Source organism: Corynebacterium propinquum DSM 44285, from assembly GCF_000375525.1.
Classification (GTDB): Bacteria; Actinomycetota; Actinomycetes; order Mycobacteriales; family Mycobacteriaceae; genus Corynebacterium; species Corynebacterium propinquum.
The window spans coordinates 57672-115342 of record NZ_AQXC01000003.1; the positions used below are offsets into that span (position 1 = coordinate 57672).

The 57671-nt window shown below is 59.0% G+C and carries 47 protein-coding genes, 3 tRNA genes and 1 pseudogene (1 of these 51 only partly in view); 21 read left to right on the top strand and 30 right to left on the bottom strand.

Going from position 1 to position 57671, the window contains the following annotated elements:
* The 3 genes and pseudogenes from nrfD to fdnG all read right to left on the bottom strand — a co-directional run.
* Nucleotides 1–120 carry the start of an NrfD/PsrC family molybdoenzyme membrane anchor subunit gene (nrfD, locus tag B142_RS0103680; RefSeq protein WP_018120198.1) on the bottom strand. It extends 999 nt beyond the left edge of the window, so 120 of the gene's 1119 nt are visible here — the first part of the coding sequence; the start codon lies at nucleotides 118–120; its stop codon lies beyond the left edge, outside the window.
* Nucleotides 117–1217, bottom strand: coding sequence for a 4Fe-4S dicluster domain-containing protein (locus B142_RS0103685; protein ID WP_018120199.1), 1101 nt, complete (start codon nucleotides 1215–1217; stop codon nucleotides 117–119). Before B142_RS0103685 ends, nrfD begins: the two co-directional genes overlap by 4 nt.
* 166 nt (nucleotides 1218–1383) lie before the next feature.
* Nucleotides 1384–4560, bottom strand: a pseudogene (fdnG, locus tag B142_RS0103690) (formate dehydrogenase-N subunit alpha); the annotation flags it as partial.
* A 267-nt stretch (nucleotides 4561–4827) separates the two neighbouring features.
* Between fdnG and B142_RS0103700 the strand changes: the two are divergent.
* Nucleotides 4828–6342 carry a dicarboxylate/amino acid:cation symporter gene (locus B142_RS0103700; RefSeq protein WP_018120202.1) on the top strand — a complete coding sequence of 505 codons (1515 nt, stop codon included), beginning with the start codon at nucleotides 4828–4830 and terminating at the stop codon, nucleotides 6340–6342.
* Here the strand turns inward: B142_RS0103700 and B142_RS0103705 are convergent.
* On the bottom strand, nucleotides 6288–7535 hold the full coding sequence (locus B142_RS0103705) for an ATP-binding protein (protein WP_018120203.1): 1248 nt from the start codon (nucleotides 7533–7535) through the stop codon (nucleotides 6288–6290). The two genes, B142_RS0103700 and B142_RS0103705, sit on opposite strands and share 55 nt — an antisense overlap.
* A gap of 221 nt (nucleotides 7536–7756) precedes the next feature.
* On the opposite strand from B142_RS0103705, the gene B142_RS0103710 reads away from it, so the two are divergent.
* Both B142_RS0103710 and B142_RS0103715 read left to right on the top strand, forming a co-directional pair.
* Nucleotides 7757–8329 carry a Panacea domain-containing protein gene (locus B142_RS0103710; RefSeq protein ID WP_018120204.1) on the top strand — a complete coding sequence of 191 codons (573 nt, stop codon included), beginning with the start codon at nucleotides 7757–7759 and terminating at the stop codon, nucleotides 8327–8329.
* A gap of 466 nt (nucleotides 8330–8795) precedes the next feature.
* The gene (locus B142_RS0103715; RefSeq protein ID WP_018120205.1) at nucleotides 8796–9563 is read left to right on the top strand and encodes a DUF542 domain-containing protein; all 768 of its coding nucleotides are present in this window, start codon (nucleotides 8796–8798) and stop codon (nucleotides 9561–9563) included.
* A 40-nt stretch (nucleotides 9564–9603) separates the two neighbouring features.
* On the opposite strand, the gene B142_RS0103720 is transcribed toward B142_RS0103715, so the two are convergent.
* The 3 genes from B142_RS0103720 to B142_RS0103730 are packed head-to-tail and all read right to left on the bottom strand — an operon-like array spanning nucleotide 9604 to nucleotide 12237.
* The gene (locus B142_RS0103720) at nucleotides 9604–10869 is read right to left on the bottom strand and encodes an arginine deiminase (protein WP_018120206.1); all 1266 of its coding nucleotides are present in this window, start codon (nucleotides 10867–10869) and stop codon (nucleotides 9604–9606) included.
* A 24-nt stretch (nucleotides 10870–10893) separates the two neighbouring features.
* Complete coding sequence (locus B142_RS12860; protein ID WP_018120207.1) at nucleotides 10894–11583, bottom strand: lysoplasmalogenase family protein; 690 nt, start codon at nucleotides 11581–11583, stop codon at nucleotides 10894–10896.
* 27 nt (nucleotides 11584–11610) lie between these two features.
* Entirely contained in the window at nucleotides 11611–12237 is a 627-nt protein-coding gene (locus B142_RS0103730; RefSeq protein WP_018120208.1) for a class I SAM-dependent methyltransferase, read from the bottom strand.
* A 43-nt stretch (nucleotides 12238–12280) separates the two neighbouring features.
* On the opposite strand from B142_RS0103730, the gene B142_RS0103735 reads away from it, so the two are divergent.
* Entirely contained in the window at nucleotides 12281–14308 is a 2028-nt protein-coding gene (locus B142_RS0103735; RefSeq protein ID WP_018120209.1) for a heavy metal translocating P-type ATPase, read from the top strand.
* On the opposite strand, the gene cynS is transcribed toward B142_RS0103735, so the two are convergent.
* Nucleotides 14278–14736 carry a cyanase gene (gene cynS / locus B142_RS0103740; protein WP_018120210.1) on the bottom strand — a complete coding sequence of 153 codons (459 nt, stop codon included), beginning with the start codon at nucleotides 14734–14736 and terminating at the stop codon, nucleotides 14278–14280. The genes B142_RS0103735 and cynS overlap by 31 nt on opposite strands.
* A 140-nt stretch (nucleotides 14737–14876) precedes the next feature.
* On the opposite strand from cynS, the gene B142_RS0103745 reads away from it, so the two are divergent.
* On the top strand, nucleotides 14877–15518 hold the full coding sequence (locus B142_RS0103745; protein WP_018120211.1) for a Fic family protein: 642 nt from the start codon (nucleotides 14877–14879) through the stop codon (nucleotides 15516–15518).
* Between the two features lie 68 nt (nucleotides 15519–15586).
* Here the strand turns inward: B142_RS0103745 and B142_RS0103750 are convergent.
* The 6 genes from B142_RS0103750 to B142_RS0103775 form a co-directional block, all read right to left on the bottom strand.
* Nucleotides 15587–15662, bottom strand: a tRNA-Arg gene (locus B142_RS0103750).
* Nucleotides 15663–15799: 137 nt separating this feature from the next.
* On the bottom strand, nucleotides 15800–17383 hold the full coding sequence (locus B142_RS0103755) for an SLC13 family permease (RefSeq protein ID WP_018120212.1): 1584 nt from the start codon (nucleotides 17381–17383) through the stop codon (nucleotides 15800–15802).
* A 67-nt stretch (nucleotides 17384–17450) separates the two neighbouring features.
* Entirely contained in the window at nucleotides 17451–18815 is a 1365-nt protein-coding gene (gene mgtE, locus B142_RS0103760; RefSeq protein ID WP_018120213.1) for a magnesium transporter, read from the bottom strand.
* A 220-nt stretch (nucleotides 18816–19035) separates the two neighbouring features.
* Nucleotides 19036–19770, bottom strand: coding sequence for a type 1 periplasmic-binding domain-containing protein (locus B142_RS0103765; protein WP_018120214.1), 735 nt, complete (start codon nucleotides 19768–19770; stop codon nucleotides 19036–19038).
* 29 nt (nucleotides 19771–19799) lie between these two features.
* Nucleotides 19800–21170, bottom strand: coding sequence for a heparan-alpha-glucosaminide N-acetyltransferase domain-containing protein (locus tag B142_RS0103770; RefSeq protein ID WP_018120215.1), 1371 nt, complete (start codon nucleotides 21168–21170; stop codon nucleotides 19800–19802).
* A gap of 141 nt (nucleotides 21171–21311) precedes the next feature.
* Nucleotides 21312–21400 (bottom strand) — tRNA-Ser (locus tag B142_RS0103775).
* A gap of 64 nt (nucleotides 21401–21464) precedes the next feature.
* On the opposite strand from B142_RS0103775, the gene hisC reads away from it, so the two are divergent.
* Together hisC and B142_RS0103785 are read left to right on the top strand one after the other, a co-directional pair.
* The gene (gene hisC, locus B142_RS0103780) at nucleotides 21465–22499 is read left to right on the top strand and encodes a histidinol-phosphate transaminase (protein WP_026167813.1); all 1035 of its coding nucleotides are present in this window, start codon (nucleotides 21465–21467) and stop codon (nucleotides 22497–22499) included.
* The gene (locus B142_RS0103785) at nucleotides 22499–22918 is read left to right on the top strand and encodes a phage holin family protein (RefSeq protein WP_018120217.1); all 420 of its coding nucleotides are present in this window, start codon (nucleotides 22499–22501) and stop codon (nucleotides 22916–22918) included. Before hisC ends, B142_RS0103785 begins: the two co-directional genes overlap by 1 nt.
* Before the next feature lie 174 nt (nucleotides 22919–23092).
* Here the strand turns inward: B142_RS0103785 and B142_RS0103790 are convergent, their stop codons facing one another.
* Both B142_RS0103790 and B142_RS0103795 read right to left on the bottom strand, forming a co-directional pair.
* Complete coding sequence (locus B142_RS0103790; RefSeq protein ID WP_018120218.1) at nucleotides 23093–24223, bottom strand: LLM class flavin-dependent oxidoreductase; 1131 nt, start codon at nucleotides 24221–24223, stop codon at nucleotides 23093–23095.
* A 289-nt stretch (nucleotides 24224–24512) separates the two neighbouring features.
* Nucleotides 24513–24600 (bottom strand) — tRNA-Ser (locus tag B142_RS0103795).
* 102 nt (nucleotides 24601–24702) lie between these two features.
* Here B142_RS0103795 and B142_RS0103800 point away from each other — a divergent pair.
* A complete protein-coding gene (locus tag B142_RS0103800) occupies nucleotides 24703–25665 on the top strand; it encodes an NAD(P)H-quinone oxidoreductase (RefSeq protein ID WP_026167814.1) in 963 nt (320 codons plus the stop codon).
* Nucleotides 25666–25836: 171 nt separating this feature from the next.
* Here the strand turns inward: B142_RS0103800 and B142_RS0103805 are convergent, their stop codons facing one another.
* A complete protein-coding gene (locus tag B142_RS0103805; RefSeq protein WP_018120220.1) occupies nucleotides 25837–27072 on the bottom strand; it encodes an aminotransferase class V-fold PLP-dependent enzyme in 1236 nt (411 codons plus the stop codon).
* Nucleotides 27073–27252: 180 nt separating this feature from the next.
* On the opposite strand from B142_RS0103805, the gene wzm reads away from it, so the two are divergent.
* The 3 genes from wzm to glfT1 are packed head-to-tail and all read left to right on the top strand — an operon-like array spanning nucleotide 27253 to nucleotide 29966.
* On the top strand, nucleotides 27253–28146 hold the full coding sequence (gene wzm / locus B142_RS0103810; RefSeq protein ID WP_018120221.1) for a galactan export ABC transporter permease subunit Wzm/RfbD: 894 nt from the start codon (nucleotides 27253–27255) through the stop codon (nucleotides 28144–28146).
* Between the two features lie 45 nt (nucleotides 28147–28191).
* Nucleotides 28192–28977, top strand: a complete 786-nt coding sequence (gene wzt, locus B142_RS0103815) for a galactan export ABC transporter ATP-binding subunit Wzt/RfbE (RefSeq protein WP_018120222.1) — start codon at nucleotides 28192–28194, stop codon at nucleotides 28975–28977.
* Nucleotides 28978–29021: 44 nt separating this feature from the next.
* Entirely contained in the window at nucleotides 29022–29966 is a 945-nt protein-coding gene (gene glfT1 / locus B142_RS0103820; RefSeq protein WP_051067297.1) for a galactofuranosyltransferase GlfT1, read from the top strand.
* 75 nt (nucleotides 29967–30041) lie between these two features.
* Here glfT1 and B142_RS13950 read toward each other — a convergent pair whose 3' ends face one another.
* Genes B142_RS13950 through B142_RS11815 form a run of 3 tightly spaced genes read right to left on the bottom strand, consistent with a single transcriptional unit; the run spans nucleotide 30042 to nucleotide 32008 of the window.
* Nucleotides 30042–30578, bottom strand: coding sequence for a hypothetical protein (locus B142_RS13950; RefSeq protein WP_236658149.1), 537 nt, complete (start codon nucleotides 30576–30578; stop codon nucleotides 30042–30044).
* Between the two features lie 36 nt (nucleotides 30579–30614).
* Nucleotides 30615–31082, bottom strand: coding sequence for a GtrA family protein (locus B142_RS0103830; protein WP_018120225.1), 468 nt, complete (start codon nucleotides 31080–31082; stop codon nucleotides 30615–30617).
* Nucleotides 31083–31129: 47 nt separating this feature from the next.
* The gene (locus B142_RS11815) at nucleotides 31130–32008 is read right to left on the bottom strand and encodes a hypothetical protein (RefSeq protein ID WP_155860926.1); all 879 of its coding nucleotides are present in this window, start codon (nucleotides 32006–32008) and stop codon (nucleotides 31130–31132) included.
* 45 nt (nucleotides 32009–32053) lie between these two features.
* Here B142_RS11815 and B142_RS0103840 point away from each other — a divergent pair, with 45 nt between their 5' ends.
* From B142_RS0103840 to B142_RS0103870, 7 genes are all read left to right on the top strand, one after another.
* Entirely contained in the window at nucleotides 32054–32302 is a 249-nt protein-coding gene (locus tag B142_RS0103840; protein ID WP_018120227.1) for a hypothetical protein, read from the top strand.
* Nucleotides 32303–32310: 8 nt separating this feature from the next.
* The gene (gene dprE1 / locus B142_RS0103845) at nucleotides 32311–33726 is read left to right on the top strand and encodes a decaprenylphosphoryl-beta-D-ribose oxidase (RefSeq protein ID WP_018120228.1); all 1416 of its coding nucleotides are present in this window, start codon (nucleotides 32311–32313) and stop codon (nucleotides 33724–33726) included.
* A 29-nt stretch (nucleotides 33727–33755) separates the two neighbouring features.
* On the top strand, nucleotides 33756–34517 hold the full coding sequence (dprE2, locus tag B142_RS0103850) for a decaprenylphospho-beta-D-erythro-pentofuranosid-2-ulose 2-reductase (protein ID WP_018120229.1): 762 nt from the start codon (nucleotides 33756–33758) through the stop codon (nucleotides 34515–34517).
* Nucleotides 34518–34547: 30 nt separating this feature from the next.
* Nucleotides 34548–36446, top strand: a complete 1899-nt coding sequence (locus B142_RS0103855; protein WP_018120230.1) for a galactan 5-O-arabinofuranosyltransferase — start codon at nucleotides 34548–34550, stop codon at nucleotides 36444–36446.
* Between the two features lie 124 nt (nucleotides 36447–36570).
* Complete coding sequence (locus B142_RS0103860) at nucleotides 36571–39906, top strand: arabinosyltransferase domain-containing protein (protein WP_018120231.1); 3336 nt, start codon at nucleotides 36571–36573, stop codon at nucleotides 39904–39906.
* A gap of 3 nt (nucleotides 39907–39909) precedes the next feature.
* Complete coding sequence (locus B142_RS0103865) at nucleotides 39910–41919, top strand: DUF6541 family protein (RefSeq protein WP_018120232.1); 2010 nt, start codon at nucleotides 39910–39912, stop codon at nucleotides 41917–41919.
* A 24-nt stretch (nucleotides 41920–41943) separates the two neighbouring features.
* On the top strand, nucleotides 41944–42876 hold the full coding sequence (locus tag B142_RS0103870) for a GDP-mannose 4,6-dehydratase (RefSeq protein WP_018120233.1): 933 nt from the start codon (nucleotides 41944–41946) through the stop codon (nucleotides 42874–42876).
* Here B142_RS0103870 and B142_RS11820 read toward each other — a convergent pair.
* Genes B142_RS11820 through B142_RS12865 form a run of 5 tightly spaced genes read right to left on the bottom strand, consistent with a single transcriptional unit; the run spans nucleotide 42848 to nucleotide 47011 of the window.
* Entirely contained in the window at nucleotides 42848–43261 is a 414-nt protein-coding gene (locus B142_RS11820) for a DUF2304 domain-containing protein (RefSeq protein WP_018120234.1), read from the bottom strand. The two genes, B142_RS0103870 and B142_RS11820, sit on opposite strands and share 29 nt — an antisense overlap.
* Nucleotides 43262–43954 (bottom strand): glycosyltransferase family 2 protein, encoded by a 693-nt coding sequence (locus B142_RS0103880; RefSeq protein WP_018120235.1) that lies wholly within the window; start codon nucleotides 43952–43954, stop codon nucleotides 43262–43264.
* 16 nt (nucleotides 43955–43970) lie between these two features.
* Nucleotides 43971–45263 carry a polysaccharide biosynthesis protein gene (locus B142_RS11825; RefSeq protein ID WP_155860927.1) on the bottom strand — a complete coding sequence of 431 codons (1293 nt, stop codon included), beginning with the start codon at nucleotides 45261–45263 and terminating at the stop codon, nucleotides 43971–43973.
* Nucleotides 45264–45275: 12 nt separating this feature from the next.
* The gene (locus B142_RS0103890) at nucleotides 45276–46133 is read right to left on the bottom strand and encodes a glycosyltransferase (RefSeq protein ID WP_018120237.1); all 858 of its coding nucleotides are present in this window, start codon (nucleotides 46131–46133) and stop codon (nucleotides 45276–45278) included.
* Nucleotides 46133–47011, bottom strand: coding sequence for an alpha/beta hydrolase family protein (locus tag B142_RS12865; RefSeq protein ID WP_018120238.1), 879 nt, complete (start codon nucleotides 47009–47011; stop codon nucleotides 46133–46135). The genes B142_RS0103890 and B142_RS12865 overlap by 1 nt, the downstream gene beginning before the upstream one ends.
* 105 nt (nucleotides 47012–47116) lie before the next feature.
* On the opposite strand from B142_RS12865, the gene B142_RS11835 reads away from it, so the two are divergent.
* Complete coding sequence (locus B142_RS11835; protein WP_018120239.1) at nucleotides 47117–47731, top strand: CG0192 family protein; 615 nt, start codon at nucleotides 47117–47119, stop codon at nucleotides 47729–47731.
* Nucleotides 47732–47755: 24 nt separating this feature from the next.
* Here the strand turns inward: B142_RS11835 and B142_RS0103905 are convergent, their stop codons facing one another.
* Nucleotides 47756–49747 (bottom strand): M13 family metallopeptidase, encoded by a 1992-nt coding sequence (locus B142_RS0103905; RefSeq protein ID WP_018120240.1) that lies wholly within the window; start codon nucleotides 49745–49747, stop codon nucleotides 47756–47758.
* Between the two features lie 28 nt (nucleotides 49748–49775).
* Between B142_RS0103905 and B142_RS0103910 the strand changes: the two genes are divergently transcribed.
* Both B142_RS0103910 and B142_RS11840 read left to right on the top strand, forming a co-directional pair.
* Nucleotides 49776–50495, top strand: a complete 720-nt coding sequence (locus B142_RS0103910; protein WP_018120241.1) for a hypothetical protein — start codon at nucleotides 49776–49778, stop codon at nucleotides 50493–50495.
* A 2-nt stretch (nucleotides 50496–50497) separates the two neighbouring features.
* Nucleotides 50498–51361 carry a PrsW family intramembrane metalloprotease gene (locus B142_RS11840; protein ID WP_018120242.1) on the top strand — a complete coding sequence of 288 codons (864 nt, stop codon included), beginning with the start codon at nucleotides 50498–50500 and terminating at the stop codon, nucleotides 51359–51361.
* Here the strand turns inward: B142_RS11840 and B142_RS0103920 are convergent.
* The 4 genes from B142_RS0103920 to betT form a co-directional block, all read right to left on the bottom strand.
* Nucleotides 51330–52928 carry an aldehyde dehydrogenase family protein gene (locus B142_RS0103920; RefSeq protein ID WP_018120243.1) on the bottom strand — a complete coding sequence of 533 codons (1599 nt, stop codon included), beginning with the start codon at nucleotides 52926–52928 and terminating at the stop codon, nucleotides 51330–51332. The genes B142_RS11840 and B142_RS0103920 overlap by 32 nt on opposite strands.
* A gap of 118 nt (nucleotides 52929–53046) precedes the next feature.
* Entirely contained in the window at nucleotides 53047–53817 is a 771-nt protein-coding gene (locus B142_RS0103925) for a trypsin-like serine protease (protein ID WP_236658148.1), read from the bottom strand.
* A 180-nt stretch (nucleotides 53818–53997) separates the two neighbouring features.
* Entirely contained in the window at nucleotides 53998–54933 is a 936-nt protein-coding gene (locus tag B142_RS0103930) for a trypsin-like serine protease (protein ID WP_236658147.1), read from the bottom strand.
* A gap of 346 nt (nucleotides 54934–55279) precedes the next feature.
* Entirely contained in the window at nucleotides 55280–57469 is a 2190-nt protein-coding gene (gene betT, locus B142_RS0103935) for a choline BCCT transporter BetT (protein ID WP_018120246.1), read from the bottom strand.
* Between the last annotated feature and the right edge of the window lie 202 nt (nucleotides 57470–57671).

The window sequence follows — 57671 nt, forward strand, 5'->3', positions numbered from 1 at the left end:
ACCATCCTGCGCACCAGCACCGGGCCGCTTGCGTTTCTTCTTCGGCTTTTTCCCGTCGAACTTGCGGTAGCGATTGGGGCGCTCGCCCTGCGGTGGGCGGTATTCATCGAAGTTGCTCACTTCCGACCTCCCAGCACGAACGCACCAGCCACGGCCAACGCCATGCCGCCGATGGCTTTCGCGGCGGTTTTATACATCTGCGGCAAATCGGCCGTCGGCACGCGCGGGTCCGGCGGCAAACCATAGACCTCGGGCGAATCCAGCAGCAAGAAAATCGAACCAGTGCCGCCCACGCCGTCCTGGTTGTTCGCACCGTACAGGCGGGCCTCGGTCAGGCCTTGCTCATGCAACACGCGCACGCGCTGTTTCGCTGCGGCCAGCATCTCCTCATAGGTACCGAATTGGATGGAATCCGTCGGGCAGGTCTTCGAACACGCGGGCTGCTCGCCGACTTTCAGCCGGTCGTAGCACATGGTGCATTTCTGGGCGACGCCAATATTTTTAATCGGCATGGATTTGCCCGGGGTGTGGTCGATCTTGTTCGGCCCTTGCAGGCCGCGTTGTTTCAGCTTCGCCAGCACGTTCACCCCGGCGTGCGAGTTGTCGTGATGCTCCACGGTGGCGGTTTTGTCCTGCTTCAGCGTCACCCCGCCGTCGTCACGACGCTCAATGACACCGAACGGGCACCCGGCCACGCAGGTGCCGCAGCCGTTGCACACATCATCTTGCACAACGACGGTGCCGTATTCCGTACGAAACAGCGCACCGGTCGGGCACACGTCCAGGCAGCCGGCGTTGGTGCAGTGCTTGCACACATCCGAGGACATCAACCAGCGGAAAGAGTCCGTATCCGGCGGGGTGGTCTCTGCTGTGGCACCCACGCTCGGGCCAGACTGCCCACCGATCGTCGGCAAGCCCAACGAAATCAGCTTCTTGCCCTCCGCACGAGACTGCTCAATGCGGTCGTTGTTCTGCTCCACAAACGCCACGTGCCGCCAGGTATTCGCCCCCAACGCGCCGGTATTGTCGTACGAATCGCCGGTCACCTCGTAGCCTTCCACGGGGTTACGGTTCCATTCTTTGCAGGCGACCTCGCAGGCCTTGCAGCCGATGCACACCGACGTATCCGTGAAAAACGCCATGCGCTGGTACTTGTCATAGCCGTGTGACGAGCCGTGTCCGGCGCCGTGTGCGGAGGCGTTTTCGGTCAGCAGCATGCTTTTACTTCCCTTCTTCGCTCTCATCGGGGCTGCGCTTGTCGACGCCGTCAGCGCCGTTCTTGCCGACGCTATGCTGGTCAGCGCCGTTCTCTGGCCCATACTCAGACTTGCCGACGGCATCCAGACGTTGCTGCCGCGAAGCTGCATCAGAAACACTGCCGTCTTCGCCAGTGAGCAACTCGTTGCCGCTGTCCACGGTCAGCTGCGCACGCTGCTGGTATTCCAGCAGCAAATCCCGGCGCGCCTGCCCGCGGGGGCGTCGGCCCGGTTGGATATCGCAAGCACCGATTTTTGAGTTCTGAATGAACACGTTCGGTTCCAGCGTCAGGCCTAGCAGGTCATTGGCGCCGTCGCCAGCAACTTCCGTGGTGTCGGATTCGCCGTAGTGGAACGGCAAACCAATCTGGTGAAATTCCTCGCCGTTGATCTGCAGCATCTGCATGCGATCGGTGACCAGCACCTGTGCTTCGATCACGCCACGTGGTGAGATGATCGTCGCCCACTCACCATTTTCTAGCCCGCGCTTGGCAGCCAGGTCCTTATCCACTTCACAGAACAAGCCCGGTTGTAGCTCCGCGAGGTACGGCAAGCGACGCGTCATGGCACCCGAGGTATACATCTCCGTCAACCGGTAAGTAGAGAAGACGAACGGGAATACCTCGGAGCCTGGCTTGCCCGGCTCCGGACGCGAGAGGTTGTCTGCACGCTTGATTGGCATACGTGTCGGCGATTGCTGCTGGGTATACAGGATATTCCCCACCGGCGATTCGTGCGGTTCGTAGTGCGTCGGCAAGGGCCCATCCGACAGACCACTAGGCGCGAACAACCAGCCGCGCCCGTCGGACTGCATGATGAAGGCATCGGTGCCATCCAGCGCATCCGGGCCCACGGCGTCGGCAGGCGCCTTGTAGTCCGGGGCTTTGTCCACCGGGAAATCTGGCACGTCGTCGCCAACCCACTTGCCAGCGTCCTTGTCCCACCACACGTACTTCTTGCGCTCTGACCAGGGGGTTCCGTCCGGTCGCGCCGAGGCACGGTTGTACAAGATGCGGCGGTTCGACGGCCAGACCCAGCCCCAATCCAGCGCGACCTCGTTTTGCTCGCGTCCCGGGACCTTCTTCTGCGAATGGTTGATGCCGTCTTTGTACACGCCGGTATAAATCCAGCAGCCGCCAGAGGTGGTGCCGTCGGCTTTCATCTCCGTGTAGCTCGGCAACAACTCGCCCTTGTGCGGCCCATCCAGGTAGTAGCCGTTGATCTCTTTGAGCACGTCCTCTGGGTTTGGCTCACCCTCCTCGGTTTCCACGTAATCCCAGGTGAGTTTCTGCACCGGCAGATCCCGCGGGTCCGTCGAATTCGCCAAGCGCTGCTTGATCTTCTTGCCCAGTTGGTAGAAGAACCACAAATCGCTCTTGGCATCGCCCGGCGAAGGCGCGGCTTTGAAACGCCACTGCAACATGCGCTGGGTTTGCGTGAACGTACCGGCCTTTTCCGCGTGCGTGGCGGCCGGGAACAAGAAGACCTCGGTGCCGATCTCCTCGGTTTTCAGCTCGCCAGTTTTGATCTCTGGCGCATCCTTCCAGAACGATGCCGTCTCAATCTCTTGGAAATCGCGCACGACCAGCCACTTCAGCGCGGCCAAACCACGGCGTTGCATACCACCGTTGGATTGCGCCACCGCCGGGTTCTGCCCAAAGACCAAGTAGCCTTCCACTGCGCCTTCCAGCATTGCCTCCAGCGTCTGATACGTAGAGTGCGCACCGGAAATCCGCGGCATCAAGTCATAGCCCCAGTTATTCTCGGCCGTTGCCGCATCGCCCCAGTAGGACTTCATCAGCGAAACGGCGTAGCTTTCGCCGAGCTGCCAGAAGCCCTTCTGCGACTCCTCCCGAATCTCGTCACAGTATTCCTGCCAGCTTTGCTTGTCGACGCTGGGCATCGGCAAGTAGCCCGGCAGGGAATGGAACAGCGTCGGGATGTCCGTCGAACCCTGGATCGAGGCGTGCCCGCGCAACGCCATGATGCCGGAGCCCGGGCGGCCCACGTTGCCCATCAGCAACTGCAAAATCGCGGCCGTGCGGATAAACTGTGCGCCCAGCGTGTGCTGGGTAAAGCCCAACGCGTAGGCAAAACACGTGGTGCGATCCGGCTTGGAGTTATCCGCGATCGAGTTGGCCAAGTAGTAGAAATCTTCCTGCGAGATGCCGCAGGTTTCTTCCACCAGCTCCGGGGTGTAGCGCGCGAAGTGGCGCTTGAGAATCTGGAACACGCTGCGCGGATGCTGCAGGGTGTCGTCGCGTTCGACGTTCCAGGACGAGCCGTCGTCTTTGCTCTCGTACTGCCAGGTATCGGTGACGTATTTGCCGGTTTCTGGGTCAAAGCCCGAAAACAGCCCGTCGAGATCCTCGGTGTCTTGGTAGTCCTCCGAGACCAGCATCGGCGCATTGGTATACGCCACGACGTAATCGTGGAAGTACAAGTCGTTATCCAGCATGTGCTTGATCAGCGCGCCGAGCAGCACCACGTCAGTGCCACCGCGAATGCCGATGTGGCGGTTCGCGAACGCCGAGGTACGCGTGTAGCGCGGATCGACGTGGATGATGCGGGCGCCCCGCTTTTTCGCTTCTACCACCCACTGGAAACCCACCGGGTGGCATTCCGCCATGTTCGAACCCTCGATGACAATGCAATCGGCGTTCGCCATATCCTGCAGCGGTTGCGTGGCACCGCCGCGGCCAAAGGAAGTTCCTAAACTAGGAACTGTGGCGGAGTGTCATATGCGCGCCTGGTTTTCTACCTGAATCGCGCCCGTGGCGGTAAACAGCTTTTTGATGAGGTAGTTTTCCTCGTTATCCAGCGTCGCCCCGCCCAGCCCGGCAACACCCATGGTGCGGTTGAGCCTGCGACCTTCGTCGTCGGTATCCTGCCAACCGTTACGGCGGGCCTCGAGGTAGCGGTCCGCGATCATGTCCATCGCGGTGTCCTCGTCCAATTCCTGCCATTCGGTGGAATAAGGTGCGCGGTATTTGATGGTGGTTAACCGCGACGCAGAGTTAATCAGCTGTTCAGAAGCCGAGCCTTTCGGGCACAACCGGCCGCGGGAAATCGGCGAGTCTGGGTCGCCTTCCACCTGGATGACACGATCGTCTTTGACGTATATGCGCTGCGAGCACCCCACCGCGCAATACGGGCAGACGGACTGCACCACCCGGTCTGCCTCCTCGATGCGGCCACGCTTGTCTTTGCTTTTTTGCGACTGCGTGTTGACGTCCCTACCGAAAGGATCTCTGCCGCGAATCTGGCGCACAACGGGCCAGTTGAGGGGGCTAAAACGAGACATGTTTTTAATGTATTCCGGAGCCGAATAAAAATCCAGCAAGGCAAGGCTAGGTATCTCCAGGATGACGCAGCACACCATGCAGTGCGATGCACAGCACAAACATACGGTTTTATATAAGAATATATTTTCACGTCGTGTTGCACCCCAAAAACTAGGGGGAGTACAGTCAAGGAAACACTGTTGAACAGAATGGTCCACCAAGAATAGACCGATCTGTTCACAATGAACGAATTTTAACCCCATAAACTCACGCGATAAGGAACACTTATGGCACACAAAAACTCCGCGCAGGCGTCGGCAAGCGCGCCCGAGCACGCAGAAACCAAGCACAAGCTCCCCAGCTGGGCCACCGGCTTCGGCGCACAAGTAATCGCCGGTTTGATCATCGGCGTGATCCTAGGATTAGTTGCCTCCTCCATGGACACCGACCCGGAGAACCCGGGCTGGCTGACCAGCATTCTTAGCAACGTCGGCAGCGCCTACGTGCAGCTACTGAAAGTCATGGTGCCACCGCTGATCTTCGCCGCAGTGGTCACCTCCGTAGCTAACCTGCGCAAGGTCACCAACGCCGCATCCCTGGCGTTTTCCACGCTGCTGTGGTTCGCGATCACCGCATTTTTCTCCGTTATCGTCGGCATCGTCGTTGCCCTGGCACTGAAACCGGGTGTGGGCACCAGCGTGGATGCCTCGCAAGCCCAAGACCCATCCAGTATGGGTTCGTGGACTGCATTTTTCGAGCAACTGCTGCCGCAGAACTTCTTCGGGCTGACTGCGTCGGTCAGCGACGGCGAAGTTTCGTTGAGCTTCGGCGCCCTGCAGCTGCTGGTTATTTCCCTGGCCATTGGCATCGCCGCGGTGAAAGCAGGCAAGGCCGCGGATCCGTTCCTGCGGTTTACCGAATCCTTCTTGAAGGTCATCCAGGTCGTGCTGTGGTGGATCATCCGCCTGGCACCCATCGGCACCGCAGCGCTGATCGGTAAAGCTGTCGCCACCTACGGCTGGGACGCAATGGGCTCGCTCGGCAAATTCGTGCTCGCAGTCTACATCGGCCTGGCCCTGGTTTTCCTGGTGGTCTACCCGGCCGTCATGAAAGCACACAATATCCCGGTCTTTGGTTTTTACAAGCGCATCTGGCCAGTTATTTCCCTGGGCTTTGTCACCCGCTCCTCGATGGGCGTCATGCCAGCAACGCAGCGTTTCAGCGAACGCGCCATCGGTGTTCCCCGCGAGTATGCCTCCTTCGCCATTCCGCTGGGTGCGACCACCAAGATGGACGGCTGCGCCTCGGTCTACCCAGCCGTCGCCGCGATCTTCGTCGCCCAGTTCTACGGCATTGACCTGGACTTCACCCAGTACCTGCTGATCATCTTCGTTTCCGTCATTGGTTCTGCCGCCACCGCAGGAACCACCGGCGCCACCGTCATGCTGACGCTGACCTTGTCGACGCTAGGGCTGCCGCTGGCTGGTGTGGGCTTGCTGCTGGCCGTCGAACCGATCGTCGACATGGGCCGTACCGCACTGAACGTCACCGGTCAGATCCTGGCTGCGACGGTCGTCGCCAAGCGCGCCGGCATCCAAGACATGGACGTGTGGGACGCCGCCGAAAGCGGTGTCAACGACCTGCTGAATGACGACGCGCAGGATGATGACTCGCTGGATAATGACGCCGCTCGGAACTATGATGCCGCCGCACCGGCTGGGGCCCGCGCTGAGGCTAGCGAGGATTTTTATGCACCAAACAGATCTAATGGGATGACAGCGACCCCATCGTCACGTCGATAAGCATGCTCACCGGTGTTTACTACGACCATATCCACCAGGTCTTCACCTAGTTTCTCCTTGAGCCAGTGCAGGTGCTCCACATCATCGTCATTGATATGCGCAGCTAGTTTCACCTCAATGGCGATGACATCACCATCCTGGTTTTGCACGATCAGGTCTACTTCGTGATCACCTTTTGCCGTACGACAGTGCGCAATGCTTCCAAATAGCGATTCGGCAGCAACCCGAACGGATAACGTGGCCAAGGATTCAAACAAAGGCCCCAAGAAATGCGCAAACCGCGAAGTATCCAGCTTTGCTCGCGGTATCCGCAACAACCGCATCGCCAAGGCTGGGTCTGCAAGCTGATGTTTTGGCGCTCGTGCCAATCCTGCAAAAGCCCCACGCTGCGGCGACCAGGCTTTGACTGGATCAAGCATCCAGATCTCCGAGAGCTTTTCCCGGTAAGTCATGGTCGTGGACTTAGCCGGTTTCTTCCCTTCACCCGGCGTAGCTGCATCGAGAATTTCTGAATACCCAGTGGTAGTAGAACTCGCAGCGGCATACGCCGTCAACCACCGCAACAAACCATCGCGGTTTCGCGCTGTATAACCTTGATCGGGAAGATCACGGTCAACAATTCGCTCAATATAAGAATCCAAGTATTCATTACGCACGATTTCTGGCGCACGATAAATTCCGGGAAACCCGCTGCAGGCGATGTGTTCGATGTAATCGTTCAGCGAAAGCGTACTTTTTCCCGATATTTTCGCGCGAGATTCGAAGAGTTCGGATAATTTCACAGAAGGGTTTATTCCCTCCCGTTCGAAGAGTGCAAGCGGGCGCATGCGTACGCTCAGAATCCGCCCTGCCCCGCTGTGCGTATCAACTCCTACTTGGGGCGTCGCCGACCCCGTCAATAAAAACCTTCCGGACCCAGCCCCATCATCGACTGCGCGGCGAACATAATCCCAGCTTTCGGGATGCTTTTGCCATTCATCGAGCAAAATCGTGCCTTCATCGAATGAGTGGAACCCTGGATCTGCTCTGAGACGCTCGCGGCCAGTCGTCGTATCTAATCGAATTTCTGTTTCTGCACGACGACGTGCAGTCTCCGTTTTCCCCACACCCTTCGGGCCATCAATCGCCACCGCCGACGCAAATGGCAATAAGGTATCTAATTGCTGGTCAATCGCTCGAAATAAATAATCCACTACTTAATCCTACTTATTTTCCGCATTCTATCGGTCGAATTTTCCGCGACTTACGCTACTTATTTTACCCGTCCTACGCTACTTATTTTCCGCGTTGTTCCGCAACGCCCACGCCGAAACGACACGCGAGGGCACAAGGCCCAACAACCACAAAAGGTTCAGAAGGTTCAGAAGGCACGGAAGGCACAGAAGCCGCATGAACGGTAGACAAGGAGGCAGCGATGGCGACAATCCTCGATGTAGGTCAGTACATCACCGAACTGCTTCCTGGCGTCGACAAGATGAAGCTGTACAAGCTGTGCTATTTCTCCCAAGGCTGGCATTTGGCATGGACTGGCAAGCCCCTGTTTTCGGACGAATTCGAAGGCTGGCGCCATCGCCCTGTCTCTCAGAAGCTGCGTCACCACACCGAGGCAGTGGCCAAGGGCTATACGGTAGCTGAGGTTCCGGGCGGGGGCTCGGCGCGCCTTTCTGCATACGAAGCTGCTGTCGTCGCGCGCATCGTGGAGTTTTACGGCAACCAGAAATTCACTGACTTATCAGAGTTGAGCCATGGCGCAGTTTGGCAGGCGACTCGTTCCGGGCTAGCACCAGATACCCCAGGAACAAACGTGCTTAGTCTGGCGAATATTCGCGACGAATTCAGCGAGCTGTTACATGCTGAGACCCCACGCCCCTCTGCTCCAGCAATAAACCAGATATCCCCGGATACAACTACTGACGACATGATCTCTCAGGCTATTGCGCTAGAAAAAGAATGGGACCCAGTGTTTGATTTACTCGATACCCGCTAGTCTGTGCAGCAGAAAATCGAAATGACCGATTGCCGTGACCAATCAGCCGAGGAAATGCTCGCTGAAAAACTGGTAGAGGTAGCTTGCGCGCTCAACAAACGTTGCGGAATGCGAGCATCTCACAGTCGTGATGGCCTCCAAGAATACTCAGGTTTTCGGTCCGCCTCGAAGGCCTTCGGTCCGCAATTTATGCCCCCCCTTGCAGGTATTCTTCGGCCAAGCTGCATACGACTCACCATTCGACCGCGCGCCGCACTAATCGTGAATATCGCACAAGGACACCACTTTGGTGACGGCAACAAACGCACGGCCTTGCATCTTGGATTGTTGTATCTATCGATGTTCGGAATCAACGCTGGCCGGAAACTACGGCAGTGGTCAACCCCGACAGCAACCCCTTAGCCACAACCGCTAGCCGCATAAAATCACAGCGACGGCACCGGCCCACCAGAGTAAAATTGAAACCATGAACACGCTGGAATTTCGCCCCGAGACCACCCTGCGCGAGATCGTCAACACCGACTATGGCTACTCGCAGATTTTCGAAAAATTCCACATCGATTTCTGCTGCAACGGCCACCGCACGTTACACCAGGCAGCCGCAGACGCGGAAATCCCCGTCGAACACCTCATCAGCACACTGCACGACGCCGAGCTACCAACAAACCAGGGCGCTCTTGACGACGCCAACCCAGCCGCAGCGGCAAGCGTCGACAAGCACAGCGACCAGGCTACCCAGCACGCTAACGCCCGGGTTTTGTCTGCGCAAGCGCACGAGATCGTCGACATCCACCACTCCTACTGCTGGCTCGAAATGCCAGAATTGCAGGAACTCGTGCACAAAGTCGCCCGCGTGCACGGCGACGCACACCCGGAATTGGCGAAAGTAAAAGAGTTCTTCGACGCCGTCGTCGAGGAAATGTCTGAACACCTCAGCCGCGAAGAACGCTTCGTCTTCCCCGCGATTTCCGCCATGGAGCGCACCGGTACCGCAGCAACCAACCTCGACCACGAGCTACGCGCCCTCATGGCCGAGCACGACGCCGCCGGTATGCTCATGCGCACCATCGCGGAGCTCACCGACGGTTTTACCTCGCCCGACGACGCCTGCCCGTCGTATCAGATGATGAATGAACGCCTGGCGAAATTCCGCAGCGACCTGCACCTACACGTGCACAAGGAGAATAACCAGCTATTCCCGCAGGCCCTGGAATACAGCAAAGCACTGGGTTAGGCAGCGGTCGCGGCTTGCGCGGGAATAGCTTTCACAGAACCTAATACCCCACCGGGTCGCGCGTGATCGGGCACGTCATGCAGTGCCCACCACCGCGGCCCCGTCCCAGTTCTGCCAAGCCAATCTCGAGCAGTTCCACACCGGCGGCCCGAATCAACTTGTTGGTATAGGTATTTCGGTCATAGCCAACCACCACTCCAGGCTCTAGCGCGACCACATTATTGGCATCATCCCACTGCTCGCGGGCCGCCCCATAAAAATCCCCGCCGGTTTCTACTACCAGCAGCTCGGAAAGCCCCAGCGCATCACGTACGACATCGATAAAATTCTTGTCGACGACTTCCACATCCAGCCCCGTCGGCGCATCACCGGGGCGTAGCACGATCGGGCGAATCTTGTCGACGACCGGCGGATACGCCGTTACCTTATCTACATCCAAAAAAGTAAAAACCGTATCCAGGTGCATCGAGGCGCGCTCCGACGGCATCGCCGCCACAATCACTTTCTCGGCTTCCTGCGCGGCAAACAGATTCGCCGCCAATTCACTAACTGCCTGCCACGAAGTCCGCTCACCCATCCCGATCAGCACCACACCAGCACCAACCGGCATGATGTCGCCACCTTCCAACGATGCCAGCCCCGGATCCATATCGGTATCGCCGTACCAAAATTGAAAATCTGCGTGCGCAAACCGCGGATGGAAACGATAAATCGCCCGCGTCAGTGCCGTTTCCTGATGCCGGGCCGGCGAATACATCGGGTTCAACGACACCCCGCCAAAGATCCACGCTGAATTGTCCCGGCTGAACAACGTATTCGGCAGTGGTGAAAGCACAAATTCTTCCGGGCAGTGCGCCAGGCGTAGAGCATCAATTTCACCGTGCCCTAGCCCAGCTGGGATTTCCGAAAACGGCAAACCACCAATCAGATATTCCGCCAATTGCTGTGAGCTGAGCTCACCGAACCAGTCCTGTAGATCCAGCGCGATACCCGCACCAACCATTTTCCCGGCTAATTTAAAATCCACAATGAACTCGCGCCCAGCAGCAGTATCCAGCGTTTCTGCCAATAGCTGGTGCATTTCCAACACTGCGATTCCACGATCCCGCATCAGATCGCAAAATTCCTGGTGATGTTCGCGAGCTTTATCCACCCACATGACGTCGTCGAAAAGCAGCTCCTGGCAATTCTTCGGAGTCAACCGCCTATGTGCCAGCCCTGGCGCGCACACCATGACCTCGCGCAACGTACCAACCTCCGAGAACGCACCAATCTCGGGAGTCGGGGTGCTGTGTGGCAGCGGCATGGCAGTCTCCTTTAACTTAGCTCGTTATTTGTGGCTCAAATCGAGGCCGTCGACAAGCAAGCGCTGGGCAAGCGTGTAAGTCGACATCACGCCAATCTCCGCGACCGCACGAGGGAAACGGCGTTGCAGGTACATCCGCCGCAGCAGAATCAGCGCATCACTGACTAAAAACAGCACGGAACCAGCGGCGAAGCGGGCGTTCTTGACCTTCGCACCCACTAACCCCGACGCGCCCAACACAGAAGTCAACGCCACCAAGCCCCCGTACCCGGCAGCTGCGGGCAGCACACGCGGATCATGCCGGGCAGCCTGGCTCGCCAAACCCACCAGCCCTGCGCCGTGCACAGCCAGCAGCCCAGGATGCATTCGAGCTCCCTGCCGCCACGCACGCACCTGATAACACACATGCGCCACACCGAAAGCCAACGCCGCGGAATTCAGACTATTCCCGGAAGCCTTCGCATCATCGCCCAAGGCCTGAGGACTCTGCAGAATTACGTCACCGCAGGTAGACCCGGCTGCAGCCCCCAACAAAAGCACATTATCCGTTGCTTGCCGACGCCTCCAGCCGCGCACCACGGTACCCGCCAGCGATACCCCGATTAGCGGTTTAAACACCCGCAACAACCGGTGCCGCTCGGTAGCCGCGGCAGCAGTGGCAATCGTCGAGCTAGCAGCAAACAGAAGCCGTTCAGGTTGGGAAAATACTCGCATGCTCTGCAGTGTATCCTGCTTCACGTTTTAGCGCCGTCGGGCACGCAACACCAGATCGCGGTGGTGGTGCGACCCGCCGCCACGTTCGAGGTTCTTGTCAAACACGTAGTCGTCGACAAGTTCCAACTCCGTCAGCTGCTCTTTCAGGCGCGCCGGCATTAGATACTTCTCCGATTCCATATCGTGATGCACGAAAATCAGCCAGCCGCCCGGCGCAACCAGCGATTCCAGCTTCGGCACATCGTCGTCGTTAAGCTGTCCGAAAAAGCAGATGACCAAATCAAACATGGCCCGTTCAAAATCCTGGAAGCTCACTGCCCGTGCGTCGATCTGCACGCCGTTTTCAGCCGCCAATTCCTGGGTGCGGCGCACGGCGGTTGGGGCATGATCAATGGCCGTGACCCGCCAACCCTGCTGCGCCAGCCACACAGCATCCGCGCCTTCACCGCAGCCAATATCCAACGCGGTGCGCGGGCTCGCAACATCCAGCCCCATGCTCGCAACCGCGTTCAGCAGCGCCACATTCGGATCCCCAGACCACACGCGCTCTTTTCTGGCATAACGATCCTCCATCGCGGCAGCCGACGGCGCATGGTGCGCAGAATTGTGGTGGCCGGGAGTGTTACTATCAGAGTGTGTGCTGTCGGTGTGCATTGCGGAGTCCTTTCGCACGAATACTTTGAGGAGAATTTTACCGATGACCCAAGCCTGCGGTTGCGAGCATTCCGCGAACCACACCGCTGCGACCACAGAAAAAGTCAACACAGATAAAGCCGATGCCCCGTGGTGGCGCGATCGCGGCCTTCTTCTCCCCTTGAGTGCGGGCATCCTGTTGCTCACCGGCTTGTCGGTTTCCTGGATCGCCTCCGGCGTGCTTGCCGACGTACTCGCTCCCGCCTTGTTCTGGGCATCGTTGCTGGCTGGCGCCTCACAATTTGTTCCCTCGGCACTGCGCGGGTTACTGCGTACCGGACGGCTGGGCATCGGGTTGTTGATGACCATCAGCGCCACCGGTGCCGTCATCCTCGGGCACGTGGAAGAAGCCGCGGCCTTAGCGTTTTTATATTCCATCGTGGAAGCCTCGGAAGACCGCGCGATGGACAAGGCGCATTCCGGTCTGCGTTCACTGCTCTCGCTGATCCCGCCGACTGCCACCGTGCTTGCCGACGGTCAGGGCCACGAGGCGCAGAATCGACGCAGCACAGACACCATCGATGTCGAAGTCAGCGCCCTGCAACCCGGTCAGATCCTGCGCGTGGCCGCAGGCCAGCGTTTGGCTACCGACGGAATCGTGCGCTCTGGCTCAGCCAACCTGGATGTTTCGGCAATCACCGGCGAATCCATGCCGGTGCGAGTCGGCCCCGGAGCTAAAGTGTTGGCCGGTTCCATCGTGGTTGATTCCGCCCTAGAAGTTGCGGCCACCGCAGCAGGCACAGATAACTCGCTCACCACCGTGGTCCGGCTCGTAGAAAACGCGAACGAACGCAAGGGCCAGCGTGCACGCATCGCCGACCGCCTCGCGCGCCCGCTGGTTCCGGGGGTTCTTGTACTAGCAGTGGCAGTCGCACTACTGGGCTCAGTTTTTGCCGATCCCGCAGTATGGATCGAGCGTGCCCTGGTGGTGCTGGTGGCGGCCTCACCATGCGCATTGGCAATCTCTGTACCAGTCACGGTTGTTTCCGCGATTGGTGCAGCCAGCCGTGTCGGCGTGATCATCAAGTCTGGCGCTGCCTTCGAACAACTCGGCACCGTGGACCACATCGCCGTCGACAAGACCGGCACGCTGACGCAAAACCGCACCGTGGTTACCGATATTCTTGCCGACGACAGTGCTGGCGCCAAAGCCGACCACACTGTACTCCAGCTGGCAGCCGCACTGGAAGCGCATTCCACCCACCCGCTGGCAGCGGCAATCACGCAGGCCGCAAGCACAATCGATGACGCTGAAACCTCTGAAGTCATCGAGCACGCTGGTTCTGGCATCAGCGGTATCGTCGGCGGGCAGCACGTTGCAGTAGGCAATCCGCGGTGGTTAGATCCCGGCGCGCTGCAGCCGCAAGTCGCAGAGCTGGAATCGGCTGGGAAGACAGTCATCGTGGTGCAGCGTTCCGGTGTCACGATCGGCGCGGTGGCCCTGCGCGATGAGTTACGCGACGAGGCACCGGGCGTCGTCAAGCAGCTTGCCGACGAAGGCTATGGCATAACAATGCTGACCGGGGATAATACACGCACTGCACGTACCGTCGCTGCGGATGCGGGAATTACTGATGTACGCGCAGGCTTATCACCGCAGGACAAGGCGGCTGCAGTGGCCCAGATTGCGCAGCGGAACCAGGTGGCGATGCTTGGGGATGGTATTAACGATGCCCCGGCGCTAGCGGCTGCCGACGTGGGCATCGCGATGGGCGCGACTGGTTCGGATGTCGCTGTAGAATCAGCGGATGCGGCGCTAAGCAGCGATAATCTAGAGCTGCTGCCGAGGGCGTTGCACCACGCGCGACGTGGCCGAGCGATCATTAACCAGAATATTGCGCTGTCCCTGGCCATCATTGTCGCGTTATTGCCGCTGGCCCTCACCGGCGTACTGGGTTTGGCAGCCGTGGTGCTGGTTCACGAAGTTGCCGAGGTATTCGTGATTCTCAACGGGCTGCGTGCGGGCTTGCTAAAGACTCAGCCCGCCGCAGAAACTAAAATCTACTGCTTATCGGACTGTACCCAATCATAGGGCAGATACTTGCCGTCGATGGTGATGTGCACGCGGTCGCCACCCGGGTGTTCCACACGCTTGAAATCCAGGCTGCAGTTGATCGCGCTCATGATGCCGTCGCCGAATTCGTCGTGGATCAGCGCCTTCAGTGCAGGGCCATAGACATCGATGAGTTCGTGAAAACGATAAATCGTCGGGTCCGTGGCGATTTCACGCTCCGGAACGCGAGTTGGTTGGCGGCGCAAAGCCTTCACCAGCTCGTCGTCAAGATCAAGTTCGTTTTGTAAAAACTCCGCAACGTCTTCTGGCACTGGGTGCATGCCCAGCACCGCAGAAACCAGCCACACATTCGGGCGCTGGGCGCGCTCGGCGAGCTCTGACCAGCTCAAACCTTTCTCTTGGCGCTTTTCATCAATAATGATGCCTGCGTCTTGCTTGGATAACATGCGAGCTCCTCACAGCCGGTATTGCTTCAGTATTGCTCATGAATCAGGGCCTTGTGCCTGCACCGGCGGGCTTTCAGGGACCAGGCCCACCGCCCATTTTAATTGCTGGTACCGGAATTTTGCCCGTAGGATTTTGCTTTGTGGTTAACGCAATAAACCTCGTCGACGTGATTCACTCTGCGGGCACAGTCTTTGAAAATCTACAGTGCAGCAGAGCCGCCACCCATTCATTTATCGCAGGCGGCGATACCAGTGGTATCACCAGCCAGGCAGATCTAGAGCTACTCAAAGATCTCAGCGACGCCGCGCAAATCATCACCCGTGCTCACAATAGCCACGAGCAATTAACCCCACAGACAATCATTGCAATCAATCAAGCGATGACCCGTTCTGCAGCGCTACAGCCCGGTGTTTTCCGTAGCGATAGTGACAATATCGGGGTTGCGACCCGCTACGGCGACCACCGCCCGAAAGCCGCGACCGAGGCAGATTTACGCCGCATCATTATCGAAGCTCGCAACCAGCCCGCAGATAAAGCAGCCGCCACCCTATTCGTGCTGCTCGCCAAAGCACAGCCTTTTGGTGATGGAAATAAACGTACCGCGCTCTTAGCGGCTAATCTCTTGCTACTGCCGGAGCGAAAGATCCTGACGGTTCCGTACAGTGATCAGGACTTAAGCGTGTCCGGCACTTTTAATGATCTATTAGCGCGAGCCTATATCTATGATGAGGTTGCCGCGTGCGTCGAGTATCTCGTCCGCGAAGGTGTCAGCACCCTGTAACTGGCACCACCCCGGGCAACGAAAAATCTCGAGCAGCCATTCTTAGAACGACAACTCGAGATTTGTTATGGTGCGCCCGGAGGGATTCGAACCCCCAACCTTCTGATCCGTAGTCAGATGCTCTATCCGTTGAGCTACGGGCGCTTCCCGCTACACTGTCATGCAACCTTGCGGCTACTGTCCTGTGCAACGAGAATTCACTATACTGTCCATCGATATTTTTGCCAAATCGCCAGTACAGAGCACATAAACAAGAACAGCTACAGCCAACTACAGAACAGCTACAGAACGATGTCGAAGACCGGGATGGCAACGAAATAGACCACCAGCGTCGTCAAGATCACGGCCACGACGTTCAGCCACACGCCGCCCTTGATCATGTCGCCGATGCGCACATATCCGGAACCAAAGGCAATGGCGTTGGGCGGAGTGGCCACCGGCAGCATGAACGCACAAGTAGCAGCCAGCGCGACCGGAATCGCCAGCACCAGGACGTTGTGATCGGCGTTCTCGGTCAAGCCAATGCCGACGGCGACACCGCCCATGATTGGCAAGAACGTCGCCGCAGTTGCGGTATTCGAGGTAAATTCCGTCAAGATCAGCACCAGGCCAGCGACCGCGAAAATCAACAGGAACAGCGGCAACGATCCCAGCCCTTTAGCGATCTCACCGATCCACAGCGACAGCCCCGTCTTGGTAAACATTGACGACAGCGCCAGGCCACCGCCGAACAGCAACAGCACGTCCCACGGCAGCTCATTGGCGGTTTTCCAGTCCATCAAGCGGGTGCCCTTTTTGTCCGCCGGGATAGCGAACATCAGCAGGCCTGCTGCGATACCGACGATGGCATCCTGGTAGCCGGTTTCAATCTCTAGCCACTGGTCCAAAATTAGTGGCACGAAAATCCACGACACCGCGGCCAACACGAAGATGATGCTCACGCCAATCTGCGGACCGGTCCACTTACCCATCTCGTGCAGTTCTTTTTTAATCAGCTCGCGCCCGCCGGGGATCTCCGTCATCTCCGGCTTGAACACCGTGACCAGCACCGCCCAGGCGATGAACACGAAAACCACCGCGATGGGCATACCCACCATCATCCACTGCGCAAAACCGATGGTGTAGCCGTGCGCCTCGCTCATATAACCAGCCAGCAGCGCATTCGGCGGGGTACCGATCAAAGTACCCAGCGAACCAATCGAGGCCGAATATGCAATGGCCAGCATCAAACCAGTGGCGAATTTCGCCTGCTTGCGCATACCACCAACAACATCGGCGGTCAGCTGCAGCACCGACATACCGATCGGCAGCATGACGACGGCCGTGGCGGTATTCGACACCCACATGGACAAAAAGCCGGTCGCGATCATGAAGCCCAAAATCAGCCGCTTCGGCGAAGTGCCCACCAGCAGCACCACCAACAACGCGATCCTGCGGTGCACGTTCCAGCGTTGCAAGCCAAGCGCGATCAAGAAGCCGCCCAGGAACAGAAAGATCGTCGCCGAGGCATACGGCGTGGCGACGTCAGAAAATTCGCCAACCTGGAATAGCGGGAAGACCACCAGCGGAACCATTGCCGTGGCGGCCAGCGGAATGGCTTCTGTCATCCACCAGGTGCCCATCAGCACCGTTATCGCAGCGACAATCCGCAGCGATTGCAGGCTGTAATCAGCTTCCGGGTCCGCACCGGCGGACTGGCTCAGCGTGTCCACTGCATTCGACGGAAAGATCAGATACACCAACACCGCCAGGGCAATACCGACAAGCAGGCCGGTGTACTGGCGGGTGGTTTCACGACGTTCACGGACCTCGGAGTCCTGGCCTTCGGCCTTCGAGGTGTTCTCGTGTACTTGCGGGGTGCTCATAACGAGTCCATTTCTTGCTCTATGTCATATGGGCTAGGGTGCCTAAATCCTAACCCATGGGCACCGCCTAAATCCCCAAAATGGTTTTGGCAATCAAGAAATAGATAATCAAGCCCGTCGCATCGCAGAACGTCGAAATGAACGGGTTGGAAAATACGGCCGGATCTGCACCGACAGTCTTGGCGACGATCGGCATCGCACCACCGACAGTCGCCGACATCGCACACACGCTCAGCAGCGTCAGACCAATCACGAATCCAATATCAGAGCCATACACCAGCGTCGCCAAGACCAACCCCAGCGTGCCCAAGGTAATGCCCAGCATCAGGCCCACGCGCAGCTCGCGCCACATCACCTGCGCGATATCGCGTTTTCGCACGTCGCCCAGCGCCAACGCACGGGTCACCGTCGTCGCAGCCTGGTTACCCGTGTTACCGCCGGTACCGGTCAGCAGCGGAATAAACAGCGAGAGCACCACGGCTTTTTCCAGGGTGCCTTCAAAAGCATCCAGCACCTGCACCGTCAACAGCGCGGAAACCGCCAGCACCAGCAGCCACACGATACGCGAGCGCATGATCTTGACCAGCGGCGTCGACATGTACGGCTGTTGCAGCGGCTCGGCACCACCGGCACGGGCGGAGTCCTCGCTGTCTTCTTCCTCCACGATGTCTTGCGCATCGTCGAAGGTCAGGATGCCCACCAGGCGTTCTGTGTGGTCCACGATCGGCATCGCCAGCAAGTCCAGCGGCAAGAACCAACGCGCGGTTTCCTCGGCGTCGTCATTAGCGCACGCAAAAATCGGATCCGCCATCACGGATTTCACTTTGCGGTCGCCGTGCGCCAAAAACAGCTCACGCAGCGAGGTCACGCCCACCAGGCGGCGATCCCGGCGCGTCACCGGGATGGAATACAGCGTTTCCAGGTCATCGGCTTCCTTGCGCAGCAGGGTCATGGCCTCGTTGACCGTCATATCCTCGTGGATTTCCGGCACCTCCGGCGACATGCGGCGGCCAATCGAACCTTTCGGGTAGCCCAGGATGACGCCGGTGACATCACGCTCGGTTTTATCCAGGTTCTTCAGCAGCCGGTCGGCAATTTCCGCCGGCAGCTCGTCGATCAGCGACACCCTGTCGTCCGGGTCCAACTCATCGAAGAAGGAATAGACGTCTTTATTGCCCAGCGCACCGATCACGTCGGCCTGGTGGGCAGCGTCCAAAGCGTCGAACACCGCAATCGAGCGTTCCCGCGACAGCAGCCGCAGCACCACCGCGGCACGGGTGGCGTTGGAGCGTTCTACCAGCGAGACGATGTCTTTAATGGGGGGTTCGTCCAGCAGTTTACGTAATCGCAGCGCCTCTTTCGGAGGTACGTCGTCGTGACTCCTCAGCAGACCTTCTAGTTCGTCAATTGCTTCTACTGCTGCATCGTGCATAACGCACCTCCCTTACAGGATCATCGAACGCCTCTACCGGCCGGACAAACCCCTGGGCAGATAGGAAACCCAGTAAGCTCCGGCTAGAATATACCCGTTAGGCAGTTATAAAAAATTCCGCCGGGACGCTCGAGGGCACACGTGGGCACGCTCCGGAAGCCACTGCTCATCACCGCTCACCACTGCTCACGTCTACTCCCCGCCACCCAACAAATGAGAGCTACCGCGCCAGAGCTTTGACCGCGCTTTCAAAATTCACCAGGGACTCTGCCGGGCTAGCAAACCCCACCATGGTCACGCTCATGCGGTCCGCACCTGCGGCGATCAGCATAAACCCGCATTCGTTGACATCCGCGACCCAGACTTGCCCGTTCCAGTGCGGGCACATCGGTTGCGCGCGGTCACTGAGCACCAGCCCATCGGTCACCCCGGCGATCACTTCCTCATGCAAGGTGGCCAAACGTCGCTTGCCGACGCCATCCAGCACCTCACGCGCGGCAAATTCGTCGATGCGCTCGGTGGTGTGCTGTGCGTTGCCTTCGTGTAATTCCGCCATCCGCACCAAGCTTGCCCCACACGGCCAGTGCAGGTGCGCGTGGTCCAATGTCACGATGCCGAAGCGCAAAAACGGGGTAGGTTCTTCCACCAGGTCTTGTGCTGCGTACCAACCGGCCTGCCATTCGACCTCTGCCACGGCATGCAGGCTGGCGATGGTGATATCGGTGCTCAATTCCAAGGCCTTCTTTATGCCATCCAAGCGCACGCGCCCGTCGGTCAGGCACGCGACGTCGTCGACATGGCAGGCGATAATCATCTGGCCGTGGTGGTCAAAGCCGTGCGCGGCCACCGCGATGGACACGGTGGCGTCGATATCGAGCGGGACCAGCGATAACGTGCCAGCGCCGCCCAGAATGCGCCGGGTCAGGTTTTGTGCACAGGTTTCCGGGGTGAGCATACAACCTCCATCTTTAAGGTATGGCTACCCTATTGCATGCTGGGTTCTTTACGCAACACTGCCCTGTTAATAAGCTTCGCCACCACCCATTCCAGCGGCCCGCGCCGGAAAAACACTTTCCACACCGCAGCGAACACGATCAGCCCCAGGGCATTCCACGCAGCAGTAGCCCAATCATTGCGATGACCGGCGCTTTTCGCATCCAGCTCGCCCGGATCGAACTCGTCGTCGCCAAGAATCCAGCCTTTGGACTTATCATCCCAGAATTCCGCGGTCAGCTCGTCATATTCCTGCCAGGTATCCGCTTCTTGAATGATTTTTAGGTAGCGCTGAAAGCTCGGGTCAGGTTTGTCAGTTTCGTCGGGCTTGTCAGGTTTGTCAGTTTCGGCTGCACTTTCAGATTCCGTACTTTCATGCACGCTGCCTTCAGCGGGCTCAATCCTCGAATACTGCACCGGGCCAGTACCGCTGATACCGAAAGTCTTGCCCGCATCCAACGGAATGCCACCGAGCATGAAAAAGCCCGCGATAAACACGTGTGCAACGTACGTCGTCAAGGCCATCGCACCCACCGCACGCAACGGATAGGCAAGAATATTCGCCCAGCGCACCTGGCACAACAGGCAGCACAGGCAGATCACCGCGATGGCGCAAGTGATGCTCGCCAACAGATCACCGAACATTCCCGTGTGCGGCTCAAAGCTCTGCGTCAACAGCAATTGCACAAGCGAGGCGCTATCAAACTGCGGCTCAGTGGCGTCGACAAGCGGCTCATCCGGCACAACCGCGGCATTGTTCACGCGAATAACGAAACCCACGGCCGCAAGCAGCAACGCAGGTACCACCGCAATGGCCTGGGCCTTCGTGTTGCCCACCAGGAAGCGGTGCACCAGAACGCCCACGGCACCGTAGGTCAGCCACGCCAGCACCGGGTACGGCGGCATGAACAGCTCAAAACCGAATGGGACGAGATCAACCAGCACAAAGCCCACTGAGGAGACCGCCGCGAGCACCGCGATGATGACGGCGATCACCCAGGTTTTACAACGCGGCAACCAGAACAACAGCAGGTAAATCACGGCAATGGTGCTGAGCACGATCGCGATGGTGGACTGCACCATCGACATCAACGTGCCCGCGACCAAAAGAATCACACCACGCACCAGCGTCGCCAGGCGCGTGCGCACGGGATCATCGGCCCCGCGCTCGTGAAAAAGGCCTAAAGAAACGCCCGCCAGCACCGCGAACAGTGCCGAAGGGTAACCGGCAAAAGCGGTGGTCGTGTAGTCCGCAATAACCCCGCCATCAAAACCGGTGGGGCCCAGATGCGCAAACACCATGCCGACGATGGCAAGACCGCGGGCTAAATCAATGCCGTCAAAGCGAAAAGCTGCTTTCATGCGCTAAGCATAGACCAGGCTGCCAGCATTGCAACCCCCGCAACCTTGCACCCCTGTAGCCCGTGCCCCGCGCCTGGGCATCTCGCACCCCATGCCAGTGCGAAAGCCCCGGCAAGAAAAATCCTTGCCGGGGCTAGCCTGCGGAGATGAGAGGATTCGAACCTCCGGCCCGCCGTTAAGCAGGCAACTCATTAGCAGTGAGTCCCATTCGGCCGCTCTGGCACATCTCCAACGCAATCTAGCATAACCGTTAGCATGCCCTCGCGCCAATCAGATGCGACTACACTTGCGCACATGTTGCGAGAAGATCTGAATTCACTGCCCGCCTACGTCCCCGGCAAGCGCATGCCGGATGCAGTCAAGCTTTCTTCTAACGAATCCACCCACGCCCCGCTGCCGAGTGTTTCCGCGGCGATTGCCGAATCCGCCGCGCAATCCCACCGCTATCCGGACATGGGCGCCGTGGAGCTGCGCCGCCAGCTTGCCACCAAGTTGGGGCTAGCCGACGAAAACAGCGTCACCGTCGGTACCGGTTCGTCCGCGCTGTGCCAACAATTGGTGACCATCACCTGCCAACCGGGCGATGAAGTCATTTTCCCGTGGCGCAGCTTTGAGGCCTACCCGATTTTCACCCAGGTCACTGGCGCTACCGCCGTACCGGTCCCCCTGCGCGAGCTGCGCAATGATCTTCCCGCCATGGCCGATACCATCACCGAGCGCACCCGCCTGATTTTCGTGTGCAACCCGAATAACCCCACCGGCACCACCGTCAGCACCGAGGAATTCCGTGAGTTCATGGACCGGGTGCCTGCCGACGTCGTCGTCGCCTTGGATGAGGCTTATGTGGAATACAACACTGCCGACGACACCCCGCTGGCCACCGAGGCCGTGCAGCAGTACCCGAATGTGATCGGTTTGCGCACGTTTTCCAAGGCTTACGGGCTGGCCGGCCTGCGCGTCGGTTACGCCTTCGGCAACCCGGACATCATTACGGTTTTAGCGAAGGTCGCCATTCCGTTTAGCGTGTCCGCGGTGGGGCAGGCGGCGGCAGTGGCGTCGTTGGAGGCTGCCGACGAGCTCGACGAGCGTATTTCCGAGACCAACCAGCAGCGCGACCGGCTTGCCGACGAGCTGGCGCTCACGCAATCTTTCGCTAATTTTGTGTGGATCCCGGCAGAATCTTTGCAGGATAAGCCGCAAAACGTCGCCGCACAGCTGGCAGAATCCGGCGTGTTGGTGCGCGCGTTCGACGAAGGTCTGCGCATTACCGCCACCACTGCAGAAGAAACCGACGCCTTGCTTGCCGCGTGGGAGAAGATGACTGCCTAATGCGTGCCCTGGCGCTGCTGCTGAATATCGTGACCATCGCCGCGGCCTTGGCGGTGACTGTGTGGCTAGTGCCGGGCGTGAATTACACGGGTCCGAATAAGCTGCTGGTCGACGAATCTTTCGACCCCGCTATCGCGTTGGGGATCATCGCTGCCGCATTCATGGTGGTCAACTCCACCGTCGGCCCGATCGTGCGCACAGTGGGCGCACCGATTAACTGCCTGACGCTCGGTTTGTTTTCTTTCGTCGTCAATATCGCGATCCTGTGGCTGGCTTCGGTGATTACCAACGCCATCAACATTTGGGGTATCACTTTCACCATCGACGGTTTCTGGTCCGCCGCCTTTGGCGCCGGCATTTTCGCTTTCGCGCGCAGCATCGTTGCGATGATCACCAACCCGGTACGTGCCCGAGGCTAGAGTGGCGTAGTCATCGTCGGCAACTGGACCTAGTCCTAGCAGCGGTTTTTCTGGTCAAAATTATGCCGATGTTGCCGTTGAAAAATCAATAACCCCGGCGATTTACTCCTACTTTCGTAGTGCAGGGATCGTTCCGGGGCTTTCGAGATAAAGAATAGCATTTCCATAATGCCCTTAGCGGTTGGTCACCGGATACCCCAGCTTTTGCAGCTGCGGAACGACGCCTTCACCCACGGTCCAGGTTTCTTCCAAATGTGGGTAGCCCGACACAATGAAATGCTTGATTCCAGCATCACGATATTCCGCCAGCCGCTGCGCAACTTCTTGGTGGCTGCCTACCAGCGCGGTGCCCGCGCCGCCGCGCAGCAGTCCGACGCCCGCCCACAGGTTGGGAGCGATTTCCAGCTCACGGGCGTCGGCACCCGAAACAAAATCCTTACCTTGCCCGTGCAGTTCGCTTTGCAAGCGCTGCCCTTCCGATTGCGAACGGGCCAGATCTTTTTGAATTTTCTGCACTTCTTCCGGGTCCACACTATCGAGCAACCGCTGCGCTTCCGCCCAGGCCTGCTGCGAAGTATCCCGGGCAATGATGTGCAGCCGGATACCGTACTCAATTTCCCGACCAGCTGCGGCAGCAGATTGCCGGACCCGTTCCAGTTTTTCTGCCACCTTATCTGGGGTCTCACCCCAGGTTAAATACACATCGGCCCGTCGCCCGGCGACCTCGATGCCGGGTTGCGAGGAACCGCCGAAAAAGATGCGCGGGGTGGTCTCTGGACGTTTTGCTAATTGTGCGTTTTCTACCGTTTCGTAGGTTCCCTGCCGCGTGATTGGTTCCTGGCTAGTCCACAAATCCTGCGCCAAAGCCAGCGCTTCATCGGCTCGGGCATAACGCTGCTCCTTAGTGGTGTAATCGCCATAGGCTCTTTGCTCAATGTCCTCGCCGCCCACGACGACGTTGAGTAGCACACGACCGCCGGATAATTCCTGCAGGGTTTGTGTTTGCTGCGCGATCAACGGTGTGCTGACTAGCCCTGGGCGAAAAGCAATGAGGAATTTGATGCGAGAAGTTCGCGCCAGCAACGCCGCGTCGGTGACCCAAGAATCAGCGCACCACTGACCGGTCGGTGTAAGTAGGGATTCAAAGCCGTTCGCCTCTGCCGCAAGTGCAATTTGCGTGAGGTAATCCAGCGTGGGTTCGCGCTCCCCGTGATAGATGCCGCCGCCGTGCCCGCCACCAATAATTTGTCGGGAATCGCCGTAGGTGGGTAGGTACCAGTGCAATGTGATCTCTGTATCAGCCATGACAGACAGTAGACCACATGGTCTGTCGTGAATGCGATAATTTCATTCACAGATCATGGAATAATAGACCAATCAGTCTACTTACCCTCATGCAACCTGCACCTTTACAAATATTTAACCCCCACAATCAATAAGCGAATTACAGACAGGTCAGTCTATAAATGGTGAGAATGACTGCCCTGAAGGGGTTGACAACTTAACTATTAACCCGCGCTGCAGAGACCCTGGGGGCGAAAATAAAAACAACCGGCGGCACCTGAAAGAAAACAGATACCACCGGTATGTCCACTGGCGGAGGCGGCGGGATTTGAACCCGCGGTGAGTTTCCCCACGCTGGTTTTCAAGACCAGTGCATTCGGCCGCTCTGCCACACCTCCAGCGACATTAACCTACCATGGAATTCTATGACTCAGAAAAAGGCGCAGAAAAAAGTCCAGAAAAATGCACAGAACACTGTAACTCCAGAAATTCCAGACACCATGCACGCCATCGTGCAAACCGATGCCGACGATCCGCAGTCTTTAGAACTCACCCAGGTGGATATCCCCCAGCTGCGCGCAGGCGAGGTGCTCGTCAAAGTGGCGGCATCGGGCGTGAACCGGGCGGATTTACTCCAGGCCAAAGGAGCGTACCCACCACCACCGGGCGCTTCTGAGCTGATCGGCCTGGAAGCCGCCGGCACCATCGTCGACGCTGGTGATACCAATCGCGAGGTGGGCGAAGAGGTCGGCGCGCTGCTCGCCGGTGGCGGTTATGCGGAATACGTCGCTGTGCCCGAAGGTCAACTCACCCCCATCCCCGAGGGCTATTCCCTGGAAGATACTGCTTCTGTCGTCGAAGTAGCCTGCACCGTCTGGTCCAATTTGGTGATGACGGCTGGCCTACATTCCGGCCAGACCATCCTGATTCACGGCGGCGGTGGCGGCATCGGCACCTTCGCCATTCAGGTCGCGAAAAAACTCGGAGCGAAAGTCGCCGTCACCGCAGGCTCAGCGGAAAAACTCGAGACCTGCAAGAAATACGGCGCGGATATCTTAATCAACTACAAAGAAGAGGATTTCGTCGACAAGCTGAAAGGCTCCTGCGACGTCATCCTGGATATCATCGGCGCGAAATACCTGAAGCAGAACCTGAAATCGCTGGCCAAGGACGGCAAGCTGGTAATCATCGGCATGCAGGGCGGCACGAAAGAAGAGATCAACCTGGGCGCAGTGCTGGCCAACCGGCTGAGCATTTTCGGCACCACGCTGCGTTCCCGCGACACCGAGGCCAAAGCCGAGATCGTCCGCGACACCGTTGCCCACGTGTGGCCTTGGCTAGCCGACGGCTCCATCACCCACCACCGGCACGCTAGCTACCCGCTTGCCGACGCGGCTACCGCGCACAAAGCGCTCGACTCTGGCGAAGTCACCGGCACGCTGGTGCTCACGCAGAGCAGCTAGATCCCCAGCGCTACCCGCGCAGATTCGCCGAATTTTCGTCTCTTAAACAACAACCCTCGGTAAGTACATAATTGCTGATCATAGCGCCGAGGGGGTGGTTTGTCGACAGTTTAGGGGGTGGTTTGTCGACGTTTCAGAGGGTGGTTTGTCGTCTATTTACAGGGCGAAAAGTTAAGCCAACGAAGCCACCACGCGCGTGAGGTGCGCGATATCAGCTTCCGTATTAAATGGTGCGGCGGAAATCGTCACCGCGCCACCGATCTCACCGACCCCCATGTTTTCCAACAGCGGGGTATTTGGCGCGATGGTGGTCACCAGCCCGTTATCGAATAGCCGCTGGTGCACCGTCGCCGCTGGTACCCCATGCACGGCAAAAGACAAACGCGGCAGCCGGTCCGCCGTGGACCCAGCCGCGGCTTCACCAGTCACGCCAATGATGTGCGCGGCAGGCAGCGTGCCCAAAAACGTATACATCTGGTTCGTTAACCGCGCCATGTACACATCCAGCTCCGCCATGGACTGCTGCACACGTTTGCGCCGCGAACCGGCCGGGGCCGAACCCAGCCGCGCCACGTGATCCACTGCCGGGCCGACGCCACCGGCCAGGCCAGCAGAAAACGGAGATTCCAGCTTCGCGTAGGTATCACAGTCTTGTGTCGGTGAAATCGGCGCAATGCGTTTAAACATCGCAGTATCGCGGAAGACCAGCGCGGCCAACTGCGGGCCACCAATCTGCGCCAGGTCGATAGCCAGGATGTTGCAATCCCAATCATCAGCAACGATCGGCCGGTACATCGCGATGCTGGAGACGTCGACAAGCGTCCACGCCCGCGAACGCGAACGCACGTGTTCCACGATCTCACTGACCGGCGCGACGGTGCCCAGCAAATCATGCGCGGCGGACAATGCCACGAAGCGCGTGTGGCCGTCGACAAGATCTTTATACTGAAACGCCGGCAACTCGCCTGTGGCCAAATCCGGCAAGGCCCAGCGGGTATCGTCGACAAGCCCAGAAAACGGGGCAGACACCTCCGGGGCATCCAAGCCCGACAGCACCACCGAGGTACCCGGGCGCGAGAGCATCGGCTCCATCGCGCGCGCCAAAGACTGATACAGCACCGGCAGGCTCGACCCCAGCACGACGCGATCGGCGCGCACCCCCAACAAATCCGCCACGGCGCCACGGGCATTTTCGATATACACATCGCCTTCTAACCGTCCGGCATGCTGGCGCTGCGAATGGCTCCCCGTCGGGCCGGTGCTGACAGAAGTGGCATTACGGAAAGCGCGGGCAACACCCACCGCCACGCGTTCCGGGACCTGCGGAGTGGCATGCGCATTCAGATACGTCCAGCCCTCAGATAGCGTGGTGTACAAACCACGCACGCTGTAGACGTCATAAGCCATGCCTGTCTCAGCTCCCTTCTGCCTTGCCCGCTAATACTGTATACCGAAAATTGCGGCGCACTCAATCCTCCTGGCCGACGCCTGCCACCCAAGAAATTCCCAGCTCACACAAAGAATCACGGCAGGCTGGTGCGCGTTGTAGCCTCGCCAGGTAGAGCGCAACTGCTAAGGTTTGCCCTTGTGCAGGAGAACAATACGCAGCTTGACCAAGATATTGCCCGGATGACCTCTGGCGCCGACGGCGATGCACCCCAGTCTAAGTCAATGACCTTCGGGGCTGCCTGGCGCGATCTGTCACATGGCCTGAAGCAGCACGAATTGTGGCTGCTACTGGGTTTGCAAGACATGAAGCAGCGCTACCGACGCTCGGTACTGGGGCCGTTCTGGATCACTATCGCCACCGGTGCCATGGCGACTGCACTGGGCTTTTTGTACTCCATGCTGTTTGATATCCCCACCGCGGAATTCCTGCCGCACGTGACTGTGGGCTTGATCATGTGGACGTTCATTTCGGGTTGTTTGAAAGACGGCTCGATGATCTTCATCGATAACGAGGGCCTGATCAAACAGCTACCCGCCGCGATTTCTGTGCACGTGTACCGGTTGGTGTGGCGCCAACTGTTGTTCTTGGCGCACAATATGATCATCTGGGTCGCGCTGATCATCATCTTCCCCCGCCACTTGGGCTGGGAAGTGCTGCTGGCCATTCCCGGGCTGGTGTTGTTGGTGCTCAACGGCGCGTGGGTATCGATGTTCTTCGGCATCATCGCCACCCGTTTCCGTGACGTCGCCCCGCTGCTGGAGGCGCTGACTCAGCTACTGTTTTATGTCACCCCCATCGTGTGGACGGTGCGCACGTTAGAAGAACAAGGCGGCGACGGCATCGAAGGCCCAGCCCGCCTGGTGGAGCTGAATCCACTGTTCCATTACCTCGAAATCGTCCGCGGCCCGCTGATCGGCCAGCCTGTCGACGCCTACCACTGGTGGGTCGTTGTCGGCTGCACCGTCGTCGGTTTCGGTCTAGCCCTGCTGGCGATGAAGCGCTGGCGTTTCCGTGTCAGCTACTGGGTTTAATTTAGCTGGGTTTAATCCTGCGGGATTGTTTAAGGAGTTTCCATCATGGTCTCAATCGATACCTATAACGCCTGCGTCGATTTCCCGATCTTCGATGCCAAGTCGCGCTCACTGAAAAAAGCAATGCTATCCACCGCCGGCGGCGCGTTGGGCAAAAACGCCAGCAACACTGTCGTCGTCGAAGCACTGCGTGACGTCAATTTGCACCTACGCGAAGGCGACCGCGTCGGGCTCGTCGGCCACAACGGCGCCGGTAAATCCACCCTGCTGCGCCTGCTGTCGGGCATCTACGAGCCCACTCGTGGCAGCGCCGATGTTCGCGGCCGCGTCGCCCCTGTCTTTGACCTGGGCGTAGGTATGGACCCGGAGATTTCGGGTTACGACAACATCATCATCCGCGGGCTGTTTTTGGGCCAGTCGCGCAAGCAAATGGAAAAGAAAATGGACGAGATCGCGGAGTTCTCCGAGCTGGGCGACTACCTGCGCATGCCGCTGCGTACCTATTCCACGGGTATGCGGGTGCGCTTGGCGCTGGGTGTGGTCACCTCTATTGAGCCGGAGATTTTGCTTCTCGACGAAGGCATCGGCGCCGTGGATGCCGCCTTCATGGCCAAAGCCCGCGTGCGCCTGCAAGAGCTGGTCAAACGCGCCGGTATTTTGGTGTTTGCTTCGCACTCCAACGATTTCTTGGCGCAGTTGTGCAACACCGCGCTGTGGGTGGACAAAGGCGAGATCCGTTCCGTGGGCCGCGTGGAAGACGTCGTCGAGGATTACGAAGGCATCGAGGCCGGTAATTACGTGCGCGATCTGGTGCGACGTTTCCAGAGTTAAGCGTTTCCAGAGTTATCCCCAACCTCAGCAATAGAATGGATTCCATGACAGCTTCTTCTGCTTCGCCAGAGCCGACCTCTACGCCGTCGCTGCACCGTACAGGCACCACCGCCGCGGTGATCGTGACCCACCGCCGCGCCAAGCTGCTGCGCGCCTCGCTCGAGCAGGTAGTTGCGCAAACACACCCGGTTGACTGGATCATCGTCGTCGACAATGGCGCGGAAGCTGCGGTGGAAACGCTTGTCGACGAATTAGCTGGCGAGCGTGGCCACTATTTGCCGAGCCACACGAACCTAGGTGGTGCCGGCGGTTTCGCTTATGGTTTTCTCACGGCCCTCGCGCTGGGCGCGGATGCCATTTGGTGTGCCGACGACGACGGCCGCCCCGCCGATGAACACGTGCTGGACAAGCTGTATTCCGTGGCCGAATCCCACGGGCTGCACCAGGTCAGCCCAGTCGTGTGCAATATCAACGATCCGCAGCGCCTGGCCTTTCCGCTGCGGCAGGGCCTGGTTTGGCGTCGGCGCGTGAACGAGTTGGACGGCGAGTTTTTGCCGGGCATCGCCTCGCTGTTTAACGGCGCGCTGATTTCGGCTGCCGCCATGGAACAGATCGGCGTGCCGGATTATCGTCTGTTTATCCGTGGAGATGAGGTGGAATACCACCGCCGCCTGGTCAATTCCGGTTTACGTTTTGGCACGTGCCTGACCGCGGCGTATTTACACCCGGATGGTGCCGACGAGTTCAAGCCGATTTTCGGCGGCAAGATGCACACGCAATTTCCCGATAATCCAGGCAAGCGATTTTTCACCTACCGTAACCGTGGTTATATCTTGTGGCAGCGTGGAATGAAGAAGCTGTTGCCGCAGGAATTCGCCCGCTTTGGGTGGTTCTTCTTGGTGCAGCGTCGTGATTTCGCTGGTTTTAAAACCTGGTTGCGCCTGCATAATCGAGGACGCACGGAAGATTTCCGTCGACCTCAGGGCTAAGAAAACTGTTACCTGGGCTTTGCAGGTAGCGCTATGACACCGCTGTCGGCTGCCCGGGCCGGGAGCGTGATTAATTTAGACTGTCCAAGGTTTGCCGTAGTTTATATCTGGGCTGCTGGCATGAGGAAACGGGGCAAGAAGATAAGCACTCATCCAAGGACACGGAACCCTCCAGAGATGAAGATCCTGCCGATTCCACACTATGCCACCATATTCATCTCCGGTTTCAGCTTGCGCTGGCCAAGGCCGTGGCACACCCACATAATTCATTGGAATAGTAGCTCTACGCCCCACCGGATCCATCCACTCAAAGTCGTCCTCCCAGCCCTCGCAAGTAATACCACTGAAATACACAAAAACTTCTTTTGGTGTGCCGGGGACTTCGTGAGGATTGTCCAGGATTAATTCTTCATACCAAATATCATGCTCAACTTGCTTACCTCTTTCTATCCAATCCAACACCTCATTTTCACTAAAACTGGCGCCAGCAAGGACCTGCGTACCCCACCTCCTATCCATATTATCCAGCGGCTTTCGGTTGACATAAGCTAGAAAAATCTTGTCAGGTGGAGCAGGCTGCAAAGTATTTTTCATTGATTCCATCGACCCCATCAAGGAACCTCACAATCTGGCGTTGGGGGCTGCGCGTTAAATCGGCTCCGCGTTTTTAAAAATGAACATACGCTGCACGAAGAAGTTGATGACCGTGGCAGTACCCTGCGCGATCACGAACGAAGCCGCCAGCGCAATCGAGTCTGCCCAGCCGAAAACTTCCGAAAACAACTCGAAAAGCAGGCGCGAACCACCGACGTTAATCAGATACGTCATCGTGTACAGCAACGCCACCGCCGCGAAGCGTCGGAAGGATTTCTGCGCCCGGAACGTCCACGCACGGTTCAACAAATACGCCGTCAGCGTGCCAAAAATAAAACCAACGGTACGAGCCCAAAACGGAGCCAACGCTTCCAGGCCGATCTGTAAAATCCACGTCAACGAAAAGTCCACGATCGCGGCAACGATGCCCGTGAGCAAGAATTTCAGCGACTGCGTCTGCAGCTTCTTCGAATCATCCACCGACGACGAACGCAACGCCTGCACCGCGGAAAACTTAGGCATGAAACTCACTCGACTTTCTCGGCAAACAACAACTGCACAGATCCTACCTAACCGGCAGCGTCGGTACCGCGCAACACAACCCGATACACATCCAGCCGGTCCACCGGCGCCACCGCCGCGACACACTGCGCCAACACGGAAAGCGAATCTGCGCACAACTGGCGTGGCTTAGTGCTCTGGTTTGTCTGGCCAGGTTGCCCAGAATCTCCCAGCGCAGCAAACAACACCCCGGCGATCTCGTCGGTCATTTCCGGCCCACCCATGCACGAAAGGCCCAGCACACAAGCCCAAAACGCTTCCCGACGCCGCGGCTCGGTTTCCAGCGGCAACTGTTCCAACCGCGCGCGCACCTGCGCATCGACCGTGCACTCTCGGCGCACGTCAACCGCCTGCAACAACGGCACCAGATCCGTCACGCCGGAGCGGCGAATCAACGCCCCCACTTCCGGGTTTACCTCTGCCAACACCTGATCAATGGCATCCGGCCCGGTCAACTGCGCGTTAATCGCGGTGAGATCAAATTTACTGCCCAAAAACGAACCCGAGCCACCAACGCACAACGCCACCGGGGTTTCCTTATCGCGCGGGTAAGTCTCCACGGTCTGTAGCTGAAAGACCCACAGGCCCCAGTGAAAATTCAACCACGCGTGCTCGCGGCCCAGGTATTCACCAACCAGGTGCTGCGGGTCGACGCGGGAGGTTTCCGCAGGCGGGGCCGTCGGCAAGCGGCCCGTCGTCGTGAAATGCCACGGGGTTTGCTCGTCGTGCAGGTCAAAACAGGTAGCCAACACGTCGGCAAGCTCCGCCAAATCCAGGGATTCAGAGACCCCGATATGCCGGTGAATTTCATAATCGTCGAGCACCAGGGAAGCCCGCACGATGACAGTCCGCTCCCGCAAATACACGACATTGCTGTGCCTGAGCATGCGCCCCAGGGTAGACGAGCAGGCCAGAACACGTAGGCTTAAAGCATGTTCGGAAAACGGAAAAAAGACTCCTATGACACCGAAAATGACCGCCTGAACGGCTCATATGTCGCCTCGCAAGAAACCAACCTGCCGCTGGATGAGTTCATGACGCGCCTGTTCGCCGAGGAGCTTCCCATGCTGGATAGCACCTCCCGGCGCGAGGTCTACCGTCTGTTGCGCGAATACGACGGAGACACGATCACCTCACAGGACGAGTTGCCTGCCCCCATCCGCGAATTGATGGACTTATAGTAATAGTTATGGAATTACACACCAGCGAAGCAACCCTGCACGGCTGGGGCCGCACTGCCCCAACCCGCGCGCAAGTTCTGAGCACGGAAGACCTCGACACCATCGTCGACGCCGTCAAGCAGGTTGCCGACGACAACGCTGACAAGCCCGACCACCTCAAGCGCGGCGTCATCGCCCGCGGCATGGGCCGCTCCTACGGCGATCCGGCGCAAAACGCTGGTGGTTTGGTCATCGATATGCAGCGCTTCAACAAGATCCACTCCATCGACCCGGACACCGCCTTGGTGGTCGTCGATGGTGGCGTGACCCTGGATCAGTTGATGAAGGCCGCCCTGCCGTATGGCCTGTGGGTTCCGGTGCTTCCTGGCACCCGCCAGGTGACCATCGGTGGTGCGATCGGCCCGGATATTCACGGCAAAAACCACCACTCCGCGGGGTCGTTCGGCAACCACGTGGAATCGATGGAGCTGCTGGTCGCCAGCGGCAAGATCCTGACGCTGAAGCCAGAAGGCTCGGAGGATGACCCGGATGGTGAGTTGTTCTGGGCGACGGTCGGCGGCATGGGTTTGACCGGCATCATCGTGCAGGCGACGATCCGCATGACCAAGACCGAAACCGCGTTTTTCATTGCCGACGGCGATTTGACCAGCAACTTCGATGAAACCATCGAGTTTCATGCCGACGGCTCCGAGCACAACTACACCTATTCCTCGGCGTGGTTCGACGCCATCAGCCCGGAACCGAAGCTGGGCCGTGCCGCGATTTCGCGCGGCAGCTTGGCGACGTTGGATCAGCTGAAAGAGCTTTCCCCGAAGCTGGCGAAGGACCCGTTGAAGTTCAGCGCGCCGCAGCTTGTGACCGTGCCGGATATTTTCCCGAACTTCACCATGAATAAACTGACGATGAAAGCCGTCGGCCAGGCGTGGTGGCTGAAATCCGGTGAATACCGTGACCAGGTGCAGAACCTGACGCAGTTTTATCAGCCGCTGGATTTGATCGGCGAGTGGAACCGCGGCTACGGTTCGCGCGGCTTTTTGCAGTACCAGTTCGTGGTGCCGCGCGAAGCCACGAGCGAACTGAAATCCATCGTGCGCTCCATCCAGGCCTCCGGCCACTACAGTGCCCTGAACGTGTTCAAGCTGTTCGGCGAAGGCAACCGCGCGCCGCTGTCGTTCCCGATGCCGGGCTGGAATATCTGCGTGGACTTTCCCATCAAGCCAGGCCTGGGTCATTTCTTGGATGAGCTGGACAAGCGCGTGCTGGATTTCGGCGGCCGGTTGTACCTGGCGAAGGAATCGCGCACCTCTGCAGAGAAATTCCACCAGATGTACCCACAGATGCAGTCGTGGTTGGATACCCGCAATGAGATCGACCCGACCGGCGTATTCGCCTCCGATATGTCGCGTCGTCTAGAACTGCACTAATCCCGAAAAATTTTAAGGACCCTATTTTTATGTTGAATGCTGTAGGCCAAGCCCAGCACATTTTATTGCTCGGCGGAACCAGTGAAATTGGCGTTGGCATCGCCCGCGAGCTGCTCTCAGCTGGGCCAGCCAAGATCACCCTGGCGGCGCGCAAGGATTCGCCGCGCGTGGCTGATTCCAAGCGCACCCTGGAAAATGCCGGTGCCAGCGAAGTGAACGTCATTGATTTCGACGCCACCGATTACGATTCCCACCCTGGCGTGTTGGACGAAGCCTTTGCTGCCGGCGATGTGGATATCGCAGTGGTTGCCTTCGGCACCTTGGGCGACCAGGAAGAATTGTGGCAATCCCACGAAGCCGCGGTGGCTTCAGCCCAGGTGAATTACACCGGCCCGGTGTCAGTGGGCGTGGCACTCGGCCAGAAGATGCGCCAGCAGGGCCACGGCACCATCGTCGCGTTGTCGTCGGTGGCCGGTATGCGCGTGCGTCGTTCCAACTTCGTCTACGGTGCCGCCAAGGCAGGCATGGACGGGTTCTACGTCAACTTGGGTGAAGCCCTGCGCGATTCCGGCGTGAACGTGCTGGTCGTGCGCCCGGGCCAGGTACGCACCAAGATGTCGGCGGAAGCCGGCGAGGCGCCACTGACCGTCAACGTCGACGACGTCGCCAAGGCCACCGTCGAGGCGATCAAAGGCGGCAAGGATAATATCTTTGTCCACCCGCTGTTCCGCTACGTCTCGCTGGCGTTCCAGTTCATCCCACAGGCGATTTTCCGTCGCCTGCCGTTCTAAGCTTCCTGCCTGCCCGACAAGAAACCCTGAATGAACAAACCAGACCAACTCACCCGGCCCCAGATTTTCACGGCCCTAGCCTGCACGGGGCTGGGCAGTTTTGTTGCAGCGCTTATCGCCTGGGCCATCCTGGACCGGACGAATCTCCCGGCATTTAATACCTCCATGGTCACCCGCGGGCTGGCCACCGCCGTATCGGTGGGCTTGCTCGTGCTGGTGGCCGTGTTGCTGTGGCAGTGGCGCACAGCTGACCACCACCCCCGGTGGCGCGGCGCGCTGACCTACCTGGTCAGCTACCTCTCGCCTGCTGGGCTGACCATCGCGACGCTGGGTATTCCGCTTTCGGCAACCCGCCTGTGGCTCGACGGTTTGCAGGTGGATCAGCTGTTCCGCACGCAGTTCCTCACCCGCACCGCCACCAACTTCGGCTACCAGGACATGAATTACCTGGATATGCCCACCTACTACCCACTGGGTTGGTTCTGGGGCGGCGGGCGTTTGGCGAACCTGCTGGATATGCCCGGTTGGGAGGTCTACCAACCGTGGGCGTTGGTGTCCTTGGCGACGGCTGCTGCGTTGTTGGTTCCGGTATGGCAGGCCTTAACCGGCTCGCTGCCCTTGGCGACGACACTCGCACTGGCAAACACCGCGGTCACGCTGTCCATGGCAGCAGATGAGCCATATGCTGCCATCGTCGGCATGGGTATCGCCCCGGCTGTGGTGATGGCAGCCCGTGCGGTGCGTGGATCCTGGTTGGCCGTCGCAGGCGTGGCGGTCTACCTGGGCGTTTCGGCCACGATGTACACGCTGTTCGTCGGCGTGACTGCGCTGATCGCCATCGTGTTAACGATCCACTATTTCTGGACCGCAGAACGCAGCATCGGCCCATTCCTCCGCCTGGTGGTCATGGGGCTGAGCTCAATGGCGATCGCCGCCATCTCTTGGGGGCCGTACCTGTACCTAGTGGCCACCGCGGACTATAAGCCATCCTCGGTAGCACAGCACTTCCTGCCTTCCGAAGGCACACAGGTTCCGCTGCCGTTTTTCGAATTTTCTGCCCTGGGCTTTTTCAGCCTGCTGGGTCTGCTGTACTTGGTGCTGCGCAGCACGCGTCGTCCGTTGCTAATCGCCACCATCGTGCTCTACGGCTGGGTGCTGGCGTCCATGCTGATGACGCTGCTTGGTTCCACCCTGCTGGGCTTCCGCATTGAGTTGCCGATCGCGCTGATCCTCTCGACCGCCGGATTTTTCGCCCTCGCCGATACGGACCGCACGAAAGTGGTGCACTTTTTCGAATCTCGCAAAATCAACCTGTCCGCCCGCCAGATTTCCGGCGCTTTCACCGTGCTGTTGGTGGCGGCCAGCATCGGCTACGCGCAGCAGATCTCCGTGGCCAACGAAGACGAAATCGACCACGCCTATACCGATACCGACGGTTATGGCGAGCGCGCCGACCAATACGCCCCGGGTTCGGCGAAGTACTTCCCAGAGATCGTCGCCACGCTGGGTAGTGCTGGTCACTCGCCGCAGCAAACGGTGCTGTTGACCGACGAGAACTCGCTGCTGTCCTACTACCCGTATTACGGTTTCAACGGCTTCACCTCGCATTACGCGAACCCGATGGGCCAGTACACCGAGCGCAACGACATCATCAAGCACTGGGCGGAAGCATCGTTCGACGAGCTCGCGGACCCGCAGGATTTCGCCGCTGCGTTGGAAGATACCGAGTGGAAAGGCCCGGATGTCTTTGTCTTCCGGGGTGATGAGGACGACGAGGAATTCAAGACCCACATCGCGGTGGATCTGTTCCCCAATAACCCGAACGTGGCCTACGAAAGCGTATTTTTCAATTCCGAGGTATTCGCGGATGACGCACTGTGGGATATCGAACAAGTCGGCCCTTATGTGGTGATTAGCCGCACCAAATAAGGGCGCCCAATAGTGTGCTGTCACCGGGCCAGAACATGGGCCAGAACAAGGGCCCCATCCAGAGCCCAAACCAGGGCCCAGTCAAGACCAGTTTTCGGCCGCGGCTGGGCTAAACTGACACGTTGTGTCACCTCAACCTCTCAACCCCCAGGCAGTCGGAACCGAGGAATCTGCACAGCGAGCAGCCAGTGCACAAAGCGCCTCGAACCCCACCGCAGCTGCGCGCGCACACAAGCTGCAACTCACGGCGATCATCACCGGCGTCGTGGGCTTTTTGCTGTTTATTGCCACCCCGCTGCTGCCGGTTAACCAGACGCAGTCGTCGTTCGCGTGGCCACAGAATGGCTCACTGAATTCCATCAACGCGCCGCTGATTTCCGTGGCGCCGGAATCCTTCGAGGCCACGGTTCCAGTCGCTGCGTTGGATATGCTGCGCGACGAGCAGACGTTGGTGCTGGGCACTGTTCCGGAGGATTCCACTGAGGCCTCCAACCGTGGGCTGTTCGTGCGTTCTGCCGACGGCGGTTTGGATGTGTTCGCCTTGGACGAGGTTCTGCTGAGCTTGCAAGAATCCGAGGTCGCAGCGCTTGCCGACGACGCGCTGATCGAGATTTCGGTGACCGCGGATGGCACGAAGGTAGCCGTCGGCAAGCATTCGGAAAAAACCGAGGACGATCTGCGCCCGCAGGTCACCGGCATTTATTCTGAGCTGGAGGACACGCCGGAGAACGTGGCTGCGCTGACCGCTGCCGGCCTGGATGTGGATGTGGAGATCAACTCGCGGTTTACCTCCACCCCGACGCTGGCGAAATCGCTGGCGATGGGCCTGGGCGTGTTTTTCATGGTGGTCGCGCTGATCGCGTTGGCGCGGATGGATCTGTTGGATGGCCGCAAGGATCTGAAGGTGCTGCCAGCGCGCTGGTTTAAGCTCCGCCCGCTGGATGGCCTGGTGGTGGCCGTGCTGGCATTTTGGCACGTATTTGGCGCGAATACCTCGGACGACGGCTATATCCTGACCATGGCGCGGGTGACCGAGCACGCGGAGTATATGGCGAATTATTATCGCTGGTATGGCGTGCCGGAATCGCCGTTTGGTACCCCGTATTACGATTTGTTGGCGCTGTTTGCCGCGGTGTCCACGAACTCTCTGTGGATGCGCCTGCCCGCGCTGTTGTGCGGCATTGCAATCTGGTGGGTGCTTTCGCGCGAAATCCTGCCGCGCTTGGGCGAGATGGTCAACGACCGCCGCGTGGCGCACTGGACCGCCGCGCTGGTGTTTTTGGCTTTCTGGCTGCCGTTCAACAACGGCATCCGCCCGGAACCATTCGTCGCCCTGGGCGTGGTGCTCACCTGGGTTTCTTTCGAACGCGCCATTGCCACCCAGCGTCTGTTGCCAGCGGCAATCGGTACGTTCATCGCGACGGTCACCCTGGCCGCGGGCCCGACGGGTCTGTTCGCGGTCGGTTCCTTCTTGATCGCGCTGCCGTACCTGATCCGCATTCTGCGCTATCGCCTGCAACTGCTGGACGGCGGCACGCTGGCGGCCGCGGCGATGATCGCGCCGTTTATGGCGGCCGGAACGATGATCATGGTGATGATCTTCAACAATCAGACCATCGCGACGGTGTTGGAATCCACCCGCGTGCGCGGTGAGGTCGGCCCGTCGCTGGAGTGGTTCTTCGAGTTCGTCCGCTACCAAACCCTGTTTGAGCAGACCGTCGACGGCTCGTTTACTCGCCGCTTCGGCCCCGTGGTGATGTTCGCCTGCATCGCGCTGATCCTGTACGCGTTCGTGCGCGACCGGAAAATGGCGAATGGCCCAGCATTGCGTTTGGTGCTGATCGTGTTCGTCTCGCTGTTTTTCTTGATGTTCACCCCGACGAAGTGGACCCACCACTTCGGCATCTATGCCGGTATCGCCGCCGCGATTGCCGCCTTGGGCGCGGTGGTGCTCTCGCAGGTGGCGGTGCGTTCCCGGCGCGCCCGCGTGTTCTCGATCGCGGGTGTGTTGTTCCTGTTGGCGTTTACTCTGGCTGGTTGGAATGCCTGGTGGTATGTGTCGTCGTTTGGTATTCCGTGGTGGGATCGCACGATCCAGTTGCGCGGGATCGAGGCCACCAACGTCGTGTTGCTGCTGGCCCTGTTGGTGCTGCTGGTCGGTGTGATCTATTCTTTCCGCACCCCGAAACCGGAGCGTAATACGCGCTGGGCCGGTGTGATGGCTGCCCCCATCGCGGTGGTGTCGGCGCTGGCGGTGGCATTGTCGCTGGCGTCGTTCGCGAAGGCCTTTGCAGATCAATACCCTTCGTATTCCGTGGGCAAGGGCAACCTGCAGGCTCTCACCGGTGACCACTGTGCGCTTGCCGACGACGCCTTGCTGGAAACTAACACCAATGACGCGTTTTTGACTCCGGTCGACGGCGAGCTCGGCGAATCGCTGGCGGCGGGGCAATCGCGTGGTTTTGATCCGAATGGTGTGCCGTCTGAGATCGAGCCGGATGGTGGTGATTCCGCTGCTGTCGGCGTGATCGGTGATGCTGATTCTCCCACCAGCGCTGGCACGGGCTCGGAATCGACTGAGGAAACCGAGGACGGCAACCGCGCGGATGCTGGCGTGAATGATTCCACGATCCGCCTGCCGTTCAACTTGGACTACAACCGCGTTCCAGTGCTGGGTTCGTGGGCGGATGAATCCGAGCCACAATCCGCTGCCGAACTGACCACCGGTTGGTACCAGATGCCGGAGCGCCGCGAATCTGCCCCACTGTTGGTGGTCTCTGCCGCCGGGCGTATCGCCCACCATGACATCAACGGCATTGAGCAAGAAGGCGAAGAGCTGTTGCTGGAATACGGCACCCGCGGTGCAGATGGCAAGGTCACCAACACCAAGAAAGTGGAGATGATGGACGTCGGCCAGCGCCCCGACTGGCGCAACCTGCGCTTCCCGCTGGATGAAATCCCGGACGACGCCAATGTGGTGCGCCTGGTGGCCGAGGATTATTCGCTGGACCCAGAAGACTGGATCGCCGTGACCCCGCCACGTAACCCAGAATTGGAGCCGGTCAGCCAGCGCTTCGACAACGACACCCCGGCGCTGCTGGATTGGTCGACGGCCTTCCAATTCCCGTGCCAACGCCCATTTGATCACTACGCTGGCGTCACGGAGATCCCGGAATTCCGCGTGCTGCCGGATTCCGATGCCCAATCCCAGCTGGGTGGTTTCCAGGACTACTACGGCGGTGGCGCGATGGCCACGGCAGAGGCAGTGAACTGGTCGTATGAGATCCCGGGCTACCTGGATGGTGACTGGAACCGCGACTGGGGCGCGGTGCACAAATACGAGCTGCGCCGCGATTCTGCAGGCAATGCCCCGGATGAAGCTACGATCGACTACACCGAACACACCCGCAGTGGTTTGTGGCACAGCTCGGATATGAAAATCCGCGACGAACGGAGTTAAGTAATGGCAGCAGCGATTTTTGCCGTCAGCTTGCTTGCCGTGGTGATCCTGCCCGGCTTGTTGGTTGGTTGGCGGGCGCGCCTGTCGATGCCCGTCGCATTAATGGCGGCACCGGCGGTCACGTTCGGCATCGTCGCTGCTGGCGTACAGATTTCTCACGTCTTTGGCGCCGGTTGGCGCGTGCCGACGGCCGTGGTGACACTCCTGGTTGCCATCGTGCTGGCGGAGCTGTGGGGACGGTTGGTGCCGAAGCCTGCGACCCAGACGCGCCTCTGGGAAGCCAAGGACTGGCTCCCGGTCGCCGGTGTGTCCGCGGGAACGCTGACTATCGGCGGGATGTACTGGAACTACCTGGCGGCTATGCCGCACGGCATCAACAACATCTTCCAGGGCTGGGATGCGCACTGGCACGCGAATGTGCTGGCATTCATCAGTGAAGAAGGTATCGCTGCCCCGGGCGCGATGGGTGCGTTGCATCACCAGTTCACCGATGCGCCCATGTATTACCCCACTGCGTGGCATTCCGTGGTCTCTATTCCTGCCCATTGGGTGGATCTCACGACGATGGCCGAGTACAACCTGGGCTCAGGCATCATGCTGGCGCTTGTCACCCCGTGGGCGGTGGCCGCGTTGGCGAGTATGTTGGGCGGGCGTGCCGTGGCCGGTATCGCTGGTGCGGGTACCGCTTTTTTCCCGGCTTTGCCGTGGATTGAAATCCGCGTTGCGGCCATCCCTGCTGCCACCTCGATGATGCTGGGCGCGATGGCAGCTGTGCTTACCATTCATTGCCTGCGCGATCGCCGGGCCATCCCGTTCGCGATTCTGGCGTTATTTGGCGCATTGAGCAGCCAGCCGCAAGGGTTGTTGGTCGCAGTATTCCTGGTGCTTTTCTACTGGGTATTCCACGCCTTGTTTGCTCCGACGCGCTCACGGTTGGGGGATTTCCTGACTTTGGCCGCGGTGGGCCTGGGCGCGGTGGCTACGGCGATTCCGGCTGCTGTGTTCTTGTTTGGCAACGAGGATGCAGAAGATTTCGGTGATTTCGCCCGGACCTTCGAAGTCCCGGGAATTGACCGCGCAGAAAGTTGGCGCTTGGCTGCCGGGTTATTGACCCGCCACACGAACGAATTTGGGCCCACGTGGCACCTGTTGCTCATTGGTGGGATTGGCGCGCTGGTTTTGCTTGCCCGCAAAACGGTCTGGCCCATCCTGCTCTGGGGCTTTGGCGTGGCACTTTCTGCCCACGCCATGAAGTATTTTGAGACTCCAGTGGGTGATTTCCTGCAAAACCTCGTCGGCCCGTTTTATTCGGATGCCCGGCGCATCAACGTCTGGGTGTCCCTGCTGGTAGCTGCCACGAGTGCGCTGGCGCTGGGATGGATCATCCACACTGTGGCGGCGGCCATCAACAAAGACCGCATCCGTAAACTACCCGTCACAGTCGGGGTCACCAGCGTCGTCATCGCCATCGTGGCCGGTACCGCCCTGGTCACGCTGCAAGAACCAGCGCGGCGATTGTCGCAAGATTCCCGTTCTGGCCGGCTGGTCAGCGAGCGCGACCAACGCGCCTATGACTGGCTAGCGCAGCAACCGAAAGCCTACGACGGGCATGTGTTCGTCAACCCTGATGAAGGCAACGGCTGGATGTATGCCTACAACCGGCTGCCGTCGACATCCCGGCATTATTACTTCACCGGCGCTGTGGAACCAGAACTGACCACGCTTTTCCATCACCTGGATGAGGCCGGATCGGGCACCGCCACAGGCGAGGACGTCGACAGAATCCTGGAGCGCATGGACATCAACTACGTGTTCATTAGCCCACCCAATTTTTGGGGCCCGCATTTGCAACCACCGAATGATGTCTTGTTGAACCTGCGGGATACCGCACCCGGGTTGACTGAGGTCTACCGCAACCATGAAGTCAGCATCTATGCCGTCGATGAGATGTTTAGTGACGCGGAACTGGACAAGATCCTCAGCGATAGTCCGTACCCGCCGCAGACACAATAGCGCGCAGGGCGTAACCTTAAGGCCATGAAGGCTTTGGTTACCGGCGGCGCCGGATTCATCGGTTCTACATTGGTCGATCAGCTTTTGGCGCGTGGCGACGACGTCGTCGCCCTCGACAACCTCAGTCGGGGTAGCCGCGCCAACCTGGAGCAAGCCCGCGATCACGACGGGTTCAGTTTTGTGGAAGCCGACATCATCACCGGTGACCTGGAAGCCCTCTGCGCCGAGCACGAGCCGGAGGTGATTTTCCACTTGGCGGCGCAAATCGACGTGCGCCATTCCGTGGCGGACCCGTTGCATGATGCGCAAGCGAATATCATTGGCACGATTCGCCTCGCCGAAGCCGCGCGTAAAACCGGGGTGCGCAAAATCGTCGGCACGCCATCCGGCGGTTCTATTTATGGGGTTCCGGAAGAATACCCAGTCGATGAATCCACACCGATTGATCCGCACTCGCCGTACGCGGCCAGCAAGGCAGCCGGCGAGATTTATTTGAACACTTACCGGCACCTGTATGGTCTGGAATGCTCGCATATTGCCCCGGCTAATGTGTATGGCCCGCGGCAGGATCCGCACGGGGAAGCCGGTGTGGTAGCGATTTTCGCGCAGCGTTTATTGTCTGGTGAGCCCACCAAAGTCTTTGGCAACGGCAGCAATACGCGGGATTATATTTTCGTCGATGACGTAGTCGCGGCCTACCTGGCGGCTTCCGGCGCCGCGGGTGGTGGAGAACGCTTCAACATCGGTACGGGTGTGGAAACCTCCGACCGACAGCTGCACACCCTGGTTGCAAACGCCGCCGGTGCCCCCGACACCCCGGAATATGCACCGGCTCGGCTCGGCGATGTTCCGCGTAGCTGCCTAAGCCCTGCCAAAGCAGAGCAATTGCTGGGCTGGCGCCCGCAGGTTGATATCGCGGAAGGTGTGGCTAAGACCGTGGAGTATTTCCGCCGTTAGCCTCGGTATTTTCCGGCCGCGCGGTTTCTTCCGGCTGTGCGGTATTTTCCGGCCCTGGTGCCTGCGCATTACTCAGCGCCACCGCACGCGCCAAGCGGGCAAAGCGCAATTCCTGCTCGCGGAAGCGCAAATACGAGCTGATCGTGACAAACACGAAAGCCACGATCAACCCATACAGCATCAAATCAGTGCCGCGCTGCACGCCAACCAGCTGGGCAACCCAAGTGGTGGCATCCGGAAATAGCACCGCAAAAATGGCGATGACCAAAAACACCACAAAACCGATTTTCACGCCGGCTTTCGCGCGTGCTTTGCGGCGGTTGCTCAGGAAATACAGCGTCAACGCGGCCACGGCGATGACCAGCAGAATTTGAATCAATAGCATTTAATCGAGTCTCTTTCCCAGTAGCCCGTCGGCAAGAATATTGACACCATTGAACAGCGACTGGCCCTTCGACATCGAATATTCGGTATACAGCACGTCGACGGGTTCTTCGCCCACGGTCCACTCACCGCTGCCCATGATGTCGACAAACTCACTGGCGTGGCTCATGCCGTTCATGCGCAGCTGCAGCTCATTGCCAAAACGGTGCCCCATCACACGCAAACCATTGTGGGCATCGCTAAGACCCAGGCGCTTCAGCTTGGGCGACAGCGCCACCACGATGCGCAGCACAATGCGTTTGATCAGCGGAACCTGGGAAGATTCTCGTTCATAGGCGCCAAATCGCGTGCCGACGACAATGTCCAAGTCATCTTTGCGCAACCGGGCGATCATATTCTCTACATCGTGCACCTGGTGCTGGCCGTCAGCGTCAAAGGTGACAAAGATCCGCGCACCGGGTTGCGCACGGGCATATTCCACGCCGGTTTGGATCGCCGCACCCTGCCCCAGGTTCACCGGATGCTGCACCAGGTGCGCGCCGCCAGCCAGGATTTGTTCTGGAGAGCCGTCCTTGGATCCATCATCGACCGCAACGATATTCGGAAAAGTCTTCCGCGCGTTTGCGATCACGTCACGGATTACCGTCGCTTCGTTGAAGCACGGGATCACCAGCCACACATCGGAATATTTCATTAAGCGTTACTATATCCTAATCAGACACGTAATTTGCGCGAAGGCGCGCCAATGTGGCCACATGCCAGGCCACACCGGCCAATGGGCCTACCGCCAGGGCGAGCGCGGATCGGGTCACCAGGTCCAACGGCAACAGCAGCAACAAGATATACGCGATGGCTGCCGCCCACCAGCCCAGGGTGTATGAGCGGTGGCGCTGATGCGCAAGCACTGCCGAACCCGTCAGCATCAGCAGTGCCGTGCCCACCGATGCCGCCGTCAGTACCGCGAGCACCGGGCCAGACAGAATGAAATCCTCGGCCAGGAACAAGCCAAACAACCACGGCCCAATCGCCCAGGCCAGGCCCGCACCAACGATTCCGAGCACCACCAGCCCGGCCACCGGCGCGCGTAAAGCACCGAGCGGTTGTTCACGACGGCGCAGAAAAAACATGACGACGGCCGATTGGAATGCCGTGAGCGGCACCAGCAGCGGGGCTCGGGTGAGCATCACGCAGTACAGCAACGCGGCGATGGGCACAGCGGTGCTCGTCGGGGACAGTGCCAGGCTGAGATCCACGAGTGCGGGAAAACCGGTGACCATGAGCGCGGTCGCGGCGGTCGCGGCCATTGCAGCCAGGCTGTTGCGCCAGAACTGCCGGCCGGTGACATCGACTTCCGCATGCACGAAGCTGTGCCGGTCGCGGGAGGCGGCGATAACCAGGATCCAGGAAACAGCACCACAGACCGTGGCCACCATAAAGCCCACCTGGTAGCCAGCCTGCGGGATCATCTGCACAGTCAGATAATCCAAGGACAGCACCGCAGCGACGAGCAAACGAAATGCAGCGTCCATGCCCAACAGCGTGGCATAGCGATTCCAGCGTTCAGTGCCCGATAACAACCCCGCCACGGTTTGTTGCACGAAGATGCTCGCGACTCCGACGGCCATGAGAATGCCTGCCCACCACGGGTGTTCTGGTGCCACCGACGGTGCCCACCACAGTGCAGTCAGCGCCGCCAATATTCCCAAGGCCAGGCCGATGACACTACCGGTGCGCAGCGGCCTCGCCTGTTCAGCTGGCGCAATCAGGGCTGCTGGCTCGCCGTCTTGCTGCTGGTGCTGGTCCTGATCTTGCTGCTGTGCCGCCCCCACGGCGCGAGTGGTTTCTTGCAGCATGCCGTTGGCCACAGCAGCAACCGCAAAAAACGACGACCAGAACACCAGCCAGCGATCTGCACCATCGGTGCCCAATACGGCAGCAGCCAAGACCATGACCACGTAACCGCTGGCGGCGGCAAAAACCATCGCCACTGTCATCCAACGCACAAATACGCTCCTTTAGTTTTTCCCTATTCCGGCCTCTGATCGGAATAACACCCCATACGCAAACCGCAACAGCGGCGGTGGCAACACACGAAACGTATTACGCGCCAGGTAATTACACACCGCCCGCGGCCACGAGATCAGCCCATAGCTCACCAGGTTGCGTTGCAGCTGCCATTCGGACACAAACGATTTTCTGTGCAAGCGCCGCTGCAGCATTGCATCGTTAACCCGGAAGTACACCAAAGGTTCCGCTAAATTCGCCACCTTCGCACCGTGTGCCACCATGCGGGCGATGAAATCATAATCTTCTAATAATGCCACCGGCCGGTAGCCACCCACCGCGCGTGCGAGTTGTGTGCGCATCATGATGGTCGGATGATTAAACGGAGTTACCATTTTCACCTTCGCTGCAATATCTTCGGTACGCACGCCCGGGCGCCGCGCCACGATGAGATCTTCCGGCGCACCGACAGCATCACCGTCGAATTCGTACATCGCCGCGCCCACCAGGTCCAGGTCGTCGTCGACAAGCGCGGCTAGCTGGGCTTCGAAGCGGTGCAGCACGCACACATCGTCGGCATCCATCACCGCGGTAAAGGTAGTGGACACCTCAGCTAGACTGCGCTGCCGCGCGATCGCCGCACCGCAATTTTCCGGAAGGCGAAACAGCGTGATGCGCTCGGCATACTCCGTTAACACTGCATCCAGTTCCTGTGGCACCGGACCATCGACGGTGACCAGGATTTCGTCCGCCGGGCGGGTCTGGTGCAACAAAGAATCCAAGCACGCACGCAGAGCATCCGGCTGGTCCTTGTAATAGACCGACATGATGACGCTCAGGTCGGTGGGCGCTAGGGGCTCGTTTGACATCAGTGCCTGCCCCAAAAATCGGAAATTTCGCGGATGGCCGCACGGGCGGTAGTCGGCGTGGCGACGTGGCGGTGTGCGGTAAGTTCCTGCAGCATAACGCGCGTGCCGACGCCTCCAGCCGCCGAAATATCCGTGGTGTTTATGGTATTTGCGCTGGGGAAAGTCAGTGCTAAACCGTCGACAAGATCGGCGTGCTGCAGCAACAGATCCGCCCCGGCCCACTTACCCCACGCGGCTAGCTGGTCGGTGTCTGTGGTGGTAAATTCCGTGGTTCGCACCGATTCCAGAGCGCGACGCACGAAGGCACTGGCGTGTTTCGCGGTTGCCTCGGGTTGCAGCGGAAAGTGCACGCTCAACACCGCACGCTGGGAATAACCGGCCAGTGCCGCGATCTCCGGCTCCCACGACATCTCCCGTGCGGCACCGGCATACCACCAACCGCCGACCACCGCGACGGCCACGCCTCGTGGGTTTTCCGGCAGGTACCAGCGGCCGAATTCGTCGTCACGCGTGTCGATGCCCTGGGCGTAGGCAGTCACCGGCAGGGAATGATCCACCGCGCTGCCTAGCATGATCATCGCGGCATGCGTGATGCGATCCGGCAGGCGCGCTAGGTAGTTTTCGATCGCGGCGCGCTCGTAGGCACGCTGTTTACTGGGCTGGCCTGCTTCGACCTGCGCAGCCTCCGATTCCCAGCCCGCGGGTTTCTCATAGTGCGCATCAATAAACGACGCCAGCTGCTCCAAGCGTTCGCTTTCCGGCATCTCGCGCTCGTGTCCGCCAATCTGAAAATCGTCGTACATGCGGGCTTCTTCCGCACTCAAGCCTTCCGGGCGCTTCTTGCTGACGTTTTTATTGATCGCACTATTTTCCGTCATGGGTTGTAGTTTACGTGGCAACTCCAGATGGCTGATTCGGGAGTCTCAGTACCGGCCCCTCGGTACTATGGGGCCCAACAGCGATCCATGTGAAAGGAGTCTCTGATGACCGCAGTCGCAGAAATTTTTGATGCGAAATTGCAGCCAGGCAAAGAAGAAATCGCCGCACAATACGGCAACATCACCGATTTGCAGGGCTTTTACCGCCTGGTGGACCCAGCAGGGGAAGTCGGCATCGAAGTCTATGTCGGCACCGACGATTCCGAGCAGCTACGCCAGCTGCCACTGAGCTACCGCGCGGCCGACAACCTGGACCCACACGCAGCGGATAACCCGATCGTGTCCATGCAACATTCCGTACTGGGGCAGCGTTCCGTGGCCTACGGGCTGTGCGATTCCGTCGCCGTGGAACAGTGGGTGCGCGCCATGATGACCGGGCAGCGGGGTGCCGCATTTTCCAATGGCATCACCCCGATTTTCGCCATCCGTGGCACCGGAAAATCCCCCGATACGCACATCAGTGCGGTGAACCTGGACAAGGGCACTCCTGATTACGCGGAAGGCACCGTCAACGTCGACGGCGAGGTAAAACACTTCGAGCTGCACTTCCGCACAGAATTATCGCCCAGCGAGCAAGATGAAAAAGACACCTATGGCTTGCTGGGCGTGCACCGCGACAATGGCGAAGAATATGTCCTCGCCAGCCTCACGGTGAAATAACGCAGGCAGCTGCGCGCAAAGTAACTACCAGATGCTTACGCGCTGCTCCGGCGGCAAATACATCGGCGAATCCGGGCCGACTTCTTCGAAGGCCTCGTAGAATTCGTCGATGTTTGCTGCGATCTGGTTGCAGCGGAATTCCGCCGGCGAGTGCGGGTCAATGGCCAAGTACTGCTTCGCCATTTCTGGGCGAATCGCAGTGCGCCACACCCGGCCCCAGGCCAAAAACAGGCGCTGCAGGCCGTTGAATTTCCGCTCATAAAGCTCCGGCTGCGCATCTTCCACATCAAAGGCTTCCACCGCGGTGTCGTCGTAGCTCATGCCTCGATCCTGCAGGTAGAGCTGGTATGCCACCACAGCGATGCCCAAACCGCCCAGGTCGCCAATGTTTTCCCCCAGGGTGAATTCGCCGTTCACGCCTGGCTTCTCGGCGCTGTCAGCGGTGTCAGAGCCGTCTGCGCTCTCTGCATCGCCTGTACCGGTTTCTGCATCCCGCAGCACCGACGGCACCAAACCATCAAACTGCTGCACGAGTTTTTCGGTCAGCTCATCGAAGGCTTCGCGGTCTTCATCCGACCACCACTGGTTCAGGTTGCCCTGGCCGTCGTAATTCGAACCCTGATCATCAAAACCGTGGCCAATCTCGTGGCCGATGACGGAGCCGATTGCGCCGAAGTTTTCCGCGGCATCGGCTTCTGGGTTATAAAACGGTGCGCGCAAAATTGCGGCCGGGAAGGTGATGTCGTTGACCACCGGGTTATAAAACGCATTGACCGTCTGCGGGTTCGCCACCCATTCGTCGCGACGCGCAGGCTTACCCACTTTATCCAGCTCATAGTCATGGCTAAACGCGGCCCCGGCGCGCACATTCGCCACCAGATCGGCGCCTGCCGGGGAAAACTCCAACCCGGAGTAGTCACGCCAGGTATCCGGATAGCCGATTTTCGCTTTGAACTGCTCCAATTTTTCCAGCGCCCGCTCGCGGGTGGCGTGCGTCATCCACTCCAGATCAGAGATGCGCTGGCGGTAGGCGCGGATCAGGTAGTCCACAAGCTCCAGCATGTCTTCCTTGGACGAGGCCGGGAAGTGCTTGTCGACGTAGAGTTTGCCGATCTCCTGGCCCACCAAAGATTCCACGATGCCGACGCCGCGCTTCCAGCGGTCACGCTGCTCGGTGGAACCGGTCAGCTGGCGGCCGTAGAAATTGAAATTCGCCTCGCTGATCTCTTCGGTCAAAATTCCAGCGCGGGAAAGCAGAATGTGCCAGGTGGCCCACAGCTGCCAGTCGGCCAACCGGTCGTCGGTCAGCAGCCCCAGCAGGTGCTCGACGTAGCTCGGCATCATGTTCACCAGGCGATGCTCCGGCAGTTTGCCGCCGCGCAGCAATCGCTGGATCAACTCTGGCAGCTCGTCGAAATCCGTCGGGTTGTAGGTTTTCAGAGCATCGCGGCTGGCCACGACATCCCAGTGGCCGGAAGCGATCTCGGTTTCCAGGGCGACGATGCGCTCTGCGGCCACCTCGGCATCTAACCCGAACAGCTTCGCGGAATCGACAAACCCCAGCATCTTTGCGACGTGCTCGCGGTAGGCAGCCAACGTATCCGCGTGGGTTTCGCTGCGATAGTAGGCCTCATCCGGCAGACCAAGCCCGGATTGCACCAGGTAGGCCACCGCATCTTCACTGCCAGAGTCTTTTTCTACCCAGAATGTCAGCGGGCTGCCCACACCAACGCGTTCCAGCGCGCCCAAGTTTTCGACGAATTCTCCAATATCGCCGACGGAAAGCTTGGCGAAGTCGTCGGCAAGCGGTTCCAGCCCGGCGGCATTAACGCCCTCGGTGTCCATGAAGGAAGCAAACAAGTTGCCGGCGCGGCCGGTGTCCTCATTGACGATCTCTCGGACGTCATCTTCGGATTGATCACGCAGCTTGTGAAAGGTGCCATCCACGGCGCGATCATCCGGGATCACATGGTTTTCCAACCACGGGCCGTTGACATAGGTATATAGGTCATTCATGTTTGCTTAGTTTACTAGGCTGGCTAGCATGCCCGCTCCCGTTTCCCCGCCCGATCTAAGCCCAACCCAACTTCGCTTATACCGCAGCCAACCGCAACGCACGACGCTGCTGTGGGTGGTGCTTGTCGTTGTGGTCGCCATCGCTATGCTCGCGCCCGTGGTGCTCAGCAAAGCGACCCCGTCGGCACGCCAAGCTACTGCCCCACTGGTGGTATCCGACCCACTGGCGGGTTCGGAATTGCACCTGGCGGACCGGGAATGCCCCGTCGACGCATTGGCGCTGACCGGCCAGGGGTGGAATTGCCCAGGGCTCCACATTGAGGCGATAACCACCCCACACGCAGGCGATCCGGACCTGGCGCTGCGCCGCATGTTCCGGTTTATCACGCGCACTGACCTCCCCGAAGGCGATATTTTGCGTGAAGGTGAACAACGCCTGCTCATCGAACCGAATGGCCGAGGTATTGCCATGTCGACGAGCGCAATGGGTGCTTCCCAGGTCATCGTTTTCCGTGGGCTCATCAGCGAAAACTTAGACATCATTACCAGCTCCTGGCGCGAAATTTCCGGGAACGCACTGCCGGAAATCGTCCATGAGCTGCTGCAAGGCTATTCCGGTACTGGCAGCGATGGGGCAGAAAACCCGCTGCCGCAATCCGTTCATAATGCTTCCGTCCAGAACGCATCCGTCCAGAACGCGCCCGGACACACAAATGCATCCGCACAACCAGTCAGGCGGCACGTATAACCATGAGCAAATTATTCCGCTATTCACTGTTCTTATTCATCCTGGTGGGGCTGCCATTCATGGCGCTTCCTGTGCTGCCGAATGCCCTCGCTTTGCCCACCCCGGCTGCGATCAGCGCCGTGTTTACCGCGCTGTATTTGGCCGTACTCACCGCGGTGGTTCGTTGCACCCGTCTGTGGCCGTATCAAGGGTGGGCGCCCGCGGTTCTGGCGGTGCTGTGGGGTGCGGGCACCAGTTATGCACTGGTATCGGTGAGCGCACCGTCGATTATTGACCTTGCTGCGTATACCGGTGCGACCACGACGGCCGCGTCCTGGGGTGGGGCCTACCCAGAGGAGATCGCGAAAGCCACCGGTGTGGTTTTCATTTTATTGGCGTTTAAGCAGCTCAACCGCCCGTGGCATGGTTTTGTCATCGGCATGCTCGTCGGCCTGGGCTTTGAATCTTTTGAAAATCTGCTGTACGGCATCGTGATGGCGCCGATCCACCCGTCGTCGGATGTCATGGGTGTGCTGCAGATTTGGGGCGCCCGGGTGTTCCTCGGCCCGTTTTTACATATCGCGTTTACCGGGCTTGCCGGTTGGGGAATCGGCTGGGCATTGTTCGCCGTCGGCCGGGGCTTGGCCTGGCGGCTGGCCCACGCGCTGGGCTGGTTCGCCGTGGCGTTCGCCTGCCATTTCGGCTGGAATATTCTTGGCGACGACCTCGTGCTGCTGATCGGCAGCAAGATCGTCACCGGAATCGTGTTGTATGCGTCGTTTATCTACGTCTGGGTGGCCGCTTTCAAGGCGGCCAAGCCCCAGAACGAGTTGTATACGGCGGTCAGCCAGTTACCTACTGCTGGCCAAACTGACCGTGCACGGTAGGCGTCAGGTTGTGGTACACATGCTTGTGCTCCTGGTATTCCGCCAAGCCGACCTCGCCTAGCTCGCGGCCGTTACCGGATTGCTTGTAACCGCCCCATTCTGCCTGCGGCAGGTATGGGTGGTAGTCGTTGATCCAGATGGTGCAGTGACGCAGCCCGCGCACGATGCGCTCGGCTTTGCCGGCATCGGTGGTAAATACTGCGCCGGTCAGGCCGTAGATGGTGTCGTTGGCGATCTCCAAGGCTTCGTCTTCATCGCGGAAAGTCTCGATGGTCACGACCGGGCCGAAGGCTTCGTCGTAGACGAAATCCATGTCGGCGTTGCGGTCGACGCCGTCGATGACCGTCGGCAAGTAATAAAAGCCTGCGCCCAGATCCGACTGCCCAGTGCCGTGCTGGCCGTTGGTGTCCTCACTGGTGGCAGCGCGTCCGCCAGAAAGGATCTTGGCACCGTGCTCGCGGGCTTCATCCACGTACCCCGCGACCTTTTCTCGGTGCTCGGCGGAAATCAGCGGGCCGGTTTCAGCCTTATCGTCGGTGGGTCCGCCCAGTTTGATGTTGTTGGCGCGCTTGGCAAATTCTTCCACGAATTTATCGTGCAGTGATTCCTCCACCAAGATGCGCGAACCCGCGGAGCAGACCTGGCCGGAGTGGAAGAACGCGCCGTTTAACGCGTTGTCGACGGCAACGTCGAAGTCGGCGTCGGCAAAGATGATATTCGGGTTTTTGCCACCCAGCTCCAGGGCCACGCGCTTGACGGTTTCTGCCGCGTTGCGGGCGATGAGCTTGCCTGTCTGCAGGCCACCGGTGAACGAGACCATGTCCACATCCGGGTGGGTAGACAGCGGATTACCGCAGGCAGCACCAGCACCGGTGATCAGGTTGGCCACGCCGTCTGGCAGGCCGAGTTCCTTGGTCACGGCCATCAGCAGCATCGCCGTATGCGGGGTCAGCTCTGCTTGCTTCAGCACGAAGGTGTTGCCAGCGGCGATGGCCGGTGCAACCTTGTAAGCGACCTGCAGCAGCGGATAGTTCCACGGGGTAACCATGCCGACGACGCCGACTGGTTCGTGGTCAATGCGCGAGCGCACATTGTCCATGCCTGGGTCCACCACGCGACCAGCTTGGTGCCCGATCAGGGTGCCGAAATGATCGAAGGCTGCGGCGATATCATCCATATCCACCAGGGAATCTTCGAAGCGCTTGCCGGTATCGGCGGATTCTGCGGCAGCGAAGAGTTCTTTATTTTCGCGGATCTTATCCGCAATGCCAATGACCAGGCGGCCGCGTTCCCGGGCTGGCACCGACGACCACACGCCGGAATCAAAAGTTTCGCGGGCGACCTTGATGGCCGCGATGGTGTCGTCATCCGTGGCTTCCGAGACCGTACCCACCGTCGTACCGTCAGCGGGGCAGCTGATGGTGCGAGTGCCGCCTTCTTGTGCCTGGCGCCACTGCCCACCGATGAACAAGCTAGCCGGTGCGTCGTTTCCGGCGCGGTAGACGTCGGCAAGCAGGTCCGTGGTGGTGGGGTCAAACAGCGTGCTGCGGTTGTTCGCGTTGGTCAAAATGACACCTTTCGCTTGGGGTCGAATTGTTTCTCGAATATCCCAATTTTACTGCGAAAGGTGACCACGCGCTGTGCAAGTTTGCTCACGCTGTGGGCTGAGCTTGCCGACGCGAGTTTTATTTCGCCGCGACAGCTCGAGCTCGTGGCAAGAAACCTTTCAACCGCAAGAATTTATCCATCCCGTTGACCGCGCCATTTCCCAGATTTGGTTCATCGCCATTGCGCGCCATAGTCTGCTTGATCCAATTGATCTCAGCTGAAATATCGGCCAAGTTCATCGGTGTTCCGTTACCAGAAATCGCCGAAGCTACGCCGGATAGCTTACCGTCGATGAACAATGGTCCGCCGGAATCACCAGGCTGTGCATACGCCCCGTCTTTGTGGTGCACGGTGTACATTTTGCCGTTGTTGTAGCTGCCGTTTTGATATAGGTTTTTCACTTCTGCCTGGGAGTGCGGCAGCCGCTTGTGCGCGGTGCTATCCCAGCCGTAGAAGGTTCCTACCTGGCCTGGCTTGGGCGCTTCAGTAGCCAGCTCTGGGTAGCTGTCGAACTTGAATGCGGAGTGTGTGGACATACGCACCAAGGCAATATCGCCGGTTGGTGCGTGGTAGGCCTCTTCAGTGCCATCCACTCCGGTCTTTTCAACCCCGGTGTGCAACAGGTGCGCCGTGGTGTGATTGCCGAAGCAGTGTTTTGCTGCCAGGATCCAGTGCGGGCTGATGGCAGTTCCGGTACATCCACCGACGATGACGACGTTTTTCGCCAGCGCATCGTCATCAGACACTGGGGTTCCGCCCTGCACGGCGTGAGCAGCAGGGGCGGCAATGATGCTTGCTGCCATTGTTGTGGCAGCAGCTAAGGATAGCGCAATCTTCTTTATACTCATGCGCACTACTCTACTTTATTTGGAGAATACTTATTTCTAATTAAAAACCAAATGAGAGCAATTTAACAAACCTAGTAAACCCCGAATGACTCCTGTGCACAATCGTGCATCATTGCCGCATCAGGCGATAATTCCGCAGCTCATTCGGGGTTTCCAGACAGGAAATTCCCAGGCAGGAAATTACAGGCTAGATGACGACAGCAAGGGGCTGCCCTGGTTTGGCCGCGCAGGTTTCGCTGGCTGCTGCTTGCCAGGTTTTGGTTGAGCTGGTTTTGGCGCCTGCTCCTTTTCTTTATTGTGCTCAGCGTCGTTGTGCTCAGCGCCTTCTTTTTCAGCGCCGTTTTCTTCAGGGTTGCCTTTTCCAGCATCCGGCTTCGGCAAATTTTTATTTTGCATAAGCTTTTCCACGCCATTAACCGCGCCGTTGCCCAGGTTTGGCTCGTCACCATTTTTCGCCATGGTCTGTTTGATCCAGTCCAGCTGCGCAGAGATATCGGCCAAATTCAGTGGCACGCCGTCACCGGAAATTGCGGAAGCCACACCTGAGAGCTTGCCATTGATGAAGAACGGCCCACCGGAATCACCTGGCTGCGAGTACGCACCGTCTTTGTGGTGCACGGTATACATCTTGCCGTTGTCGTAGCTACCGTCCTGGTACATACCCTGCACCTCAGCCTGGGAATGCGGCAGACGCTTATGTGAGGTGTTATCCCAGCCATAGAAGGTTCCTACCTGGCCTGGCTTCGGTTCTTCAGTAGCCAGCTCTGGGTAGCTATCAAAGTTGAATGAGGAGTGCGTGGACATGCGCACCAAGGAAATATCGCCACTCGGTGCGTGGTAGACCTCTTCAGAGCCTTTCGTGCCGGTCTTTTCAATCCCGGTACGTACCAGCTTTGCGGTGGTGCCATCGCCGAAGCAATGCCGTGCTGCCAGCACCCAGTGCGGACTGATGGCAGTTCCGGTACATCCGGAGACAATGACGACGTTTTTGGCCAGCGCATCATCATCCGAGACCGGGGTTCCACCCTGCACGGCGTGAGCGGACGGGGTGGCAATGACGCTTGCTGCCATGGTCGCGGCAGCAGCTAAAGATAGCGCAATCTTTCTTGTACTCATGCGCATTACAATACTTCATTCGGAGAAGTCTTGTAATAAGCTGGATATGGGTCGCAAGTTATTTAATAAAAACAATAACCCCCCCATGATGCAACGACACCTTCAGGGCAGACGGTCCACTCTTCAATATTCGAGCAACATTTTATATTCTGCTAGCCTTACTTATGGGCATAACTTCACGCCACGCATCCCACTCACGGAGCTGCTGCTGTTACCTCTTTTTGGATGGTAAAAGCCACACAATAGCTTTGCCCGAACAGCAAGAAACCCCCGGAAGCACAGCGGACTGTTGCCTACATGGTGATCTGGGGGCTTCACGATAGCTGTACTGTCAATAGCACCGGTTTTATTCGGAGAAGTCTTCCTTCCAACTGCGAACCGGACTCGAATTATCCGACAGATCCGAAGAACCGCGCAGTGGCGCCTGCATGTGCAGATACTCCAAGTGGCGATCGTAAAGGTCCAGCACGTTATTGATCAGCTGATCCTCGTCGTAGCCATAAACATCAAAGCCCATGGAGCCGTTGTTGTCGAAGACCTCCAGGCGATAATAATCGCTGCTGCCGTCCACAAAATCCGGGCTCTCGGTCTGGATTGGGTACAGCTGATAACGGAACTCACGCTCGTCACCCAACTGAATTTCCAGGTCCAGCTGCGGCAGCTGGCATTCTTCTACCAGGCTGGTGAGCAAGCGGGCATCCAGGCCTTCGCTGCGCAGCTCGGTGCAGAGTTTCTCCAGCGCCGGGGTGGCGGTGTTTTCGAAGTATTCGGTGATTTCCTTGCCGCTTGGCCAACGGTTGGCACGGCCAATGCGGGATTTCCACCGCGCCCCGCCGACGCGACCGGCAATCGCGGAGTGCAGCGCCACCGCGCGGGAATCACGCTGGATGTTTTCTTGCCGCAGCGACTTCCACAGCGAGAACATCACCATCCACATCACGAAGGCGAACGGCAAGCCCATGATCACCGTGGCCGCCTGCACCGCAGCGACACCACCAATGCCCAGCATGCCCAGGGTGAGCACACCGACGGTCAGCGACCAGAACACGCGCAACCACGGCGCACCATCCTGCCGGTGATCCACGATGTGCGAAGTGAAGTTCGCCATCACCAGCGCACCGGAGTCCGCCGAGGTGATGTACAACAGCAAACCACACAGGGTGGCCAGCAAAATCAGGGCCGACGCGCCTGGGTAGGTGCCCAGCAATTCATAAAAGCCGGATTCTGGCTGCGCCATTGCGGTTTCGGCGAATTCTTCATTATTGCCGCCCATGACCAAATCCAGTGCCGAGTTACCGAAAAACGACATCCACAGCACGATGAACAGGAATGGGAACATCAAGGTACCAATGACGAACTGACGAAGGGTGCGGCCGCGGGAAATGCGCGCCAGGAACAGGCCGACGAAGGTTGCCCAGGCAATCCACCACGCCCAGAAGAACAGCGTCCACGCTTCCATCCACGCACCGACGGCTTCCTGATCATCCGCGTAGGCGTAGGTGTCCATGACCCACGATGGGAAGCTGGCCAGCATCGTGCCGACGTTATCGATCAGGGCGTTGAGCAACCAGGCGGTCTTACCGGCAATCAGCACGTACAGGCCCAAGAAAATGGCGACGGCCACGTTAAGCTCGGAAAGCCGACGAATACCCTTGTCGACGCCCGAGATCGCAGAAATCGTCGCCACGATCACGCCGACGGCCACCAAGGTCGCCTGCAAGCCCATGGACAGTTCCACGTCGAAGATGATGTGCAGGCCGTAGCTGAGCTGGACGACGCCGATACCCAGCGAAGCAGCAATACCGAAGACGGTACCCAGCATCGCCGCGATTTCCACGGTGTGCCCAGCCGCACCGTGAATGCGCTTGCCGATAATCGGATACAACGCCGAGCGAATCGCCAACGGCATATTCAGGCGGTAAGCGAAATAACCGAAGGCCATACCCATCAGCGCATACATCGCCCAACCGACGATTCCATAGTGGAACATTGCCCAGGCCACGGCCTCTTTCGCTGCGGCGTAGGTTTCCGGGTCCGTGGTTGGCGGCTCGAAGTACTGCGTGAGTGGCTCGGCAACACCGAAGAACATCAAGTCGACGCCGATGCCCGCGGCGAACAGCATCGAAGCCCAGGTGTACAGGCTGTATTTCGGGCGCGAGTGATCCGGCCCCAAGCGGATATTACCGGTGCGGGAAAAGGCCACTACCAGCACGAAGATCACCACTGCGGTGGCGGTCAAAATATAAAACCAGCCGAAGTTGCTGGCGATCCAGCTCGTGATCGCGTTCAGGTTCTCTTCCGCGGATTCCGTCGCCAGGAACGTATACAGTGCGATGGCCAAAATGATCGCACTGGAAAAACCAAACACGACCCAGTTCGGTTTCGCTACCGGCACGGCATCGCCGTGGTCATAGCCGGTTTCGGTACGGAAGGTTCCCACCAGTGCCCGAGGAATAAACCGCGAGGCCTTATTAGTACTCGCCTTACTATCTGTACTGTCTGTCGATTGCGGTTCAGCTGAATCAGCCACCACCATCTCCTTACATTCTGCTGTTGTACGGATTTTTTGATTCCATTTTGAACCAATTCTCAGTTTTTCAAGCTTTTTGACTGTATACCATCACACAGTTATTGGCTAGGGCTATTTTTCGCGGCTAGGCTGGTTGGTCGTTCCGCACGCGGCTACCGCCGTGGGCACAAGCAGTAGAAAGGACGCAGCGTGAGCATTTTTTCGCGAC

Coding starts and splice junctions, on each gene's coding strand:
- B142_RS0103685 (WP_018120199.1), bottom strand. CDS start 1,217: ATGCTGCTGACCGAAAACGCCTCCGCACACGGCGCCGGACACGGCTCG.
- B142_RS0103700 (WP_018120202.1), top strand. CDS start 4,828: ATGGCACACAAAAACTCCGCGCAGGCGTCGGCAAGCGCGCCCGAGCAC.
- B142_RS0103710 (WP_018120204.1), top strand. CDS start 7,757: ATGGCGACAATCCTCGATGTAGGTCAGTACATCACCGAACTGCTTCCT.
- B142_RS0103715 (WP_018120205.1), top strand. CDS start 8,796: ATGAACACGCTGGAATTTCGCCCCGAGACCACCCTGCGCGAGATCGTC.
- B142_RS0103720 (WP_018120206.1), bottom strand. CDS start 10,869: ATGCCGCTGCCACACAGCACCCCGACTCCCGAGATTGGTGCGTTCTCG.
- B142_RS12860 (WP_018120207.1), bottom strand. CDS start 11,583: ATGCGAGTATTTTCCCAACCTGAACGGCTTCTGTTTGCTGCTAGCTCG.
- B142_RS0103730 (WP_018120208.1), bottom strand. CDS start 12,237: ATGCACACCGACAGCACACACTCTGATAGTAACACTCCCGGCCACCAC.
- B142_RS0103735 (WP_018120209.1), top strand. CDS start 12,281: ATGACCCAAGCCTGCGGTTGCGAGCATTCCGCGAACCACACCGCTGCG.
- cynS (WP_018120210.1), bottom strand. CDS start 14,736: ATGTTATCCAAGCAAGACGCAGGCATCATTATTGATGAAAAGCGCCAA.
- B142_RS0103755 (WP_018120212.1), bottom strand. CDS start 17,383: ATGAGCACCCCGCAAGTACACGAGAACACCTCGAAGGCCGAAGGCCAG.
- mgtE (WP_018120213.1), bottom strand. CDS start 18,815: ATGCACGATGCAGCAGTAGAAGCAATTGACGAACTAGAAGGTCTGCTG.
- B142_RS0103765 (WP_018120214.1), bottom strand. CDS start 19,770: ATGCTCACCCCGGAAACCTGTGCACAAAACCTGACCCGGCGCATTCTG.
- B142_RS0103770 (WP_018120215.1), bottom strand. CDS start 21,170: ATGAAAGCAGCTTTTCGCTTTGACGGCATTGATTTAGCCCGCGGTCTT.
- hisC (WP_026167813.1), top strand. CDS start 21,465: ATGTTGCGAGAAGATCTGAATTCACTGCCCGCCTACGTCCCCGGCAAG.
- B142_RS0103785 (WP_018120217.1), top strand. CDS start 22,499: ATGCGTGCCCTGGCGCTGCTGCTGAATATCGTGACCATCGCCGCGGCC.
- B142_RS0103790 (WP_018120218.1), bottom strand. CDS start 24,223: ATGGCTGATACAGAGATCACATTGCACTGGTACCTACCCACCTACGGC.
- B142_RS0103800 (WP_026167814.1), top strand. CDS start 24,703: ATGCACGCCATCGTGCAAACCGATGCCGACGATCCGCAGTCTTTAGAA.
- B142_RS0103805 (WP_018120220.1), bottom strand. CDS start 27,072: ATGGCTTATGACGTCTACAGCGTGCGTGGTTTGTACACCACGCTATCT.
- wzt (WP_018120222.1), top strand. CDS start 28,192: ATGGTCTCAATCGATACCTATAACGCCTGCGTCGATTTCCCGATCTTC.
- glfT1 (WP_051067297.1), top strand. CDS start 29,022: ATGACAGCTTCTTCTGCTTCGCCAGAGCCGACCTCTACGCCGTCGCTG.
- B142_RS13950 (WP_236658149.1), bottom strand. CDS start 30,578: ATGGGGTCGATGGAATCAATGAAAAATACTTTGCAGCCTGCTCCACCT.
- B142_RS0103830 (WP_018120225.1), bottom strand. CDS start 31,082: ATGCCTAAGTTTTCCGCGGTGCAGGCGTTGCGTTCGTCGTCGGTGGAT.
- B142_RS11815 (WP_155860926.1), bottom strand. CDS start 32,008: ATGCTCAGGCACAGCAATGTCGTGTATTTGCGGGAGCGGACTGTCATC.
- B142_RS0103840 (WP_018120227.1), top strand. CDS start 32,054: ATGTTCGGAAAACGGAAAAAAGACTCCTATGACACCGAAAATGACCGC.
- dprE1 (WP_018120228.1), top strand. CDS start 32,311: ATGGAATTACACACCAGCGAAGCAACCCTGCACGGCTGGGGCCGCACT.
- dprE2 (WP_018120229.1), top strand. CDS start 33,756: ATGTTGAATGCTGTAGGCCAAGCCCAGCACATTTTATTGCTCGGCGGA.
- B142_RS0103855 (WP_018120230.1), top strand. CDS start 34,548: ATGAACAAACCAGACCAACTCACCCGGCCCCAGATTTTCACGGCCCTA.
- B142_RS0103865 (WP_018120232.1), top strand. CDS start 39,910: ATGGCAGCAGCGATTTTTGCCGTCAGCTTGCTTGCCGTGGTGATCCTG.
- B142_RS0103870 (WP_018120233.1), top strand. CDS start 41,944: ATGAAGGCTTTGGTTACCGGCGGCGCCGGATTCATCGGTTCTACATTG.
- B142_RS11820 (WP_018120234.1), bottom strand. CDS start 43,261: ATGCTATTGATTCAAATTCTGCTGGTCATCGCCGTGGCCGCGTTGACG.
- B142_RS0103880 (WP_018120235.1), bottom strand. CDS start 43,954: ATGAAATATTCCGATGTGTGGCTGGTGATCCCGTGCTTCAACGAAGCG.
- B142_RS0103890 (WP_018120237.1), bottom strand. CDS start 46,133: ATGTCAAACGAGCCCCTAGCGCCCACCGACCTGAGCGTCATCATGTCG.
- B142_RS12865 (WP_018120238.1), bottom strand. CDS start 47,011: ATGACGGAAAATAGTGCGATCAATAAAAACGTCAGCAAGAAGCGCCCG.
- B142_RS11835 (WP_018120239.1), top strand. CDS start 47,117: ATGACCGCAGTCGCAGAAATTTTTGATGCGAAATTGCAGCCAGGCAAA.
- B142_RS0103905 (WP_018120240.1), bottom strand. CDS start 49,747: ATGAATGACCTATATACCTATGTCAACGGCCCGTGGTTGGAAAACCAT.
- B142_RS0103910 (WP_018120241.1), top strand. CDS start 49,776: ATGCCCGCTCCCGTTTCCCCGCCCGATCTAAGCCCAACCCAACTTCGC.
- B142_RS11840 (WP_018120242.1), top strand. CDS start 50,498: ATGAGCAAATTATTCCGCTATTCACTGTTCTTATTCATCCTGGTGGGG.
- B142_RS0103925 (WP_236658148.1), bottom strand. CDS start 53,817: ATGAGTATAAAGAAGATTGCGCTATCCTTAGCTGCTGCCACAACAATG.
- B142_RS0103930 (WP_236658147.1), bottom strand. CDS start 54,933: ATGAGTACAAGAAAGATTGCGCTATCTTTAGCTGCTGCCGCGACCATG.
- betT (WP_018120246.1), bottom strand. CDS start 57,469: ATGGTGGTGGCTGATTCAGCTGAACCGCAATCGACAGACAGTACAGAT.